Origin of the sequence: Dyadobacter sp. CY261 (assembly GCF_021440085.1) — a bacterium.
In the GTDB taxonomy this organism is placed as follows: Bacteria; Bacteroidota; Bacteroidia; order Cytophagales; family Spirosomataceae; genus Dyadobacter.
Genome location: NZ_JAKCPW010000016.1, coordinates 57,672 through 115,342, shown reverse-complemented (window position 1 = coordinate 115,342; position 57,671 = coordinate 57,672). Strand labels below are relative to the sequence as shown.

Below are 57,671 nucleotides of genomic sequence, written 5' to 3'. Positions count from 1 at the left end.
CACTCAGGGAGGATATAAATTCATAGTACATACATAGTGTGCCATTGCGTTTCGAATTACAAGATGAATAATTTATCAGGTATTTCTATACTACAAATTCCTTCTATTTATCCCAAGCTATAAAGAAAAAGCCCGGCAATATCCGGGCTTATCCTGCTATTTGTAATAACTGTAACTACGCATTAAAAACGAGATCCATCTTCTCACGGATGGTGAGTAAACGTTTCCTGTCGCCACCGGCTACTTCCGCGGAAGCCCAGCCCGAATAGCCCACCTTTTGCAATGCCTTATTCACTTCCGCCCAGTTGCAATCGCCTTCCATCAACTCTACGTCGAAGCCTTTCCAAAGACCGAGGTCATTTTGCTTTTTCAAGCTATACTCCTTCAAATGGAGCTTCAAAATACGTTTGTTCAGCGCCTCAATCCAGGAAACCGGCCAGCTGTAACGTAGTACGTTTCCGATATCCATGTACCAGCCAACCATGGGGTGCTTAAAATCATCAACAAACTTTGCTGCTTCCAATGGACTCAGCAGAAACTGGTTCCAAACGTTTTCGATAGCTATCTTGACACCTGTTTTTTCAGCGATGGGAAGTAGCTTACGGATTTCTGCCTGAGAGCGCTCATAGGCTTCACCATAGGTAACAGTCGCGTTCACTACCCCCGGCACAACGAGTACCGTGCTGCCACCATACTCCTTAGTATCCCACAATGCTTTTTCAATTGACTTGACGCATTCTTCGCGCTTCTTGGGATCAGGATCAGACAATGGCAGCTTCCAGTGCATTGAATTTACCGTTCCCGGAATGAGCAAACCAGTTTTATCTCTGGCAGCGAGGACCTCTTTCATGTCCAGTTTGTCCGGAGAATCGAGCTCAACACCATCATAACCCAGATCTTTCAGTAACTTAAACTTGTCCATTACTGATAACTCTTCCTTTACCATTCCCCACATTAGGCTTTTCTTCACCATCGGACGTGCGGCTGTAGCAGCATCGGCGGTAGATAGCACCGAAGAAGTGACCGCCACGGCAGATGCTGCCATGGCGGTGTTTTTAATAAATTCTCGTCTTTGCATAGGGTCAGGAGAATGCTGTGATACCTGGCTTGGCCACCTCTACAACCGGTGGTTTCATGTCGAAGCTGTAAGTATCAGGTCCCAGCTTCTCGGTGGAGTTCAATGCCTCATTCCAGGTAACGCGCTTGCCGGTGTAGGCAGCCATTCTGCCCATGATGGCGGTCAGCGTGCTGTGCGCCATGAACTCGCCGTCATTGATGAGCTTGCCGCTGCGGATCGATGCAAACAGTTCGTTGTGTTCTGTCTGGTACATATCATTCTGTACGCCTTCGTATTTCCAGGGGTTAGCACCGGTAATTTCATGCACGTTACGGGCACAGTTCACCATAGCGCTTCCTTTGGTTCCAAGCGTTTGAACCAGGTAGCTGTTTTCGCAGTTGGCCTGCTGACGCGAGTGGTGGAAACCTTTCACGCCATTGTCGTAATCGTAGACGACCGAGAAATGGTCGAAAATATTACCGAATAATGCATCGGTACGAACCTGACGACCGCCTGTTCCTACAACCGAAACCGGCAGTTTGCCGCCCATCGCCCAGGCCATCATGTCGATACTGTGAACTGCCTGCTCTACAATATGGTCACCGGCGAGCCAGGTATAGTAAGTCCAGTTACGCAAAACGTACTCAGCATCTGTCCAGCCCGACACGCGTGGGAAAGACCACAATGTACCGGTATCATAAGTGTTATAGATCGCCGTAATGTCGCCTACCGCGCCGTCGAGGATCCGTGCGAAGCTTGCGCGTTTCGGCTCGTGGTAACGCCAGCAGAAGCCCGACATCAGGGACACATTCTTTTGTTTTGCCAATTTCGCCGCATCCAGCACCTTGCGAACGCCGGGAGCGTCTACTGCAACTGGTTTTTCGCAAAAAACGTGCTTGCCTGCATTGATAGCGGCAGTGAGGTGCTCAGGGCGGAAATGAGGAGGCGTTGCAAGCAATACCACATCTACTCCCGAATCCAATACTTTCTTGAAAGCATCGAAACCAATGAATTTGCGTTCTTCATCCACTTTCACTTTCGGACCGTGCACTTTGGTAAGGTTTTCCAGCGACGAATCCATTTTATCTTTGAAAATGTCGCCCATCGCCCACAGTACCACATTGGGATCCGCTTTCAAAGCCTGGTTAGCCGCACCGGATCCACGTCCGCCGCAACCGATCAACCCTATCTTCAGGGTGTCTGCGTTCACGCCTGCGAAGGCACGATTGGGGTTCAGGATCGCGAAGGTTGGCAGCGTGCTACCTGCCAGTGCTACTCCCGCCATTTTCAAAACATCTCTCCGAGAAGTACTCATTGCAATTAAGGATTAGGTGATGGAATGACTGATTTTTGATGATTTTTGATTTATAATGCCAGTGATTCAGGATCTTGTAAGCATTAAAGATAAGCAAAACCGCTATTTTTTGTGCTAATATAATTCAAAATTTCCATTTGCGTGCTCGACCACACACAAAAGTTATTAGATGTTAATTTTACAATTTATATACTTTTATATCCCCGAACTTCCTTTTTTTAAATATGATCCTTGAAAATTTACTGCTTATCATATCGCTTCTTTTCGTGGTTTCGATGCTCACGATGCTCAGCGAAAAGGTGGGCATTTCATATCCCATTTTCCTGGTGATCGCCGGCCTGCTGATCAGCTTTATTCCCGGAATGCCGCATTTTGAACTCGAACCCGACTGGGTTTTCCTCATCTTCCTTCCTCCCCTGCTCTATGAGGCGGCCTGGAACACGTCATGGAAAGATTTCTGGGCAGCGCGGCGACCTATCGGGCTGCTTTCCATTGGTTTAGTCGTGTTTACTGCCACGGCGGTCGCCTATATTTCGCATTCGATTATTCCAGGTTTTACATTGGCGATGGGCTTTGTGCTGGGCGGCATTATCTCGCCACCAGATGCGGTTGCGGCAACTTCGGTATTGCACGGACTGAAAGTCCCTAAGCGCGTCGTTACCATTCTCGAAGGTGAAAGTCTCGTCAATGATGCATCGTCGCTGATCGTATTCCGCGTCGCGCTCGCGACGATTACGACCGGAAATTTCGTGCTTTGGAAAGCTGGGGTCGACTTTCTGATGGTCGCCACCATGGGCGTCGTGATTGGGCTCGCCATTGCTCATGTGCTGTATGTCGTGCACCGTTTTTTCCCAACGACGCCCAGCATTGATACCGCGCTCACCTTCATTTCACCCTATTTAATGTATATCACTGCCGAACACTTCCACTATTCGGGGGTTCTGGCCGTCGTTAGTGGAGGCTTGTTTCTAAGCTTCCGGGCGCATGAGTTGTTTACCTACCAATCACGAATGCAGACGAATTACGTGTGGCAAACAGTCGTATTCCTGCTGAATGGCATTGTTTTCATCCTCATCGGACTGCAACTACCGGAAGTGATGATGGGGCTGAATGAGTATACTGTCGTGGAAGTGGTATCCTATGCGGTTGTCATCAGCCTGGTTACAGTACTGATCCGCATTGTCTGGGTTTACCCTGCGACTTACATTCCGCGCATGTTCAGCTCGGTACGTCGCAAAGAACCGCAGCGACCCAAGTGGCAACCTGTGTTTATAGTGGCCTGGGCCGGCATGCGGGGCGTCGTTTCGCTTGCATCCGCATTGGCGGTTCCGCTGATGATCAAAGGCCAGCCATTTCCGCACCGCAACCTGTTCCTGTTTATTACATTCGTCGTCATCCTCTTTACGCTCGTTTTCCAAGGTTTAAGCCTTCCATTTTTAATTAAATGGTTGAAAATTAAAGACGACGGGAATAACATGGAGGAGGAAAATGCCAAGGTCAACTCACGATTGGCCGTGGTAAGCCTCGACTACATGAAATCCAATTACGACGGTGAAATTCAGGATTTTGAACCATTCCGGCTTTTGAAGGAACGGTATGAGAAGATCATCGAAATGGCAGATTATAAACTCCTGCATTCAGAAGATAAGCCATCCATCACTCACGTGCGAAAATACCGCGCGATGTTATTGGAAATTATTGAAGTAAAAAGGGAAGAAATTGTCAAACTAAGGCAGGAACGAGCCTGCTCCGACGCATTGATCCGCACCAAAGAACACGAACTGGACCTGGAAGAAGCAAGACTCCGAAGGTCGCCATAGGCCGGATTGGTCACCCTCTGCGGGCCACCCTATGCGGGTCACCCTATGCGGGTCAATCCCATTCCACTTCCACTACGTAGTCACGAAGATCGATGGTGGTGAACTTCTCATTGTTCTGGCGCTTCAGCGAGACTTTGCCGTTTTGTACTTTGGCAACTTGCTGAGCGATCACATCCTTTTCGTTTTTCTTGCGGTAAATCGCCACCATGGAATCCTGGCTGGTTACGTCCACTTCGCACGTGCGGCCTTTGGCTATAATCAGTTTTGAATTATTAGGTAGATAGGGCGCTTTTGCAAGGGCCAGCGCACGGGAAGCTTGCGGTACGCCATAGCCGACGAAATTGTTCCCGTATGGATACAAATGCGAAGATTTTTCGATCAGTGAAAGCAAGTCTTTGTTGGAAAGCTGCGGATTGGCTTGTAACAAACAGGCGGCAAAACCGGTGATCACCGGGGCAGAAAGCGATGTTCCGTACAATGAGAAGCAGGAAACATTGGGTTTAACATAAGACAAAAACTCCGGCCCGACGCTGCTGTAACCAATGCGGTTCCATAGTTTGCCGTTCGTAGCGCCCACCGAAAGTACGCCTTTCGCATCCGCAGGTGCAGACACGATGCCCCAGCTCTTGTCGTCACCCTCATTCCCGGCCGAGACGATAATCATAATTCCCTTTTTGTCCGAAGCGATTTGCGCAGCTTTTGAAATAGCGCTCGTTTTTCCATCCATTTGGGAAGGAGTGTAGTTTTCCTTCGGATCAGAAAAGCCTTTGGCATAACCTAATGATGTATTGATCAAACGAACCCCGAGGCTGTCCATCCATTCCATGGCGGCAATCCAGTTATCTTCTTCGCCGCGGTATTCGCGCATGGAATAGTCTGTGCGGGCAAGGTAGAACTTCGCATTCGTGGCCATTCCGTACTGCACCTGATCCTGGTAATCGATTCCGGAAATGGCGGCGAGCACCTCGGTGCCATGCATATCCGAGAACGATTCTGCCGTGCTGAAAAGCAGGTCACCGGCGCGGCCAGGTTTCACGTAATCGCGGATACCAAGTATTCTCTTGTTTGAAAAAACCTGTGAAAGTGAAAGCGAAGAATCAGCCCCATAGAAACCGGCATCGATAACACCGATGGTAACGTCTTTTGCAGTGATATTTTCTTTCAAAAATGCATTAGCCTGAACCTGCGACATTACTGGCGCCATTTGCGCCTTTTCGATCGGTTGGGTTTTGGCAATGTAAAAACCGGGGTCTATCATGACCACATCCGCCACAAAATCCAGCTCCCGCACTTTCATCGCCTGCTCACTCGTCAGGTTGGCGGAAACGGCATTCAGCCATTTAGACCTGTTGATGATGCTAACCGACTGGCCGCGCAGTGCTGCTTCGTACTCTTTCCGGACCGGAAGATCGGTTTCATCCGAAGTAACCAAACCCAGTTTCTGACGGTTCTCCAACGTCAATGCAGAAACCGCTGGACTTGCGGAGAGGTCTTTATTTTTCAGATAAATCCAATATTTCGGGCTTGCTGACAACACAAACGGCACCAACGCAAACGCAAGCAAAAGCAGTCTTCTCATCAATGGCATTAGTTAGGTATTCTTAATCTATTTGGTATAATCGCACTTTCAATCTTACTTTTCTGTAACGTTTCAAACTGTTTCGTGCGGTTACAGAATTTTAAATTTTTGAACAAGATAAACGTAATTTTACAAAATAAATTACCCGTCCAGAAAAAATACAGACATGCGATATTCCCCCATCGACCAAAAGCTATTTATCGAAAACAGACGCCGTTTAACGACTTTGCTCAAACCTAAATCGCTGGTAATTCTTAATTCCAACGACATTATGCCGACCAACGCAGACGGCACAATGGGCTTTAAACAAAACAGCGACCTGTTTTTCCTGACTGGCGTCGACCAGGAGGAAACGATCCTGCTTATCTTCCCCGACCATCCCGATCCCAAGTTTCGCGAAGTGCTTTTCCTACGTGAAACCAATGAGGTGATCGCCGTTTGGGAAGGCGAAAAACTGACTAAGGAGCAAGCCCGCGCCACGACCGGCATTCAAAGCATTTATTGGACGCACCAGTTTGAAACCGTGTTCGGCAACATCGTTTTCGAAGCGGAACATGTGTATTTGAACACCAACGAACACACCCGCAACGATTCGACCGTCCAAACCCGTGATGCCCGGTATATTGAGGACTTTAAATCGCGTTACCCACTGCATCACCTCGTGCGCCTCGCTCCGCTTATGCACCAGCTTCGCGCCGTGAAGCAGCCCGGGGAAATCGCATTGCTTCAAAAGGCCTGCGACATTACAAAGCTGGGATTTGAGCGGGTATTGAAATTTGTCAAACCTGGCGTACATGAATTTGAAATTGAGGCCGAATTGCTCCATGAATTTGTGCGCAACCGCTCCAAAGGCTTCTCCTACCAGCCCATTATAGCATCCGGCGCCAATGCGTGCGTGCTGCATTACATTCAAAATAATCAGGTTTGTAAAGACGGCGATATCTTGCTCCTCGACGTAGCCGCCGAATATGCCAACTATGGTGCCGACCTTACCCGCAGCATCCCGGTGAACGGCCGGTTTACCAAGCGTCAACGTGATGTGTACGATGCCGTCCTACGCGTTTTCAAAGCCGCCAGAAGTTTGCTCGTACCCGGCAATATCTGGGACGAATATCACCAGGAAATCGGCCGCATCATGGAAAGTGAGCTGATCGGCCTGGGCCTGATCACCAAAGAGGATATTGCCAAGCAAGACCCGGACACGCCAGCATACAAAAAATATTTCCCCCACGGCACCTCCCACTTCCTCGGCCTCGACATTCACGACGTCGGCAACAAATACCGCCGCTTCGAACCCGGCATGGTATTCACCTGCGAACCGGGCATCTACATTCGCGAGGAAGGATTAGGCATCCGCCTGGAAAATGATATCCTGATCACGGAGAATGGGAATGTGGATCTGATGGCCGGAATTCCGTTGGAAGCCGAGGAGATTGAGGAGTGGATGAATGCTAAATGATTCTTTGTAAATTTGTTTAAAGCCAGATACCATTCCATGGAAAAATCAGTGAATTTGAACATCCCGTTGTCTTTCGAGCAATTGTTAGCATTAATTCGTCAACTGTCCAGGCAGGAGCAGGCAGAACTGGTATCTGTCTTGAAGGAGGAAATCATTGATGATGAGCCTACGAAAGATCAGATACTGGACGATCTGAAAGAGGATTTGATTGCATTAAAAAAAGGCACACTAAAAACAAGACCCATCGAGGATATTTTGAATGAGCTTTAAAATTCAGGCTTCCGAAACTTCACCAGGGAATTGAAGCGGTTGGCAAAAAGGTATCCGTCATTGAAAACTGATGTCATCAAGCTTGTAAATAGCCTTTCCGCCGATCCAACGCAAGGTATTCCCCTGGGACAAAACTGTTTTAAAATTCGATTAGCAATTAAAAGCAAAGGAAAAGGAAAAAGTGGAGGTGCAAGAGTAATCACGTTTGTGGTAGTACTTTCGGAAACGGTGGTTTTGCTTTCAATTTATGACAAGTCTGACAAAGAAAATATCTCTTCTGAGGAATTAGCTGATCTGTTACAAAGCCTCTGAGGACAAACGACATTACATGGAACTCCTCCCCGAAGACATTTATAAACTACTTATTTCCTTTATCCTCGGCGCGATTATCGGCACCGAGCGCGAGTATAGGAGCAAATCGGCGGGGCTGCGGACGCTGATATTGATTGCGATGGGATCGACACTTTTCACGATCCTTTCGATCAAGATCAGTTCGGACGCGGGGCGCATTGCAGCAAATATCGTGACCGGGATCGGTTTTATCGGCGCAGGGATCATTTTCCGGGAAAACAATCGGGTAGTTGGGATTACGACGGCGGCGATCGTGTGGGTGACGGCGGCAGTCGGAATGGGCATTGGCGCCGGATTTTATGAAGTTACGATTGTCTGTTTTGTCATTTCGGGAATGTCCCTTGTGATCCTGTCGCCGGTGCAAAAATTGATCAGGCGCAAAAGCCAGATCCGGAATTACCGGCTGATGTGCGTGTACCAGAAAAAAACTTTGAAAATGTATGAGGAGCTTTTTGCGGACTACGACCTGAAAGTCCTCCGGGGTGAGCAAAGCCGTAGCGGTAACCACATAACCGGCAGCTGGACATTGCAGGGCTCCGAGAAAAAGCATGAGAAATTGACCCACCGACTTCTCAATGATACTGATATTCTGGAATTTGATTTCTAACCATCAGTTACAAATAATATTAGTTTTTTATTAAAACTGATATGAATCATGCCTGTTAAGAGCCAAAAAGCGGCTTTTTAACGTTATAAATAGCCGCGTGGAAACTTTATGGCAGTAAACAGGCATTATTACGATAACAGAGCACCCAGATAGATTTACAGACTTGGCCCAAGTGGCGACACCCGGAGCACGACGACAGGTAAATCGGATCACAGAGAACAAACATGTCCGATATCATTAAACAAAAAATTTGGAAGATCATCACCTCGCACACCAGTGCAGACGAGGCACAATGGTTGCAGCAGAAAGCATCTTCCACGCCCATCGACCTCATGACGGCCTTCGTGGCAGCACCTAGGTTTCTGACCAAAAAAATCATTGACACCTCCGACGCCGAAAAGGCCTCGCTCAAGCCTGAAATTCGGGGTTTCTCGGTTGATGGCTGGTCGCTGGTGCGGCTGAGCCGCGTTTGGCTGCTCACCCAGCTGGATCCATCCGATCAGGAAGAATATGTCAAAAACATCGAAACGCTATTCGATACGGCGGAAATGAATGAGCTGGTGGCACTTTATTCCGCATTACCGGTGCTCTCCTACCCCGATCGATGGCTTTTTCGCGCTACAGATGCTGTGCGTTCCAATATGGGGTTTGTATTTGATGCCATTGCTTTGCATAATCCTTACCCTGAAAAGTATTTCAGCGAGCTGGCCTGGAATCAGTTGGTGCTCAAAACGATCTTCAATGACAAGCCGATCCATTTCATCGAAGGGCTGGATAACCGCTCGAATGAAAAGCTGGCTGTTACGCTTTCCGACTTCGCTCACGAGCGCTGGGCAGCCAGTCGAAGCGTGCCTGCACAGGTGTGGCGGTTAGTTGGCAAGTTCTTGAACCAGGCATTATTGGCGGATATGCAGCATTTGTTCGATTCAGAGCAGGAGGACGACCGGAAAGCGGCCGCGCTTGCCTGCGCAGAATCTGCATTCCCATCGGCTAATTACCTGTTGGCAAAATATACCGAGTTAGAAAAATCCGTCAAAACCGGCGCACTCACCTGGGCCGATCTCGAAAACTGACATCATGTGCCTCAATCATAACGATACCGCCCCGAACCCTTCGCATTTTGAAGATAGCGAAGAAATAAGCCAGGCTCTCGCGCACCGCGACATTGCCTGGAACGATTACAAGGATCTGATCAAAGGCATGCGCTTTTTTGATCCGCATATCCACATGGTTTCCCGCACAACGGACGATTACCAGGCAATGAACCAGGCTGGCATTGTGGCTTTGATCGAGCCCGCATTTTGGGTGGGTCAACCGCGGACCGGCTTATCTTCGTTTAAAGACTATTACAGCAGTCTGGTGGGATGGGAAAGGTTCCGGTCTTCACAATTTGGCATTAAGCACTACTGCACGATGGGCCTCAACTCCCGCGAAGCGAACAACGAACCGCTGGCGGAGCAGGTGATGGAAATCCTGCCATTGTACATCTATAAAGAGGGCGTAGTAGGCGTCGGCGAAATCGGCTTTGACGACCAGACGCCCGCCGAAGAAAAATACTACCGCCTGCAATTGGAACTGGCCAAACAAGCCAAGTTGCCGGTTCAGATCCACACGCCGCACCGCGACAAGAAGAAAGGCACCGAGCGCAGCATGGCCATTGCGTTGGAACACGGCATTGACCCTTCGTGGGTGATTGTGGACCATAACAATGAAGAAACAGTGAAAAGCGTGCTCGACCAGGGTTTTTATGCCGCGTTCACGATCTATCCGTTTACCAAAATGGGTAATGAAAGAATGGTGAAAGTGGTGGAACAATACGGGCCCGAGCGCATTATGATCAACTCAGCGGCCGACTGGGGCATTTCAGATCCTCTGGCAATCCCCAAAACGGCTGCATTAATGAAGATGCGCGGCATTTCCGATGAAACCATCCGGCTCGTCACTTACCAGAATGCGATCGACGCATTTGGCAAAAGCGGGCAGATAGACGTGACGGATTTCGAATCGGGTTATGCGGTGGACCAAACGGCGAAATTCCATGGTAACAGCATTTTGAGAGGTGGCCAGCAGCCTGCTCCGGTGAAGGACTTTTTAGTGATCAATTAAAGTGAGCAGTCTCAAACCCTATTTGCAGCTAACCCGTCCTGCCAACCTGGTTACCGCCATTGCGGATATCCTGGCCGGTATGGCGATCGCGCAGTTTACATTCTCCGATTTCTCGCCCGCATTACTCGTACTTTCCACCCTTGGTCTTTACGGCGGCGGCGTGGTTATGAACGATGTTTTCGATGCCAAACTCGACAGCGTAGAGCGTCCCGAACGGCCTATTCCGAGTGGAAGAGTCCCACTGGCATCGGCCGCGACTATGGGCATTTCGTTACTACTTTTAGGCATTATCGCTGCCGGTGCATTCAGCATGCAAAGCGGACTGATTGCCGTCGTGGTGGCCATGCTGACCATTTTGTACAACCGTTTTGCCAAACATCACGTCTTCTTTGGACCGCTGGTCATGGGGATGTGCCGCGGCGGCAACCTGATCCTCGGCATGAGCGTATTGCCCGAATCATTTCAAAGCTGGGCATTCATTGCCATTTTCCCGATCATGTACATTGGTGCTATTACACTGATCAGCCAGGATGAAGTTCATGGCGGAAAGCAACGCACGCTGTACATTGCAGCATTTCTCTACCTGGCCGTCCTGGCAGCGCAGTTGACGATTGCCCAGCAAAAAGCCAACTTGCTTTTTACATTACCATTTGTATTGCTTCATGCCTGGTTCATATTCCGTCCGCTTTGGAACGCGATCCAGAATCCAATCGGGCCGCTCATTGGAAAGGCTGTGAAGGCCGGGGTCATCTCCCTTATCGTGATGAACGCTTCCTGGTGCGCGGCTTTCGGGTTGTTGCCGATTGCGCTGGCGGTGCTGGCATTATTGCCTTTGTCGATGTATTTGGCTAAGGCTTTTGCGGTTACTTAGGGAGCAGAAAGGATGATGGAGGAATGGGAGGATGGAAATTCGAATATGATGGAACGGGGAAAACCTGTTAATTTTAGTCTTTATATTAAATACCCACTTTTGCTTGTTCAATGCCGAATTCAATGCAAACTATAAAACAACGTTTCCAGGTGGAATACAACTATGCTGTATTTTTCACCCAAAACCTATTTAGTGCCCAAAACCCGTTACTGAAAGATTTTTTTCAAGAATATACCGAACAGGGCTTTCAACGTAAAGCGCTCGTGATCGTGGATGAGGGGTTTGAACAGACACAGCCGGATTTGAAAAACAACATCCGCACCTATTTCGCACAGAATGTGCCGCACATTCAGCTCTCGCCGGAAATCGTGACGGTGCCGGGCGGAGAAGCATGTAAGAATGATCCTGCCCAATTCGATAAGCTCGTAGAGGCAGTCGACAAATTCGGGATCGACCGCCATTCGTTCGTGATTGGCATCGGTGGTGGCGCGGTGCTCGACCTGGTGGGTTATGCAGCCGCGGTTTCGCACCGGGGCATTAAGCTGATCCGCATTCCGACCACCGTGCTGGCTCAGAACGATTCGGGAGTCGGTGTTAAAAACAGCATTAACTTTCATGGTAAAAAGAACTTCCTCGGCACATTTGCACCGCCGGTAGCTGTTTTCAATGACCTTACTTTCCTGCGCACGCTCGACGACCGTGACTGGCGGGGAGGTATTGCCGAAGCCGTTAAAGTGGCGTTAATCAAGGATGTTACGTTTTTTGAATGGATCGAAGAACATGCAACAGCACTCGCCAACCGCGATGAAGATGCCATGGCTTACCTCATCCACCGTTGCGCCGAAATGCATACCGACCACATTGCCGGCGGCGACCCATTCGAATTCGGATCGTCGCGCCCGCTCGATTTTGGTCACTGGGCAGCGCATAAGCTAGAATATCTGACCGGTTTTCAGGTCCGTCACGGCGAAGCGGTCGCAATAGGTATTGCATTGGACTGTGTGTATGCCAATAAAATAGGAATGCTGGCCGAAAATGATGTGCAGCGCATTATTGACGTGCTGACCAAAGTCGGTTTTGAACTTTACCATTCCAAACTGGCTGAAAACGATAAAATCAACCTCCGCAACGGCTTGCAGGAATTCCGCGAGCATCTGGGCGGCAGGCTGACCATTATGCTGCTGGAAAAAATCGGTAAAGGAGTGGAAGTGCATGAACTGGACGCCGACATCATCGCACAGTCGGTGGATTACCTCGAAAGTTCAAAAAACATCCCCGCATGATCACGCCGCACGGACACCTTACCTATTGCAGCAACATTCATCCCGGCGAAAAATGGGAGGACCATTTTCGCTCGCTGCGAGAAAGCATTCCTTACATCCGTCAGCAACTAGCGCCTGGTCAGCCGTTTGGGCTGGGCCTGCGCGTCGCGAATGAAGCCTCCATCGAGCTGAGTAAGCCGGAAGTGCTGGCCGAATTCAAAACCTGGCTGGCTGAGCAAAATGTGTATGTGTTTGTGATTAATGGCTTTCCTTACGGCGGCTTTCACAACACCCGCGTCAAGGACGATGTACACACGCCCGACTGGACGACGACCGACCGGCTGGCCTATACCAAACGCCTTTTCAACATCCTGGCTGCATTGCTGCCCGCTGAAATGCATGGAGGCGTTTCTACACCTCCGCTTTCCTACCGCCTGTGGTGGAAAACGGAAGCCGACAAGCAACAAGCCACGGAACAAGCCACGGATCACATACTCGAACTGCTCGACGAACTGATCCGCATTGAAAAAGAAACCGGCAAGTTCCTGCACCTTGACATTGAGCCGGAACCGGACGGGTTACTCGACAATACCGACGATTTCGTGACCTGGTACACCAATATCCTGCTTCCAAAAGGCACTATTTACCTGCTCGAAAAGTACGGAATGGATGCAAACGAGGCGCAGACGACGATTTTGAAACACATTCAACTGTGCTACGACATTTGTCACGCCGCAGTTGGTTTCGAAAAACCCGAAGATATTCTTGATTCCTTGAATGAATATGGCATTAAAGTCGGCCGCATTCAGGTGAGCTCTGCTTTGAAAGTGCAGTATAGCAATGACCGCGAGATCAAACGCAAGGCCATCGAAATGTTCGACGAGCCTGTCTATCTGCATCAGGTAGTGGCCCGTCATAACGACGGTCTTTTCACGCATTATCCCGATTTGAAAGAAGCATTAAACGATTGGAACGAGAGCCATGAGGAATGGCGCGTGCATTTTCATGTTCCGCTGTTTGTGAATACTTACGGCGTGCTGGATTCGACGCAGGGAGACATTGTTCAAACATTGGCATTGCAGAAAGAAACACCGTTCTCGGCCTATTTGGAAGTAGAAACTTACACCTGGGGCGTACTGCCGGAGGATATGCAGAAACCCATCGGCGAATCCATCGTTCGCGAGCTCGAATGGGTGAAGAAAGTATTGAATTATGAATAAAACTGTAGTGATCGATATCGTCGGGTTGAGCGCCAACCTGATTGGCGAACATACGCCATTTCTGGATGCATATGTCAAAAAAAGGCATCTGACGCCCATTAAGCCCGTTCTTCCTGCCGTTACTACCACGTCACAAAGCACCTATGTTACGGGTAAATGGCCTGCTGAGAATGGTATTGTCGGCAATGGCTGGTATGATAGGGAAGATTCGGAAGTGAAGTTCTGGAAGCAATCGAACAAGCTCGTGCAGGGCGATAAGATCTGGGACAATGCAAGAAAGGCGGACCCCAGTTTCACGGTTTCCAAAATGTTCTGGTGGTACAACATGTACTCCACGGCAGATTGGTCCGTAACGCCGCGCCCGCAATACCACGCCGACGGTGTGAAAGCGCCCGATTGCTACACCTACCCACCAGAGCTGCGCGACGAACTGCAAGCCGAACTCGGTCAATTCCCGCTTTTCAACTTCTGGGGGCCGAATGCCAATATTAAATCCACCCGCTGGATCGCCGACGCTTCGATGTCGGTGGAAAAAAGGCATAACCCCACGTTGACGCTCATTTACCTGCCGCATCTGGATTACTGCCTGCAAAAGTTCGGGCCGGATTTTTCGAAAATCAGCAAGGAACTCAATGAGATCGACGAGGTTGTCAAAGACCTGATCCAGTTTTATGAAGCGCGGAATGCGAAAATTATCCTGCTTTCTGAATACGGCATTAATCCGGTCAATAATCCAATCCATATCAACCGCATTTTGCGTAATGAAGGGCTCATTTCGGTCCGCGTGGAACGCTGGTACGAGTTACTGGATGCGGGTGTTTCCAAAGCATTTGCCGTTTCCGATCATCAGATTGCACACGTTTATCTAAATGATGCCTCTGTTAAAGACCGGGTAATGGATGTTTTGAAAAAAACGCCGGGTATCGACCTCGTGCTCGACAAGGCAGCACAGAAAGACTACCATATCGATCACCAACGTTCGGGTGACATCGTGGTCGTTGCCAAACCCGACAGCTGGTTTACCTACTACTACTGGCTCGACGACGCCAAAGCGCCGGATTACGCGCATTTAGTGGACATTCACCGCAAGCCGGGTTACGATCCGGTGGAAATGTTCATGGATCCTAAAAATCCATTGATCAAACTCCGTGCAGGGTACAAACTTGCCCGCAAATTACTTGGATTCAGGTATCTGATGGACGTCATCCCGCTGGATGCCACATTGGTAAAAGGTTCGCACGGCGGCATTAACATTCCCAAAGAATACTACCCCATCATCATCACCGACCAACCCGCCGAAAAGCCGGAGCTGGAAGCAGTGGATGTGCACGATGTGATCTGGAAACACCTGATTTAAAATCAATTCCAAAACAAATAGGTCTTCATGACGTTGTTGTAAAAACCTACTACAACGCTCATGAAAGCATTCGCTCACCTGTTACTCGTTCCCCTGGCCCTCGGTATTGCAACCTTTGCCTGCAAATCTGACGACCCAAAAACTCCCACCGACCCCGAAATCGCGGAGAAGGAGATCGATTCCAAATCCATATTCCCGGCACTGACATTCACATTGCCCGTGGAACTGAAACAGGCGCCCGGCGACAGCAGCCAGTTTTATCTGGTGGAACAAGGCGGTGTTATCAAAGTATTCGCAAATGCGGAAAACGTCTCTACAACCGGCACATTTCTCGACATAAAAAGCAAAGTACAGTCCGGCGGTGAACGCGGTTTGCTGGGACTTGCATTCCATCCCGATTTCAAAACCAATGGTTATCTCTTTGTCAACTACACCGCCGGCTCGCCGCTGAAAACGGTCATTGCGCGATACAAAGCCACGAGCGCCACCCAGGCCGATGCCGCTAGCGAGGTGGTACTTTTTACTTTTGATCAGCCTTACGATAATCACAATGGCGGCTCGATGCAATTTGGGAAGGATGGCTATTTGTACATCGCTACCGGCGATGGCGGCAGCGGCGGCGATCCCCAGAACAATGCGCAGAATTTGAAAAGTTATTTGGGTAAAATACTGAGAGTGGATGTAAACGGGACCGTAAAAGGCAATTACAGCATCCCGGCAGACAATCCGTACGCAACAGGCACGACGGGAAACGTCGCTGAGATTTATGCCTATGGCCTCCGCAATCCCTGGCGCATTAGTTTTGATACGGATAGCGACAGGCTTTTCGCTGGCGATGTAGGCCAGGACGAACGCGAGGAAATCGATATTATCACCAAAGGCGGTAACTACGGCTGGCGCATTAAGGAAGGCATCGATTGCTTCAATCCCGATTCGAATTGCAACGCGCAAGGCCTCACCGAGCCGATACACGATTACAGCCAAAGCAATGGCGATCGCTCCATTACCGGCGGTTATGTGTACCACGGCACTTCCCTACCGGAGCTCGCCGGCAAATACATCTACGGCGATTATGTGAGCGGCCGAATCTGGGCGCTCGAACTCGACGGCAGCACACGTAAAAGCAATACTTTGCTCATGGAAAACAAGGGCGCAATCTCGTCGTTTGGGCAGGATTTGAAGGGAGAAGTGTATTATCTGAATTACGGCGAAGGCAAAGTGATGAAGCTGGTTAATGGAAATTTAAATTGATAAATTAACCGGTCGTCCTATCTTTGCCGGAAATTTAAAACAATCAAAATGTCTAAGGTTCTTATCATTGGCGCAGGAGGTGTCGGAAGCGTAGTGGCACACAAATGCGCACTGAACAGCAATGTTTTCACCGAGATCATGCTCGCCAGCCGCACCAAGGCGAAATGCGATAAAATAGCCGCCGAAATCCAGGAAATGCATGGTGTGACCATCCAGACCGCACAGGTGGATGCTGATATCGTGGCCGAAACGGTGTTGTTAATCAAGCGTTTTCAACCACAAGTGCTTATCAACGTGGCATTGCCTTACCAGGATCTGACGATCATGGACGCTTGCCTGGAAACCGGCGTGCACTACCTGGACACCGCCAATTACGAACCAAAAGACGTGGCGAAATTCGAATACAGCTGGCAATGGGCTTACCAGGAGCGTTTCAAGGAAGCGGGCTTAATGGCCGTTCTCGGCTGCGGCTTCGACCCAGGCGCGACGCAGGTTTTCACCGCATTCGCTGCCAAGCACCAGTTCGATGAAATGCATTACCTGGACATTATCGACTGCAACGCAGGCGATCACGGAAAAGCATTCGCGACCAACTTCAACCCCGAAATCAACATCCGCGAGATTACCCAGCCGGGTCGCTATTGGGAAAACGGCGAATGGGTCGAAATCCCAGCGATGTCAATCCATAAACCCATCGAATACCCAGGCATCGGGCCGAAAGAAAGCTACGTGCTTTATCATGAAGAGCTCGAATCGCTGGTAAAGAACTTCCCGACCCTGAAACGTGCACGTTTCTGGATGACTTTCGGCCAGGCTTACATCACGCATTTGAATGTGCTGGAAAATGTAGGTATGACGAGCATCAAGCCCATCAAGTTCAACGGAATCGACATCGTGCCCCTGGAATTCCTGAAAGCCGTCCTACCAGCACCTGATTCTCTGGGTGAAAACTATTCAGGCCAGACATCCATCGGCTGCCAGATCAAAGGAATTAAAGATGGTGAGGAAAAAACCTATTACGTTTGGAACAATTGCGACCACGCCGAATGCTATCGCGAAGTGCGCGCACAGGCCGTGAGTTACACCACAGGCGTTCCCGCGATGATCGGCGCAATGCTAATGCTAACAAACGAAGAATGGATGAAGCCGGGCGTATACAACGTAGAAGAATTGAACCCCGATCCTTTCATGGATCTACTCAACCAGCATGGTTTACCCTGGCATGAGGCGGTGAATATCGAGCTTCCACATGAGTATTGAAATGTTATGTAGTTGAACTCCTCCTGTCACGCTGAGCGCAGTCGAAGCGCATGCACGATGTTTCCGTCAAGCTCAGCGTACCTATTGTCACGCTGAGCGCAGTCGAAGCGCATGCACGATTTTCCATCAAGCTCAGCGTACCTCTTGTCACGCTGAGCGCAGTCGAAGCGCATGCACGATGCGGCTTTACCGTATGGACTGCCTTCGACTTCGCTCAGGCTGACATTTCGACTTCGCTCAGGCTGACATTCGACTTCGCTCAGGCTGACATTCGTTGCGCTCAGACTGACATTTCGTTCAACTCCGCCCAGGGCGATATGCCTCTACCCTTCCATCGTGATCACCGCCCGGGTGCAAACTCCTCCTATGGGCGGATTGAACTTCGATACTTTCACGGTGACCTTCTCCACGGCGGGATAGTGCTCGCGTATTTTCTCTATTACATTGAAACCAATGTGTTCTAGCAGCTTGGCAGGTTCTTTCATTACCTTGGCTGTGAGCTGGTAAATGGTTTCGTAGTTGACTGTTTCACTCAGCTTGTCGTGCTGGGCTGCCCGGAAGAAGTCTGTGGTGATGATAATGTCCAAGGCGTATTTATTGCCTATGCGCTGTTCCTCGGGATAATAGCCGTGGTATGCAAAAAATTCGAGTCCTTCGAGACTAATGGTTCCCAATATTGAAACTTAGATTTGATCAAAAAATGAGCCGCCTGTCTTTTTGGGCTGGCTGTTTTCTCTCGCGCGGTTGATACCCGCCGAAGAATCCCTGGCCTTTTCTGCCACCTTATGCATTTCTGCGAGTACTTCCTCGGCCTCCTCGGCGGCACTTTTGGACGTTTCTCTTGGTTTATTGTAACGGATAGACTCCTCGCGGACAGGCTCAGGCTCGGCCACAGGTTCCGGCTCCGGCAATGCTGCGACTGGCGACGTAGCAACGGCCGCAGGCACCTCCTCTTCTTTCTCCTCAGCCAATTCCGGTAATTCCGGATCCACCTCAAAAACTGCTTCCGGTTCAGGCTGGGACTCTGCCACTTCGAATACCACTTCCGGCTTATCGTCCTGCAAAACAACGGTTGCTTCGGATTCGGCGGAGCTTTCCTCTATTTCAATTGGGACCGGCTGCTGGAATACCGGCCGCTTAGGAATTTCGATCTCAGCCACATGCTTTTTGATCTCCTCCATTTTATTCAGGACCGACTCTTTGTCGTATTTCTGCTCGAATCGCTCAACCGTTTCCAATGTACTGTTCGCCAACGAACTTAGCTGCACGATCAGGTTGTCGCGGAAGTTTTCGATGGCACGGAAATCGCGTTCCTGAACCTTCACTTCATTGGCAAATTCTTCTTTAAATTTCGATAGTCTTTCTTCCGTCTGCCTGATGATCTGGTTCGTCCGCTGCTCTGCTTCTGCCACAAGGTCATTGGCGGTATTGCGCGACTCCTCTATCCTTTTTTCCGCATCTTCGTGGGCTTCTTTCTCAATTAACTTACTGGTATCTTCGGCTGCTTTTAACGTTCTGAATAAGGTTGATTCAATATCTTTCAACTTCGCCAATTCCTTTTCCGCATATTCGAGCTGCATCTTCAGCAAGCTGTTTTCGCTTGAAAAACGCTCCCATTCCTGAGACAACGAGTTCAGGAAAGCATCTACTTCGTCCGGGTCATAACCTCTGAAAATCTTTTCAAAAGTGTGCTTGCGTATCTCTATAGCGGATATTTTCATGATGCATTCTATGCTTTGATACCTAGTTAAAAACGGTCGTGTAAGTTAAAGATATAAGATTCATTTTTCAAAGTATTTACCAACATTACCATATTATAAGTATTGACCTACGCGACCTCCCAAACCGAGATCATCCGGTCGTCACTGCAAGAAATCAATTGATTCTCAAAGCCCGTCCAAAGCAGTTTATTGACCGACGTTCCATGCCCTGCGTGACGTGCGCGGTCTATGATTTTTTTAAGCTTAAATGTCGACATGTCCCACACCTTTATGGATTTGTCCATACTGCATGTGGCGAAGAGGGAGCGATCGGGACTGAATGTAACGTCATTGATCGCGTACATGTGCGCGGGAATGTCGACGACGATGCCGTATGCATCATTGACGTCCCATATTTTCAAATGCGCGTCCCGGCCAGTGGTAAAGAGGTATTTGCCGTCCGGTGAATACTTAACGGAAAAGACAGAGTTTGTATGCGCTTGAATGGTTTTTTTTAATTTAAAGCCATCGAGGTCGAAGATATGGATGTTACAATCGCTATCGCCTGTTGCGAATTCGTTGGTTTCTATATTCACCGCAATACTGCGAATGCTTTTTCCTGCAATCTTGATATGCCTCTGGACAGCGAATGAAGGAATGTCCATGACCACTACCACTCCGTCTCCCAATGCGATGAGCGCCTTATCAGCAGCAAAACGGATGTCGAAAATGGTCGAGTTTGTAATTTTGGAGGTCTTCTCAATTTTGTTGTCCTGTGTATTTAAAAGCTGGATCCCTTCAAAATTCTGTCCAATCCACATTGACTGGCTGCTTTCATGTAATGCGAGTGCATAGACTGACGTCCCTGCACGCGCCACAAGCTTTCCCAAATCGGGCTTTTGCAGATCCCATTGGATTACAAAGCCATCCGCTCCTGCGGAATAAAAGCCATGCCCGGTTTTATCAGAAATAATTGTATAAACACTGTCCCTATGACCGGAAAAAGTATCTACTTTGCGAATATTCATCTCTTTAGTTTTGTAGCAAACATCTTTCCCCATGCCCCTCGTTCATTCCGAAAAGATTGAAGACACCAGCACCTTGCTGCTGTGGAAACTGACGGAAACCGAAGAAGAGCTCCAAAGCGCTCTGGGTAATGGCTTCAACCAGCAGGAGCTCGACAAGATATCCCATCCGCAAAAAAAACGCGAATGGCTCGCCAGCCGGATGCTGATCAAAACGCTTGCCGAGCAGTTTGGCATCAATTACGTAGGCATTCACAAGGACGAGCACGGAAAGGCATTCCTGATCGACAACGATTCGCACATTTCCATCACCCATACTGCCGAATTCGTGGCTGTGGTCATTAATCCGACAGCGGCAGTTGGCATCGACATGGAAAAAACAGACGCGAAATTGCAGCGCACTTCCAAAAAATTCCTTTCCGTACCCGAGTTCGATCACGCGAAGGACGAAATAGACCGCCTTTGCATGTACTGGTGCGCGAAAGAAGCTTTATATAAACTTTACGGAAAGAAAAAGATTAGTTTCAGGGACTCCATCTTTATCAGTCCCTTCGCAAATCCCGACATTATCCTCAGAGGGCAGCTTACGGACGAAGATCTTATTGTACCCTCCAATATTCACGTTCGCTGGTTCGACGGCCATTGCCTGGCTATCGCACTCTGACATCAACTTTCCGGCGCATCGTCGAGCGTCGATTTCAGTATTTTCTCGATTTCCCTGATCTTGTCCTGTTCGCTGGTTTTTTCGTAGGAAAGAATCAGGTTACGCAATACGCGCTGCACAATTTCAAGATTGGTGCAAGGCTGATAGAAAATATCTTTGGATTTGATATTCAACTGCGCGATGTAATGATCGATATCCGTTTTGGAAAAAATGATCCCGCGGTTAAATACATTAATGTAGAATTGCGTCTTATCGCTTTTGTAGGTCAATACAAAAAGATTTGGCAGGTTAACGCCATATACGGGCATTCCCAGCTTACGCGCGATCAAAAGATAGATCACACATAAGGTAATGGGATTCCCACGCCGGCTTTCGAGCACAGAATTGATCATCGAGTTCGTAGGCGAGTGGAAGTTTTTGGTATTGGCCGCAAAGTTCATCACCCCAAAAAAGATGCTGTTTATCCGCTTCACCTGGTCCACTGCATTCATTTCCTCCTGGAATTGTATCCAGATGTCATAGTAAAGCTGCTCGATGGTCGTTTTAAGCTTTTCCATCGAAAGATCGGGGTAGTGGTAGGTAGCGATGATCCACATGCCTTCGAGCAGGTCGAGCCCGCCTCCGTTTTTCCACGCTTGTAACCGTTCGATCATTATACTCAGCTGCAACTCGTGGATCAGTTCCTCGATTTTACGCTGCACGATGGGGTTGAAACTTTCCTCCCACTCAGTCTCCAGAAAAGGTATCACGGTTCCTCCCAACGACAATATCTTCCCTTCAACATGCTGACTTACTTCACGATCTTCATCATCAAGCAAGGATATCAGTGCCTTGATTTCTTTCTGGTTCATTTTCCTCAAATCTGCGTTTTACAACCAACGGATAAATAAAAACATTTTTTTTTTATGGACGTCAAATTTTCTACTTTTGCCCGGAAAAATTTGCCGCTTCAATACCATCTATACCACCATATTTTTATAAAAAAACGCATATAACGCATGAAAATTCTCGTTACCGGAGGGGCCGGCTTTATCGGTTCCCATACCGTTGTAGAGTTACACAATGCAGGCTTCGAACCAGTCATTATCGATAACCTGTACAACTCCAATCTCAACGTTTTAGAAGGAATCAAAAAAATTGCCGGCAAAGAATTTCCATTCTACGAAATCGATTGCAATGACGCCGACAAAGTGAGGGCTTTATTCGAAAAGGAAAAGTTCGATGGCGTGATCCACTTCGCAGCGTATAAGGCTGTCGGTGAGTCGGTTGAGAAGCCACTAAATTATTACGAAAACAATCTGATCTCCCTTCTGGTACTGCTTCGTGCCGCGAAGGAATTCAATGTCGATAAATTTGTATTTTCCTCATCCTGTACGGTATATGGCCAGCCCGAAAAGCTGCCTGTGACCGAGAGCACGCCGCGCCTTCCCGCCAATTCACCTTATGGTAATACAAAGGCGATCGCCGAGGACATTATCCGCGACCACGTACATTCAGGCCCTGACTTGAAGGCGATCTCACTCCGCTATTTCAACCCGATCGGCGCGCACGAAACATCGCTCATCGGGGAATTACCTAATGGTGTGCCCAGCAACCTGGTACCTTTCATTACGCAAACGGCGGCGGGCCTCCGTAAGTCTCTTACCGTTTTCGGCAACGATTACAACACGCCCGACGGCACTTGTATTCGCGACTTTATCCATGTGGTGGACCTCGCGAAAGCCCATGTAAAAGCGCTCGACCTCCTCGAATCGCAAACGGATACTAACTATTATGATGTATTTAATGTAGGAACGGGCGAAGGTTATACCGTTCTGCAATTGATTAATACTTTTGAGGAAGTGAACGGCGTGAAACTGAACTATTCGATCGGTCCGCGCCGTGAAGGGGACGTTGAGCAGATTTATGCACAGTCCGATAAAGTAAATAATGTGATGAAATGGCGTGCCGAGAAAACCATGGCAGAAGCGCTACGCGATGCATGGAACTGGCAACTAAAATTAACAGCTGAAAAATGAAAAAAATCCTGATTACGGGCGGAGCGGGTTTCATAGGCTCACATGTTGTGCGCCGGTTTGTCAACTTTCACCCGGAATATCATATTTATAATCTCGACGCGCTTACATACGCAGGTAACCTAGAAAACCTGCGCGACGTCGAGAACGCACCGAACTACACATTTGTAAAAGGGGATATCGTAGACGCTGCTTTCATAGACAAGCTGATTGGCGAAAATGATTTCCACGGCATTGTCCATCTCGCGGCGGAAAGCCACGTGGATCGTTCGATTTCTGATCCGATGTCGTTTGTAATGACGAATGTCGTTGGAACAGTAAACCTTTTGAATGCTGCAAAGAAAGCATGGAAAGACGATTTCAGCGACCGTCGCTTCTACCATGTTTCGACCGACGAAGTGTATGGTGAACTGCACGATCCTGGCACATTCTTTCTGGAAACGACCAGTTATGACCCGCGTTCACCGTATTCGGCTTCGAAAGCGTCATCCGATCACTTTGTAAGGGCCTACCACAATACCTATAAATTACCCGTCGTGATTTCGAACTGTTCGAATAACTACGGCCCAAACCACTTCCCGGAGAAGCTGATTCCCCTGATGATCCACAACATCATCCAGAAAAAACCACTTCCCGTGTACGGAAAAGGCGAAAATATTCGTGACTGGTTGTTCGTGGAAGACCACGCGATCGCGATTGACGTGATTTTCCACAATGGTATCAATGGCGATACCTATAACATTGGCGGTCATAACGAGTGGAAGAATATCGACCTCGTGCATTTACTCTGCAGCATTATGGATCGTAAACTTGGCCGCAGCGAAGGCGAAAATGCGCAACTGATCACCTACGTGACCGACCGCGCCGGACACGATCTGCGTTACGCGATTGATGCTACCAAATTGTCGGAAGAATTGGGCTGGAAACCCTCATTACAGTTCGCCGAAGGCCTGGAAAGAACGGTTGACTGGTACCTGGCTAACCAGGACTGGCTGAACAACGTAACCTCCGGCAATTATCAGAAATATTATGATGAAATGTATCAGGATCGTTAGCCTGATCATTTTTTAAATTAATTGAAACTCCATTTATGAAAGGCATTATTCTGGCCGGTGGTTCCGGTACGAGATTACATCCGCTTACATTGGCAGTCAGCAAGCAGCTCATGCCTGTTTATGACAAACCGATGATATATTACCCGCTCTCGATATTAATGCTGGCGGGTATCCGTGAGATCCTGATTATTTCTACACCCCACGACCTGCCGCATTTCGAAAAGTTGCTTGGCGACGGAAGCCGCCTCGGCTGCGAGTTCAGCTATGCGGTGCAACCGAGCCCGGATGGTCTTGCCCAAGCATTCATTATAGGCGAGGAATTCATCGGTGACGACAAAGTAGCATTGATCCTCGGCGACAATATATTCTACGGATCGGGCCTATCCACCTTGCTCCAATCCAATAATGACCCCGAAGGCGGCGTGATCTTCGCGTATCAGGTACACGATCCCGAGCGTTACGGCGTTGTAGAATTTGATAAATCCAATAATGTGATTTCCATCGAAGAAAAACCGGTTGAGCCTAAATCCAATTATGCTGTGCCTGGTTTATACTTCTACGACAACGATGTTGTGGAAATCGCCAAAACAATCCCTCCCTCGCCACGGGGAGAACTTGAAATCACTGACGTAAACCGGGTTTACCTCGAAAGAGGAAAGCTCAAAGTGGGCGTCCTTAACCGGGGTACCGCCTGGCTCGATACCGGTACTTTTCAGTCGCTCATGCAAGCCGGTCAGTTCGTTCAGGTTATCGAAGAACGGCAAGGCTTAAAAGTGGGCTGCATTGAGGAGATCGCATACCGTATGGGCTTTATTAATGCAGAACAATTGCGTGAAATCGCCCGGCCTCTGGTAAAAAGCGGTTACGGCACTTATCTGGAACGCATTGTAGCCAATGCCTGAGCGGCATTGGCTTCGGGAATAGCACATATTATATTCGAATGAAGTTTTTGGTAGAGGAAATTGAAGAATATTCCGCGGCCCATACGGACGAAGAGAATGCATTGCTGAAATCCCTCAACAGGGATACCCACGCCAACATTCTCAATCCCCGTATGCTCTCCGGACACGTGCAGGGCAGGTTTCTTTCCATGATTTCCAGGATGATCCGGCCGGACCGTATCCTGGAAATCGGCACTTACACCGGCTATTCAGGCATTTGCCTTTGTGAAGGCCTTACGCCCACCGGCAAGCTCATCACCATTGATGTAAACGAAGAGCTCGAAAGTTTCACGCAACGCTTTTTCGATCAGACAACTTTCAAAGACCAGATCGATTACCGCATTGGCAATGCATTGGACATCATTCCAACGCTGATGGACACCTTTGACATCGTGTTCATCGATGCGGATAAAATCAATTATTCTTCTTATTTTAACCTCTGTCTTGACAAAGTGCGCCCAGGCGGTTTTCTGATCGCCGACAATGTGCTGTGGAGTGGCAAAGTCGTCCAGCAACTTAATAAGACAGACAAAGACACGCAGGCATTATTGGATTTCAACCGGATGGTTCATGAAGATCCACGGGTTTCCAATATCTTACTCCCAATCCGCGATGGGTTGATGATTCTTCAGAAATTATAGTACTCAATAGTCAGGCGAGCATTTATTTTTATATGGCCAGAACTTCCTTTAACAACATCATCTCTTTTGTTATCGCCCTGCTGCTAACCGGCAATTCCGTTTTTGCGCAGGCACCTGAAATTCCGTCCAGCGTGTCCTTCGGCGGCATTACCGTCAAGTTTGACAGAAGCGCGCAGGATATTATCGAGGAAGACGTCAAAAGCCTGATGTCCAATAAAAAGTTCTGGGAAGAAAAAATGGACCGCGCCGTTCTCCATTTTCCGATTGTGGAAGGGATTTTAATGGATGAAGAGGTACCGATAGACTTCAAATACCTTGCAGTTCAGGAAAGCTCCTTCCGTCCGGATGTTGTTTCTAGTTCCAATGCGGTAGGTTACTGGCAGTTCAAACCGGAAACAGCGCGCGAATTAAATTTGCGTGTGGATAATGACGTGGACGAAAGAAAAAATATCAGTTCCTCAACACATGCGGCTGCCTGGTATCTGAAAAAGAATAACCAGCAGTTCAATAACTGGGTAACTACATTGTATTCCTACTATCAGGGTGCGGGCGGTGTAAAAAAAGTTGTTCCTGCAAGTTGGGCATATGCACGCGAAGTGACATTGACAAGCAAAACTGACCGCTACATGCTTCGCTTTTTTGCCCATAAAATCGCATTGGAATCTGGTATCGAACGATATAAATCGCCCAATGCCTATGTTTTGATGGAGTCTGATTATGGTAAAGGTCAATCGCTGGATGACATCGCCAGGTCGCTGGGAGTTCCGGCAACGGAGTTGAAAAACCATAACAGATGGCTTAACGACGATAAAATACCAAACGACCGCGAATACCTCGTCACATTGCCGGTGCCGGTAGACCAGGTCGCTTCGGTAAGGGAAAAGCTTTCATTGCCCCCGCGTCAGACTGCCGTGGCTTCCGTGTACGAAGATACCGGCTTCCCAGTCCTGAAAAAATCGGCGGAACAGCTTAGCGAGCCCAACTCACCCACACTTTACGAAATCAACGGCCTGCCAGGTATCGAAGCCCGCACAGGCGACCAGCCGAAAACACTGGCGAAAGCCGCTGGTATGCGTACACCTCGTTTCATGCGCTACAATGACCTGCTTGCAGATATGCAGCTTGTTCCGGGACAAGTGTATTATCTGGCCCGCAAAAACAAAAAAGCCGCGACACCCTTCCATACAGCCCGCCCGGGAGATACCTGGTTGAGCGTGTCACAGCAATATGGCCTCCGATTGGTCAATCTTTTGAAATTCAACAGAACTACCAGCCGTAATTATCCGATCCAAACAGGCCAGGTACTTTTCCTGACCAAAAAGCGGCCTCGTAAACAGCCGATCGAGATCATTGCGCCGCCGCAACCGACCGCTCCGGCAAAGAAAGATTCAGTTATTGCGGTTATACCTGAAAAAGCACCGGCTTCGGCAACGACCAGCCCCGCGGCCACCAACAACATTCCTAGCAACTCATCTGGCCGTAAAAAATATACGCCGGTACTGGTTGAAAAAAGCGATGGTAATGTAGCTAAGGAAACTGAGCCGGCAATAACACCGTCATCGGCAACGAACACTGCGAAATCTACCGCCGATGCCGCTGGCCTTTACAAACCGTCGGCACCTGTTACAAACAATTCCAATGATCGGGTCGTAATCATCACGCAAGATGATACCAATAGTGCATTTAAACCGGGCGATGAGGAGAAACTTGCACCCAAATCCAACACGCCAAGCAAGGTAATAACGCCAAATGACACACGATCCACCGCAGCGTCAGGGTCGGTATATGCCCGGCAGCGTGCCGAACGTGAGGGGCGTACGGTGCAAACGGATGCAACTGAAAAAAAAGAAACCGATCCATCAAGTTGGAGCAGTGCCGAAGAGAAGAAAGTCGTTGCAACTTCTGCTGCCGCCAGCTATCATACAGTGCAATCCGGTGAGACTTATTTCAGCATTGCCAATAAGTACAACTTGTCATTGCGCGAATTACTGACCATTAATAACCGCTCGGCACAAAGCCGCCTGGTTTCGGGTCAGAAACTGCTTGTTTCAAAATCCGGCGAGGAAACTGCCCGTTCGGAAGAAACAGCCCCAGCGCCTACCAAAGTTGCAGTCAATCGCCCGGCACCGGCTTCGACATTCAAAACGCCGGAAGAGATCAAAGAAGAAACACGGCTCGCCGCCACGCCGGGCAGTGAGTTTCATACGGTCCAAAGCGGACAAACCTATTACAGCATTTCCAAAGCGTACAGTATCAGCATCAAAGAATTGCTTGAACTGAATAATCTGACCGATTCTGATCGCCTGAAATCAGGCCAGAAGCTACGTGTCAGAAGAGCAGAGGGGAGCGAAACCACATCCGAAAGCCAACCGTCAGGCGTGCAAACGCATACTGTGGCACCCGGTGAAACACTATTCCGCATTGCCCAAAATTACCGAACCAATATCGAAGACATCAAAAGATTAAACAATATGTCCGGAAATAGTGTTATGGTGGGACAAAAACTCAAAATACCTCAGCAATAGGTTATTACCTGATATGATTCTCATTGAAAATACGTGCATTAGCGACGACATCGAAGAAAAGGAGTTTGTCTGTAATTTGGACAAATGCAAAGGTGCATGTTGCGTGGAGGGAGATTCCGGCGCCCCGCTGGACGAAGAGGAGCTCGCGATTTTAGATGAGATCTATCCGGAAGTCGAACCTTACCTCACAGAGGCGGGTAAAAACGTGATTGCTACCGGCGGCACCTGGACCAAGGACTGGGATGGCGACTACGTCACGCCTATTATCAACGGCCGCGAATGTGCCTACGCTATTTACGACCAGAAAGGCATTCTCAAATGCGCCATTGAGGAAGCTTACAATGATGGCAAGATCGCTTACAAAAAACCGATTTCCTGCCATCTATATCCAATCCGGGTCACAAAATACGAACAGTACCACGCACTCAACTATGATCGCTGGGAAATATGCAGTCCCGCTTGCAGCCTCGGCCAGCAGTTGAAAGTGCCTGTTTACAAATTTCTAAAAGATCCGCTCATCCGCGCGTACGGTGAAGATTGGTACCGCCAGCTTTCAGATGAAATCGACGAACGACAAGAAGCGCGCAAAAGGGAAGATGAAAAAGGGAAATGACTTTTTCAGCGACGTGTATGATGTCGTAAGACAAATCCCATCGGGCCGTGCGACCTCTTATGGAGCGATTGCGGCTTACCTCGGTCAGAAACGTGGTGCGCGGCAAGTAGGCTGGGCCATGGGCAGTAGCTATCACGCACAAGGCATTCCTGCTCACCGTGTCGTAAATAAGGCCGGAGAACTGAGCGCAAGCCAGCTTTTTGAAACTCCTACCACAATGCAGGAACGACTGGAAAGCGAAGGTGTGAAAGTGGAAAACAACCGGATTGTAGACTGGGACAAATGCTTCTGGGATCCTGAAAAAGAATTACATTGACATAAAAATCCCGGCCTCGTAAAAGGCCGGGATTTTCTACGGTTTCTGCATTTATTGCAGTGAGATCATTTTTGAATTGGTGCTCTCGATACTTACTTCCTTCACCAATTTATCCTTTTTTTGGGACAGCTCGAAATAGTAAGTCCCATCCCCCATTTCGTCCAAATTGAATACCCGGCGGTATTTTGTATCATGTTCGTTGAACATTTCCGAGTAATAGATTTTACCGGCTTTGTCTTTCAACACCACGCGCAGTCTTTCATTTTCTTTCTTGTCAACCGATAACCTCACTTTATTGGTATCGCTGATTTTGTACAATGCAGCATCGAAGCTGAGCACTTTGGTAGTCTCTTTTTCCTCTTTGCTTTTCTTTTTGTCGGCAGCAAAAGAAGTGAATGATAATGTGAGCGCAAGGGCGCCGGATAGGATAGAAACAACAGAGATTTTCATGGCTATAAGTATTTTAAAGTTTGGCTCTGTACAATCGCACAGATGACTTTAAATTAAAAAAGGGTGTGCCAAACCTGATTTATACAAATCGAAGCCTGACACGCCCTACTTTAAATACACTGATAATGAGAAGTTTACGAATATTTTCAATAATTCTGCTCTCATGTTCGCCCGACAGCGGGCTGTTCAGTACCGAACATTTGTGCCTGAAACCGAACGCATTAGAGGGGCACGCGGGCGTGGTTGCACGGGGTCAGATTTTTCCTTTGTTCTCATTCGCGATCTTCTGGATCATCGGCAGCCTGCTCGCAGGTATTGGGTGCCGGTAATCCCAGAAAGCCGACACACAAACGATCTTCCATTCTCCATTGATCTTTTCCAGTAGCCTTACTTCCTTGCTATGGTGAAAGTTCTTTTCCGATTTATCGCTGTTAAACTGGTCCCAGGTCAGGTAAGCCACGTCATCATCATAAAATTTGAATATCATGTTCTTCCGCTCTACGATCGGGTGGCTGGACACCGGTTCCGGGTTAGCCTGGATATATTTACCTACCTGCTTGTTGATATCCTTCCAACCTACGTTGGAATCAAAAGTACCATCATCATTACTCCAGGCCTGAAAAGCGTAGTCGGTTTGCGCATAATTCGATTTCCAGGCTGCGAAATCCCGAGCGAAAAATGACTTTGTTTCATTTTCTATGACTGCTTTAATGGCTTGCTTCTCCTTTTCGAGGTTGGCCTGACGGGAAGCTTCCTCTTCTGCGGCCTTGTCCTTGCACGAAAAACATAGTACAATGCCCAATAAAATGACTGACAGTGTTTTCATATTGCAAAAAGTTTAGTTTGTTAAATAAATAACCGACCTCATCTTTCAACAAAACATCCATCAGGTGGCATGTCGGAGCACGCCTGATTTTATCAGAAAGTTAATATTTTTTTGGATATATACAAGAAAAAGCCCCGGAATTTTGTAACCGTTTCCAAGGCCTTCGCACATTAATAATACGTCTGTTTCTTTCGGGCCAACTAGGCCTGCGGCACATATCGCTTTGCAGTTTTATCATGTAGTAACCATAGTCCGACAAATGTTATCAAACCATTGATTATCAACCTTTCAAAACCAAATTTATAACCATTGAACCACTCGGCGGAATGGTCGTTGATAATGTAGGTGATGATCGGGGCGAGAATGCAGACGATCGGGACAAAGCGGTCTTTAACCGGTCGTTTCAGAAATGCGCCAAAGGCGAAAAGCCCGAGCAGCGGGCCATAAGTGTAACCTGCCAGATCGAACACAGCTGTAATTACCTCTTTATTGTTCATCCGGTTGAAAATGAGGATTACCAGGTAAAAGACTACAGAGAAACCCACGTGTACCCAAAATTTGATGGAAGAACGTTTTTCTTCAGGCCGCTTCTCGATTTCCATAAAATCAATGCAGAAAGCGGTCGTCAATGCCGTAAGGGCAGAATCGGAGCTGGCGTAGGTGGCGGCGGTAATACCCAGGAGGAACGTAATACCCACGACGAGACCGAGATGGTTCAACGCAAGCATCGGGTAAAAATCATCTGTCCTCGCCGTTGCGGGAATGCCTTGCGCCTCTGCATATACGTAAAGCAATGCCCCCAGCGAAAGGAAAAGGAAGTTGACGATCACCAGTACGACTACAAACCAGAACATGTTCTTCTGTGCTTCACCTATATTTTTGCAGGTTAGGTTTTTCTGCATCAGGTCCTGATCAAGGCCAGTCATTACAATAGCGATGAAAACACCTGCAAAGAACTGTTTAAAGAAGTTCTTAGGATCGTTTGTATCCCAATAAAATATCTGCGAATATCCGCTTTTTTGAACGGCCGTCCAGATCCCTCCCAAACCGTCCAATTTCAACTCGCTCGAAACGAGTATGATAGTCAGAATCACAGCTGTAATGAGGAAGAATGTTTGCAGCGTGTCTGTTACGATGATCGTTTTGACACCACCTTTGAATGTATAAATCCAGATCAGGAATATTGTAATGGCCACCGCCACTTCAAAGGGAATGCCCAGGGGTTTGAACAATGCCAGTTGCAATACCTGCGCCGCCACATACAAGCGCACCGCCGAGCCGATCGTACGCGAGAGCAAAAAGAAACCCGAACCAGTTTTGTAAGACCAGAAGCCAAAACGCTGTTCGAGATAGGAATAGATTGAGATTAGGTTGAGGCGGTAATAAAGCGGCATCAGCACCGTGCCGATAACCAGATAACCCAGAATGTATCCGATTACCACCTGGAAATAGGAAAACTGGATATTCGCCACAGCTCCCGGCACCGAAACGAACGTGACACCCGACAAAGAAGTACCAATCATCCCGAACGCGACCAAGTACCAGGGCGATTGCCGGTTAGCTGTAAAAAATGTGTTCGTATCAGCTCCCCTGGAAGTGTAAATGGACACTGTAATTAGCATTCCAAAATAAACTACCAGGATCACCAGGGAAATATATGGGTTCATTAAAGTGGGTTTTGGGGATTCAGGAGTGGATTAAAAGGCGCTTAAAAGCTTCGGATAGTCTCCGTTTTTAATTAGATTTGCTAATCAAACAGAAATTTGATTGTTATGCAAGCGCTCACAGAAACAGAGCTGGAAATTCTGGAAGAAACCGTAGATACGGAGATTAAAAAGCTCGTAATCTACAATGACGACGTGAATACCTTCGATTGGGTGATCGATACATTGATTGAGGTCTGTGGACATAGCAGTGAGCAAGCCGAGCAGTGCACGATTATCATTCACTATAAAGGTAAATGCTCCGTCAAAGAAGGTTCTTTCGAAGAGCTGGCGGGAATGCGTAATGAAATCTGCCGCCGCGGCATTTCTGCGGAAGTCCATTGAAAAGCCGCAGCTTTCTGCACATTGCCGCATCAACAAAACGGGTTTTTGAACTATCACAAAAACCATCACTCAGCATCTTCTCATGAACTACCCCTCACGTCTTATTGAGGAAGCCGTCACCGAAATTTCCCGTCTCCCGGGAATTGGTAAAAAAACTGCATTACGCCTGGCATTACATTTGCTAAAAAGGGACGAAGAACAGACACGCTCATTGTCCGATGCATTGCTGAGTATGCGTACCAAAACCACCTATTGCACTCGCTGCCACAACATCGCCGATGACGTGCTGTGCAACATTTGCGGTAGTAACAAGCGCGACCAGACCACGATCTGTGTCGTGGTGGATACACGCGACGTACTGGCCATAGAATCCACTAACCAATATCGCGGCCTGTATCATGTATTAGGCGGCATTATTTCTCCACTGGAAGGTATTGGCCCTTCGGATCTTGAAATCGATTCGCTAATGTCAAGATTAGCGGATCGGGGAAATGAAGATGCGGTTCAGGAAGTGATATTGGCACTCAGCCCTACGATGGAGGGTGACACTACAGCTTTCTATTTGCAAAAAAGAATAAAGGCAACGGGCGTCAAAATCAGCACTATTGCAAGAGGTATTCCCATTGGCGGAGACCTGGAATATGCAGACGAGATCACGCTCGGTCGCAGTATCGTAAGCCGGGTGGCTTATGATTAACACTAAACACCAAATGTACTATTATGAATAGAACAGACTTTTTGAAGACACTCGCAGGCAGCGCATTGACTGTGAGTGCAATGGCAGAGCAATCGTTCGCCGGAGCGTCGCAAGCCGGAACATCCAATACCATACTGGCGGAAACCGCCCCTTTCAAGCAAGCACCACTACCCTACGATTTCGGCGCATTGGAGCCCAGCATCGATAAACTAACGATGGAAATCCACTACGGAAAGCACCACGCGACGTATGTCAAAAACCTCAACGACGCTGTAAAAGGAACCGAATGGGAAAAGAAATCCCTTGAAGATATTATCAAGTCGATCAGCAAAACACCTGTGGCGATCCGCAATAATGGCGGCGGTCATTGGAACCACACTTTCTTCTGGGAGGTATTGGGACCTAAAAAGAGTGCAGCGCCGACCGGTGCCGTAGCCGACGCAATCAATGGCCAGTTCGGTTCATTTGATAAGTTCAAAGAAGAGTTTGGCAAAGCTGCAACAACCCGTTTCGGTTCAGGTTGGGCGTGGTTGGTAGCAAAAGGCGGTAAACTGGCGGTAGGCTCTACCCCTAACCAGGATAACCCGCTCATGGATGTTTCTGATTTCAAAGGGACACCAATTCTCGCCCTCGACGTTTGGGAGCACGCCTATTACTTGCACTACCAAAACAAACGCCCGGATTACATCAAAGCATTCTGGGATGTTGTAAACTGGGATAAAGTAGCTGAAAATTTAAAAAAAGCTTAGTTCTGAGAAAAGGGACGAAGGAAAAAAGGGAGGATGGAATGATGTTCAAGTCATTCATCCTCCCTTTTCTTTTCTTTCTTCCCTTCATCCCTTTTCTCCATCCTCCCTTCCCCCAACACAGATTCTAGTTACAGTAAGTCGCAATCACCTTATAAGCCTGCTGATAACCCAGCTCACCGGCTTTACTCAGATCGAGGCAACCGTCGTTCACTTCACCCAGGCTGTTTTTGATTATTCCCCTCAGATAATATGCTTCGGGATAATCCGAGCGCAATTTAATGGAGCTGGTAAAATCAAGCACCGCGCCCATTTGGTCGCCGGAGGTCGAGCGGATCACCGCCCTTGAAAAATAGGCATTTGAATACGTAGGATTGAGTTCCACAGCGGTTGTAAGATCTTGCAATGCGCCTTTAAGCTCCCCAACTTTCGACTTGGCGATCGCACGTACATAATATGCCTCTGCACGCTCATTCGTGAGGTTGTCGACTTTGATATTGATCTTAACCTGATCACGCAGCTCATCCAATTTTTCCTTATTAATCTTCCCGGTGTAGGCATTCTTTTTTGGGTCGCCAGTATAAGCATTTTTCACCTCGATGGCCTTGGAGAGATCAGCAATGGCGCCACGCGGGTCGTTAAGCTTTCCTTTGGCAAATCCTCGGCCATAATAGGCACTGTAATTTTCAGGATCTAATTGGATGGTTTTGTCAAAATCAATGATTGCGCCCTGATAATCTTCCAATTTGGTCTTGGCCAAACCCCGGTTACTGTAATATTCGCTATCGTTAGGACTCAGCTCGATGGCACGGGTAAAATCCGCGCCGGCACCCTGGTAATCACCCAACTCCAGTTTGGCCAAACCTCTTCCTGCATACGCACCGGTACGTTTCGGGCTCAGCTCTATCACGCGCGTGAAATCCGCAAGGCTACCGGCATATTCCGCCAGATCCTGCTTGCAATTACCGCGGGCATAGAGCGCCGCAAGCTCGTCGGGATTTAATGCCAATGCATGATCCAGGTCGATGAGCGCATTCCGGTGATTTTTCAATTTGGCGTAGCTTACGCCCCGATTATAATATACTTTCGGCTCTTCGGGATTGAGTTCGATGGATTTGGAATAGTCCTCGATGGCCGAACGATAATCTTCCTGCAGACTTTTGCTTACACCCCGGCTCTGATAATAAAGTGCTTCCTTCGGATTCAGTTCAATGGCCTTATCGTAATCCAGCATCGCGCCGCGGTAGTCTTTGAGATTAGCCTTAGCGAGTCCACGGTTAAAATAGCTTGGCGCATGGTCCGGGTTCATCGAAATAACGGTAGTGTATGCTTGCATTGCACCATTAAAGTCGCCCGTGCCGGCTTTGGTATTACCGTCTTCGAAATACTCGGCAGCTGAACGTTGGGCAAAAGCAGGGCAGTGGAGTGTAAGTGCTAGGAGAAATGAAATGCCAGTAAATTGAAGTCTCATGAAAGTAAACCTTTTCCTCAAATCAATGTTTTTTAAATAGTGTATAAAAGTATTCAAATTCCGAGTCAGCATCAAAAAAAGAAAAGCCCTATTTTTGGAATGGCTCCCATCTACATCCATTCACCAGAACTCACCAGTTATGTCTTCAACCACCAGGCAAGTATCGTTCATTTTACTGCTGCTCATAGCTGGCGCTGCGGTTTATTATGCATTTTTCAAATCACCTGTGCAAGAAAACCACGAGTTTGCGGGAGCACCACCAACAGCAACTGAATCGGTGTACCTACCGTTAACCGACCTGACCGGAAAGGGCGTGACTATGGATGAGAACAAAATTGCCTTCGTGAATGTGTGGGCGACCTGGTGCGGCCCTTGCAACATCGAAATGCCTGGCATTCAAACACTTTATAACAAATACAAGGACCACAGCAACGTGGCATTCTACATTATTTCCGACGAAGATGCAGAAACCGTAAACCCGTTCATCGCGCGGAAAGGATATAATCTGCCATTTTACCAGTATGCCGGCCCCTATCCCGCGGCCCTCGACGGAAATGCCATCCCAAGGACGTACATCATCTATAAGGGCAAGATCCTTGTGCAGGAAATAGGCGCCTCGCAATGGGACCGCCCGGAAGTGATCGAGCTGATCGAGAAGCAATTGGCAGAGATATAAACAGAAAAGGCGTCGCATAATGCGACGCCTTTTATATGTAGGCTCAGGGTTGGCTATTCAACGATGAAGCTGCCTTTCATCAGCGCGTAGTGGCCTGGGAAGCTGCAAATGAATGAATAAGTTCCTTTTGCAGGAGCTGTAAACTCGATCGTATCGCTTTCGCCACCGCCTACCAGCTTGGTATGCGCGATGATGCTCGCTTTTTCTGATGCAGGAATATAATCTGTCTCTCTTGCAGCAGCAGCTTTCGATCCGAATGCTGCTACATCAGTACCTGGTTTCAGAAGCACCCAGTTGTGGCCCATAGCAGCCTTCGCAAGTTTACCTGAGTGTGTCAGCGTAAGTTTCACTTTTTGTCCCGCCTTCACTTTGATCTCTTTCAGGTCGAACTGCATTGCATCACTACCTTTGATAACGATCGTTTTAGCTTGCTTTACATCGCTTGATACTTCTTTAGCAGGAGACGTTTCAGCCGAAACAGGGTTCATTGTAACTGCTCCAAAAGCCAAAACCGAGGCAAGAAGCATTACGCCATACTTGGTCATTTTCATATCTGAGTATTAGTAAACTTGTTTATTTAAATTTAACTGGTGCAATTTACGACACGCGTTCTGAAAAATGCAATGCATTAACAATTGTTTGAATTTAAAAGAGGATCTTGTACTGATCACGCACGGCCCTTCCGACACAAATCAGCGATAACACCATCATATAGTGATTAATGTCCACCGGGTCCATCGGTATCGGCAGCTTCCCCGACTTCGTGGAAAGTGCCAGCAGCATCATTGAAAACAGCGTCCACAATGCGCTCTTCTGGCGGTTTGCCAACCCTACACAGGAGATCAGCAATGTTACCAGGATACAAAATGCCTTAATGATCAAACCTACATATTCCACCCGGAACCAGGTAATGCAGTAGAATAGCAATGTTCCCAACCCAACCGTCGAAAAGAATAGATACTTCCCGCTTTTATAACGCATAATTAGACACCAGGACGCGGTTACGAGACACAATGCCCCCAGCGTCATTTCTCCCGCCATCAGTACTTCTTTTACCTGCCCCAACCCCTCCACACCCCCATAAAACAGGAAGTCGGTAAATGCTGCGAGTGAAATGCTTGCAAAAAAAATGCCCCAGAGCCATCGGATCAAAACCGGTTGTTGCCTGAAATAGCGAAAGAAGACAAATAAACTGGTGATCGTTAGAACGAGATTAGAAAATATATGCGGATTCAGAAATATGTTCATAAACAGCCATCATGTAGTCAAAAAAGCAATTTACAAATTATGGCTACATTTTGCTACTTCGTGCTTTTCGTCCTACTTTTACCGAAAAAACTGATTTACCAACATGAGCGTTTTAGTTAATAAAAACTCCAAGATCATAGTTCAGGGATTTACCGGTTCGGAGGGCTCTTTCCACGCCCAACAAATGATTGAATACGGTACGAATGTCGTAGGTGGTGTTACGCCTGGCAAAGGTGGGCTTTCTCATTTGGAAAGACCTGTTTTTAATACAGTTGACCTTGCCGTACGCGCTACCGGGGCAGACGTGTCCATCATCTTTGTTCCACCGGCATTTGCTGCGGACGCGATCATGGAAGCTGCTGATGCTGGTATCGGCGTTATCGTTTGTATCACCGAGGGTATCCCAACCAAGGACATGATGCAGGCAAAAGAATATATCAAAAACAAAAATACGCGCCTGATCGGCCCTAACTGCCCCGGTATTATCACTGCGGAAGAATGTAAAGTTGGTATCATGCCAGGCTTTATCTTCAAAAAAGGAACGATCGGTCTGGTATCGAAATCCGGAACGCTTACTTACGAAGCCGTAGACCAGTTAACACGTGCCGGATTGGGCCAGACAACTGCTATCGGTATCGGCGGTGACCCTATCATCGGCACAACTACCAAGGAAGCGGTTGAGCTCCTGATGAACGACGACGAAACCGAAGCGATCGTCATGATCGGTGAGATCGGCGGAAGCATGGAAGCGGATGCTGCGAACTACGTAAAATCGACTGGTAACAAAAAGCCGGTTGTAGGTTTTATTGCTGGACAGACTGCGCCGAAAGGACGCCGTATGGGCCACGCGGGCGCTATCATCGGCGGTGCTGACGATACCGCAGAAGCAAAGATCCGTATCATGAAGGAATCTGGCATTTTCGTGGCAGAATCACCTGCATTGATCGGCGAAACCATGCTTCTTGCGCTGGGAAGAAAATAATCATTGCTAACTGACTTTGATCAAAGGGCTGGGGGAACCCAGCCTTTTTTGTACCGATGAAGTCCATCTATCCGACTGTTTTTTGGGCTTTTTTTACGGCATTAGGCTTGTTGGGCACGCTCACGCACGGCGCGCCAAAAGTGAACCCGCCACGCCAGTTTTTCCCGGTATATAACTACCAGGACGACTGGCTGGTGTATAATGAAAATTACAAAAACTACGTCCCTTTCTCGCAAGGCGTCAACGAAGGCACGCGCTTCACAAGCCTTTATATTGATCTGGTCAAAAACAGGCGATATTCGCTTCTGGTCCATTCCGAAAATGAGAGCTACCTTTTTTTGGAAGGGGCATTGCAAAACCGGATAGACGCGGGCAAATGGCAGGAACTCAACCTGGACAGTTTGTACCGTCTTTACCACAAAGATGAATTGTTACTTACCCTCTACGGCAACCCCGGCATTGCGGATAAAACGGTCATTATCTGCAACAAAAAGAAGGAGACAGATGCTGAAACCATTGCGCCAGCCCGTTCCAGTTTTATTAATATCAAGCCTGTTTCCCTCTCACCATTCGGTACGTTTGCGGGCATTGCTTTGATCATTATCCTTATTCTAAATGCCTGGATTTTCAATCTGAACCCGCTGTCTTTTATCCGTTTGATAAATCCTATCGAATTTTTCAACAACGACCCGCGCGACCAGTTATCGAAGATCAACAAGCCTTACAGCAACACGGTGATTTTCTTCGTGGTGATCAGTTCGATGATGATGGGATTTACCGTGATTTATTTATCCGTAAACAGGCTTAATTTATTCTCTGTCAGCACAATACTATCCGAAAAAGCAAATACATTACAAATCCTGGGGGACTTCTTTATCCTTTCGCTGATCTTCTTTCTTTTGATCTATGCGAAGTATGTATTCATGGTTTTAGCTGGGAATATGCTTAATCTGGACAAGCAGGTCGACATCATGTTTATCAAGATCGTACAGTCTTCGTACCTTTTTTACGCATTGATTTTTCTGGTCATTTTCGGCTTGTATTCCAATCACATCAACTGGCTGGATGCAAGCAGACCGTATGTACTTTTACCGTTTCTTTTTTTCTATCTGGCGCGGTTTGTCGGACTTTATGTTGTAGCCAAGCCGACCGGCTCGTTGATTAATCTCTATTTATTTTCTTACCTTTGTGTCATCGAAATTATCCCGCTCATCGTGAGTATGAAGTTTGCTTTGTAGTAACGAGATATGATTTGGGAATAAACTAATGAGGATTATACATGAGTGATACCATCAATTTTGATCAGGACAGGCTTAAAAAAGTAACCAGCCTTTTAGTAAGTCAATCCCGACCAGCAGACGAGAATTCACCTTATTACGAATTAGCCAGAAAGTATAATATCAAGGTTGATTTCCGCCCGTTCATTCAGGTCGACGGAGTTTCCTATAAAGACTTTCGGAAGCAAAAAGTCAACATTCTGGACCACACGGCTGTAATTTTCACGAGCCGCAACGCGATCGATCATTTCTTTCGTGTTTGTAACGAAGGCCGCGTCGAGGTACCTGCTACGATGAAATATTTCTGTATCTCGGAACAAACTGCCAATTACCTGCAGAAATACATTGTGATCCGCAAAAGAAAGATCTTTACAGGCACGAAAACAGCTGCCGAGCTGATTGAGCTGATGCGTAAGCATAAAAAAGAGAAGTTCCTCTACCCATGTTCGGACGTCAGAAAAAATGACATCCCCGAGTTTGCCGACACGGAAGAATTCCACTTTACAGAAGCGACTATGTATCAGACAGGTTCGGCGGATTTATCTGACCTTGAAGATGTATATTACGATATTATCGCATTCTTCAGTCCCTCAGGGATCAAGTCGCTTTTCGATAACTTCCCGGATTTCAAACAGAACAGTACCCGCATTGCGGCATTTGGCCCTACTACTGCTAAGGCCGTGGAGGATGCAGGCTTGTTTGTTGACATTCAGGCACCGCTTCCCAATGCCCCTTCTATGACAGGCGCACTGGACCTATACATCCGCCAGGCGAACAACGTATAAACACCTTTGCAAAGGCACAAAAAGCCCCGGAAAAAATCCGGGGCTTTTTCATGTTTATATCAATTTTTTTAAGCAATATGCGTTATCAATCTAAATCCGAAAGCATATCAGCGTGTTCCTTAAATCCATTCCAGCGGCATGACTTTGACTTTTACTATTCGAAGTACCAGATATATCCGGCCCTTTGCATTATTGCTTTTCCTACCGCTCTGCGCCCTTGCCCAGAAGGATGCGCAGTTCAGCTTATTCTCCTTGAATCAGCTCTACCTGAACCCAGCCGCTGCCGGAGCTGATGGCCTTACGAAATTCCAGCTTACACACAGGACGCAATACGCAGGTTATCAAGGTACTAATATTGATGACACCGGTGGCGCACTTTCAACGCAACTGTTCTCATTCAGCATGCCCTTCAAAAATTTTGGTATCGGCTTTTATGCGCTAAACGATAAAAGTGGCCCGAGAACAGATCAGGACTTTAAACTTTCAGCCGCATATCAGCTGCCGCTTGGCGGGGGTAAGTTGGGCTTGGGTGTCAGCGCAGGGCTATTCCGGCAGGCAATCGACTATGGAAAGCTGCGTGCCCGCGATCCGGATGATCCCTTGATCCAGACAGGCACAATCGCTGAAATCAACCCAGATTTCTCTGTGGGAGCGCGTTATGAGAATGAGACATTCTATGCAGGTATCTCATTAAATCACTTCCTGAAACCCAAATACCAGTTAGGTTCTGAAACCGGCACCAATCCGCTTCCAAGGACACTGTATTTTAATGCCGGGGTAAACCTGGAACTTGGTTACCTGCTCGATATTCAACCGATCGTTCTGGTAAAATCAGACATTAGCACCGTATCTGTCGAGGGAGGCGCCACTGTTACATACAATAAGCGTTACTGGATTGGCGGTACTTACCGACAACAAGATACTTACTTCATCATCATGGGCGGCATTTATCTCCTGCCGGATCAATCGTTGAGGCTCTCGGGAGCGTATGATATGGTGGTAGGCGGTGATAAAGCAAAGGCACCTTCGTCTTTTGAGGTAATGCTTTCATATGCATTACCTTCTCCGAAATTCGGCAAAAAAGCGCCTATCCGTACACCTAGATTCCGCTTTTAGCAAGCCGTTTAAACGCCTCAAGCAATATTAATATTTTATCGCCTAATTATTAAAAATCTAAGAAGTGAATGTCAAATCGACGTTTTTTGCAAACCTCTTGGTAACTCATGTGAAGCAGTTTGCGAAACTTTGATTTATATTTGTAAAATGTTCGGCTTCCATACCATTTGCATTTTTCTTACGTTAAGTCGATAAACGCCTGATTTAGTAACTGATCCGTAGCGATTTCACCGTCGAAATCGGAGGCATCCAATCTGGCAGGCGTTCACAGTTTGTTTTTATTTCAAGTATACTAGATATCATTCGTTAACGTTTTTAGGCTAGCATTTTATTATCAAAATTTACAAAACCACTATGAATGTGAAAGTGTTCTATCGGGATGGAGTCAAAAGCCTGCTTCTGGTAGCCGCATTGATGCTCTTGCAAAGCTGCGGTTTCCTCAAAAGCAAGTTTGGCAAGGGAGGAAAAGAAGAAAGCGGTATTCAAAACGGTGAAATCACTGCGACTGCCCGTAAAGGATTTAAACAAACCACTCCGGCTGGAATGGTTGTAATCCCTTCAGGTTCATTTGTAATGGGCCAGGCCGACGAAGACATCGCTTCCTCCATGAACAATATGAACCGCCGCGTGACGATCAGTTCATTTTTTATGGATGATACTGAGATCACGAACAACGAATATCGTCAGTTCGTAAACGCGCTACTGGTTGACTCCGTATCCGTACTGGGCGAGGAAGAAATCATGGCCAAGTACTATCCCGATACTACCGTTTGGAAAAAAGACTTCGCCTACTCCAACGGTGATCCATTCGTAGAATACTACTATCAGCACCCGGGTTTCGACACATACCCTGTTGTAGGCGTAAGCTGGATCGCTGCACAATATTTTTCAAAATGGCGCACCAACCTGCTTCACGACTTCCAGAACAAGGAAGGCCAGTTCAACTCAACAGGCTTCCGTCTACCGACAGAAGCTGAATGGGAATGGGCTGCGAGAGGCGGACGCGCTGTTGCAAAATATCCCTGGGGTAACCCGTACACCATGAATGCTAAAGGTTGCTTCCTTGCGAACTTCAAACCACAACGTGGAAACTACGACGCTGACGGCTATCCTTACACCGGTCCCGCTAACGCATATAACCCGAACGATTTCGGCTTGTACAACATGGCTGGAAACGTAGCAGAATGGACTTCCGACGCTTACACAGACAATGCGACTGCGATTGTATGGGATATGAACCCACGCTACGATAATCCGGACGAACCCCGCAAAGTAGTAAAAGGCGGTTCATGGAAAGATATCGCATATTACCTGCAAACCGGTACCCGGACTTATGAGTTTGAAACCGAAACCCGCGCATTTATCGGCTTCCGTTGTGTAATGGATAATGTGAACGATCGCGGTGGAGCTCGTTCCCGTCGTCGCTAAAAATACTTCGACTAAAAAAGAAGCAGCGTTTTTACACTGCTTCTTTTTTACGATCTGACGAACCAATCTAACACTTTACTTACTATAATTTTTTCACTGTAACCGATTTCAATTCGTATGGCTAAGAGTAGCGGACCTAATTTTTTTTGGGATAAACTAGTACCAACAATATATAGTGCGGGCGCTGCCGTCGTAATTTTAGGAGCTTTGGCAAAAATTCAGCACTGGGATTTCGGTGGCCCTCTTCTGATAGCGGGTCTGGGAACCGAGGTTCTGATTTTCTTGCTTTATGCATTACAGACCCTTACCCAACCGAGCGACAAAGATCCGGATTGGACAAGAGTTTACCCTGAACTTGCCGACGATTACAGCGGGCCTGCCATTTCAAGAAGCTCTGCCCCCAGCAGCAACATCACTGCCAAATTGGACAATATGCTTGACAATGCGAAGATCACTCCTGAGGTTTTCGATAGCCTGGGCAAAGGTTTCAAAAACCTGTCTGAAACAGTGGGCAAGATCACCGACCTAACTGACGCTACCGTTGCTACCAATGACTACGCACGAAATGTAAAGAGTGCTTCAACTGCAATCAGTGATATGAACAAGTCTTACGGAGTTGCTATTAACGCAATGACCTCCATGGCAGACGCTACCAAAGATGCACAGTCATACCGCGACCAGTTCCAGCAGATCACTAAAAACATGGGTGCATTGAACGCTGTATATGAACTGGAATTGCAGGATACTACCAAACACCTGAAAGCGATGAACGCATTCTACGGAAACCTGACAGCTGCTATGGAAAACATGGCCGATGCAACCAAAGAATCTCAGGTATTCAAGAGTGAAATGGCGAGATTGACCAACAACATCTCGTCATTGAACGGCATTTACGGCAATATGCTGACCGCGATGCGTGGTGGCAATGCGTAAGGGCGCTCTCGCAATGACTCTGTAATTCTCAGGATTACAGAGTCATTGTTGTTAGTTAAATAATTCAATCACTGAAAACTGATTACACAACAATATGGCAGGTGGAAAAGAAACACCCCGTCAAAAGATGATTGGAATGATGTATTTGGTGCTTACAGCAATGCTCGCATTGCAGGTAAGCTCAGCTATCATCGAAAAATTCATCCTTCTGAACAATTCTTTGGAACTATCCTCCGGAGCAGCTAACAAGATAAATCAGGAAACGGTACTCAAAATAAAAGCTGCGGTGGAAAAGTCGGGGAACCGCTCCTCAGATGTCGCAGTGATCAAGCAGGCTGATGAAGTACGCAAGATTTCTTCTGATATCACAAATCAACTGAATGCTTTGAAACAAGAGATCATTACCAATGCCGGTGGTGGTTTCAACGAAGAAGGCGGAATCAAAAATCCCGATGAAGAAGCCAAAGTGGCTGAACTGATGATTGGTGCAAGAAAAAATGGTAAAGCATATCAGTTGAAACAAGTTCTGAATGGCTATACAACAGCGCTGAATAATTATTCGCCTAATAAGTTTGCAGGACTTGCGCTCGACGGTCGGGAAGATCCGGTTGCAAAAGGTAACAAAGACCAGCGCAACAAAGACTTTGCCGAATTGAATTTCGAATCTACGCCTGTTGCAGCTGCATTGGCTGTACTCAGCCAGAAACAAACCGACATCCGTCGTATGGAAGGCGAAGTACTGAACTACCTCGCCAGCAAAGTAGGTGCAGCCGACATTAAATTCGACAGAGTTCTTGCCATGGTAAGCGCCGATGCAAAAACGGTAGTAGCCGGTACAAAATTCAAGGGCCAGATGTTCATCGCAGCATCCGCATCGGGTATTACCCCACGCATGAGCCTGAACGGTTCGCCTGTTAAAGTGGAAAATGGCGTAGGTCTCATCGAGTTTACTGCCCAGGGCGGTGGCTACAATGCAGAAGGTCTTGCTAAAAAAGAGCTTCGTGGACAGATCACCATCCCTACCCCATCCGGAAAAGATACAACTTATACGATGACTCAGGAATACTTCGTCGTGAAGCCTTCCTACCAGATTGAAACGGGAACTTTGCCTCCGTTGTACTTGGGCTGCGCCAACAAGCTGAGCATTCAGAGCCCTGCACTTGGGCCGCTTTGGGCACCTAACTTCTCAACAGACGGCGGTGAAATCATCCCCAGCGGCCAAAAAGGCAAGTTCACAATCGTTCCGAACAAATCCAGCCTGAATATCAATGTAAGCAATGCCGGTAACCTACTCGGTTCTGAGCCATTCAAAGTAAACCGCGTTCCGAAACCATCTTTGGAAGTACGCGTAAACGGAGCTCCTTTCGACGAGCGTAGAGGTGCACCTGCATCTGGTGCCAGAAGTGTTCAGGTGCTGGCAGTACCAGACGAGAGTTTCAAGAACTTCTCTCCGGAAGATGCAAAATTCCGAGTTTCGCAAGTTGAAATTTCACTTGCCCGTGGCAACAGACGTATCGGAGGCGTTACCCTCAACGGAGGAGGCGGTTCTATATCTTCTCTTGCCCAACAAGCGCAACCTGGCGACCGATACGTTATTTCAATCCTGAAAGTAGAGCGTCAGAATTTTAAAGGTGCTGTAAGCGACGTAGAAATGGGTAACCAAATCAGACAAGTTACGCTATACTAATCCCAGGCTTTTAGTCGTTGATTGGACAATACAACTTTATGTATGATATGAGAAGAATGAACGGAAAAACGATTGCATGGTCTTTGCTGTCGCTGTCTCTTGCAAGTACTGCTGCATTCGCGCAGGAAAAAGAGGATTCGACTGCGAATCAGTTCTCATCGCGCCCTATCGGTGAGGGCGACGTGATGATGAAAAGAACGCTCTGGAGACGGGTCGATTTGAAAGAAAAGCAGAACATTTCCATGTTCTCTAAAAACAATGAGATCACACGCTACTTGTTAGACGCGGCGAAAGCAGGCTTGATCGATGCTTATACAAACGATTCCTGCGCAACCAAGATCAATGGTGACGAACTTCATAAACGCATCCTGATCCCTAATCAGACTGCCGGACTTTCCGCAGAGGAACTAGCCGCGGGATTTGGAGAACCTGCCAAAGCCGACGGATGGGATGCAAAAGCCAAAACAGATCCTACCAAGCAGGCCGCAGCGGCTGATGATGGTTGGGGAACTGCGGCGAAAAAGGATCCCAAGAAAGAAGCAGCCGTAGAAGATGACGGATGGGGGCCTCCTAAGAAGAAATCGACAAAAAAGGGTGCTAAAACAGAAGTTGCCAAAGAAGAGCCGAAAGTTGAAGCGCCAAAACCTGATACCACTTCTTTCGAAACTCAGCTAGCGGCAAGCGACGAGGAGTATTTCCCCGAACAGCTTAGTATCCTTGAAGTGAGGGAAGATTGGGTTTTCGACAAGAAAAGGTCACGTCTGTACAATGACATTCAGACGCTGACGATCGTTCTTCCGGCTGAACAAACAGCGACAGGTCTCGAACTTCCCGTTGCCTCGTTCCGCTGGAAAGATGTTGAAAGACTTTTCAGAAGCGATCCTAAGAAATACATTTGGTATAACACTCACAATACCGCCCAAAATAAGAACCTCGCTGATGCATTTGATCTTCGATTGTTCTATGGACGGATTACCAAGTTTTCAAATGCTAATGATAAAGCGTTCCTCGACATCTACAACGGCGAGAAAGAGGCCCTTATCAAGTCCCTGAACTACGAACAGGAGTTAATGGAACTGGAACACGGACTTTGGGAATACTAAGAGAATCCAAAAAGCAGGCATAACGAAAGGGCTTCCAAAATGGAAGCCCTTTTTCTTTGAATACGCAAACCTGTATGTATCATAGGAAAAAAGGTCACTCCAATCGCTTATGCGCTCGGAATGACCTTTGCTTTTATAACTTAATCAACGGGTTACTGAATTAACGAGCTACTGACTTGTTGCTTTTTAGCTTCAACTTCAATTTACCTACGGATTTCACTTTCGCGTCCGTGAGACCTAATGCTGCAATTGTTTTATCGTAGTTTTTGAAATCAATTTCCGAGCTTAAACGACCGCCTTCCAGTAATGAACCTGGCACAATTACAATCCGAATATCCTCGAATATTCTTACCGGAGGAGCTTCCTGAGTTTCATTCCAGTCAGTTGGTATTAACTCGACAAAAAATGTACCCTCATCAACACCATGCACAAATGTGAATGAACTTACTTTGCTACCCCCGAAACTGATCACACCTGGCATCGGCCAGTACACACCTTGTGCTTTCAGGTAAACCAATACCGCCGAATTCTCCAAAAGCTCCTCTTGCTCGGCTGTCAGACCTGTCAGACCAGTAATATAGCCTCCCTCCTCGTCCGTAGTGTCTGCGCCCGTTGAAATAATCAATGCCGATGAGCCGGTCCCGTCCTCACCTGCTGGTCCCGCCGGGCCGGCAGGTCCCTGGGCTCCCGCTGGACCAGCAGGACCAACGGCTCCGTCGTCACCCTTACAGCTTACCAGCGCTATCATCAAGGCTACGCAGGCGAATAGTAATAATTTTTTGAACATAATTGTTAAAGTTTAGAAAAGTGATTAAAAGAAACTGTACGAGTCAGTACGCAGACAAATCCCGTTATGACGAGGACAGAGGCGTTTAGGCCATAAATTATGTAAAAAAAATTACTAATCCGCAATGAATGGTATTGACCGGTACATATCTCTATTTTTGTCCCTGATTCGCATTTAAAATCGGCGCAATGCCCCATCATCCCCCAAAAAAACATCTGGTAACAATTGCTGGCCCTACGGCCGTAGGAAAAACCGCGTTGACGATTAAGCTTGCCCGCGACCTCGATACTGAAATCATATCTGCAGATTCGCGGCAATTTTTTCGTGAACTCAACATCGGAACCGCAAAACCTACGCAGGACGAGCTGGTACAAGTCCGCCATCATTTCATCGATTCCCATTCCATTTCCGAAACATATAGCGCCGGTGATTTCGAGCGGGATGCCCTTGCGTTGCTCGATCAACTTTTCCAAAAATATGATATCGTTTTAATGACCGGCGGCTCCGGTTTTTATGTCAAAGCAGTGCTGGAAGGTCTCGACGACCTCCCCGCTCCGCTACCCGGACTCCGCGAGTCGCTGACACAAAAGCTAGCAGACCAGGGCCTGGCGGTTTTACAGGAAGAAATTCGTGGTATCGACCCTACATTTGCGGCTACACCGGAGCTGGCCAACCCACAACGTGTACTAAGAGCGTTGGAAGTGTTTTACACCTCCGGTACATCCATTAGTCAGTTTAAAGTGCGGAACGTGCGTAATCGGCCATTTGCGCCCATCAATATCGCGTTAGACAGAGATCGTGCGGAGCTTTATGGGCGGATTGATCAACGAATGGAAATCATGCTCCAAGAAGGCCTGGTTGAGGAAGCTAAAAGCGTAATCGCATACCGTGAACATCACGCATTGAAAACAGTGGGATACCGGGAAGTTTATGGCTTCCTTGACAGCGAATACAATGAGAAAGAAATGGTGAGGTTATTGAAGCAGAATTCGCGCCGCTATGCGAAGCGCCAGCTTACCTGGTTCAGGCACCAGGGAAATTTTGAATGGTTCCATCCTGATGAATATGACCACATTTTACAGTACGTACGGAAGCAAACAGGATTAGAATGAAAGCATTTGACAGGACCCATTCCCGTCAAATGCCTCTAACGACTAGTCTTCCAGCTCGCGGTAAGCCAGAATGCCGCCCAATACATTACGTACGTTTGAAAAGCCCTGCGATTCGAGGTAACGCGCCGCTTTACCGCTACGCGCGCCTGAACGGCAGTGGATAATGATCTCTTCGTCTTTCAACGCTTCCAGCTCATCCAGATGATCAGGGAGCTCGCCAAGAGGGATCAAAATAGCGCCGAGGTTATCCTCTTCATATTCATGTTCTTCGCGAACATCGTAAAAATGTAAATCTTCGCCTTTTTCCAGACGTTCTTTCAATTCTTCAACGGTAATATCCATTTTTAAAAAAATTTGTGACAATTGAGTCTATTTAGAAATTAACATTTTTTGCACAAAAGAACGTTTCCCGTCGGTGGCTTTAAATATATAGATGCCCTGACTTAAATGATCGACCAACACAGACTGCTGCTCTCGCGACGGTGTAAATGTATGTATCAGATTGCCCGCCGAGCTGTAAATTTCGACCCTGTTCAACGATCTATTATTCCACTGTACTTCTCCTTTTGCAGGATTCGGGTAGAAGATTGCATTGATCCGGTCATTTGGCTCGTTACCCGTAATCACGCCTTGCGCTTTCTTCCCAAGATACGGTCGGATCATGATGGAGCCTTTCAGCGAAGTTTCTTTTGCCCATTCGGTTCCGAGGTTGTAATACACTGAATTTGCACCCAGCGTTGAATTCCGGTCGAATCCTACGGTCACGGGCTGATCGTTAATCTGCAACCAACCAACATAAAAGGTATCCGGCACTGCCACAGGAATGCTGAATGCATAGTCGATCAGTCCGTCCCGAATGGCTGGATATCTAACCGCAACAGACCGTTGGCTTATTACCTGGTCGGGCTTACCATTTTTGTTGCCTAAAATTTGAATAGTAAATCCTTGTCCCGAAATATCCTTATTGAAAGACACCATCGACATCCTCACCCCTCCGATCGTGTCTGCCTTTGCTAATACGTATTGCACGGCAACCCGGCCCAATTTCTGGTTCATTTGAACACCATATTCGGCACTGCCGTCGTCATAGGCAAAATAATCCGCCAATGCCGTTCTGGCTGTAATCGTATCGTTCGTTTTGAGGTTAGCTCCGGGGATTGTATCTGTGGTTGTAATGTAGAATTTGCTGATTAAATGGAGGCTATCGAGCGGCCCGGCGGGATTCAGAGGCGATAGTTTTACGCCTAATGTCTGCGATTTCAAAGACGCCACATAAATCGAACGTTGCACATTCCTTGCATACTCCGTTCCACGCTGTACGTCGGTCAATGTGAAAGTGCTTGTGAGGATATTGAAGTTGTTAAAATGATTCACAATGTCGGTTCTCACGGAATCGGCTGTGAATGACTGCGGATTCGCCCGATATTGCCGCAATGGCATTGCAGTGTATTTCCTCAAAATGTTCGAAACCGGCTTACGCATCGCCACGTCGAACAAATAAGGCTGCTTAACAGACCTTTTTGCATTTAAATACACATAATCCAGGTGCCAGCTGTCATAAGGACCCGAACTGCGCCCGTAGGAGCGAAAACGGAACTGGAATCCATCGTGCAGGTAATTGGGATCTTTAATGGAAATAAACTGCTGATGAAAAAGTGTGTCGACCTCATAACCCAATTGGGTCCAGACAGGTACCCATTCATTTGTTTTACTATACAATTCCAGACGAAGGAAGTCACTCGAATCAGGCAATTCCCCTAATCCTTTCGCCGCCCAATAAAAGCTCAGATACACCGAATCGGCAGCAACTTTGCCTCCCAGATTCACTGGCTGTGAAGTGAGTGTATCCGTGTAGCCTTGGGTTAAGGGATTTACCACATTGTAAGGTATGCCGTTGGCATTCAATCCGTCGAACGTAGCCACATTAACCGACGGATGGGAGCTTGTAAGTGTATTATTAATATAAACCCCACTGCCCGTCAGCCAATTCCTGGTATTCGGAGCGGGTGTTTTGCTTGTAGAAAAGTCGTCGAAAAAAGGCAGGTTTAACGAAGCCTGCGCCCGGAGATTCGGTTCGTCAGTAACTTCCTCGGCATATCTCGTCTGATCGATGGGCACAATGATTAGCTGCGCACGCAGTGCATGGCTTTGCACGAAAATCAGCACACTTATCCAAATAAAAATCCTGTGTGTGAAAGATTTGCTACTGCTCCGGTTGATTTTCATTATCCGTCGATTCAGGCGCCTGAGGGATTACCCACAAGTCTATTACGTCTCCAATTCTTACTTTGTTTCCAGCATCCGGATTTTGCCTTACGACGGAGCCGGGAGCCTGGCCCTCTTCTGCCGGTACTTCCATTTGCTGGCCTACCTTCAAACCTGCCCCAACAATCGCAATTTTGGCTTCATCCAACGGCATTCCAATCACCGACGGCGCTTCGAACTGTGCAGTACCTAAGCCCTCGCCTAGTTCCAGATCGATCTTAGTACCTTTTGCGATGGGTTGTCCCGGCAGGATTTCCTTGCCATTATACAATTGCCTCAAAACGGCATTCTGCGCCATATCGGGAACGTAAGAAATGTTTCCTTCTTCCAGCCCGACACTTTTCAGCAACATCTGCGCGCTGCGGTGCGTCATATCGGTCAGCTTTGGCATTTTGATGAGCGGCGCGGTGCGTGAAACGACGGTCACGTAGATTTTGCGTCCTTCCTTCACCTTCGAGCCCGGTAACGGATACTGGGAAATGATGGTCAACGCAGGAACATTGGTTACAAAAGTACAGTCGACCTCGTAGCGCAGGTCGCGATCGCCCAGGAATTCTTCAAGGCCTTCTACGCTCTTCTTTTTCAAATCGGGCACCGTAATGGCCTCACCATGATTGGTGGTAAAAGGAAGATAAACGAAGAAAAATCCCAGAAAAAGGACCAAAAGCAGCGAGACGATGATTCCGATATGTGTAAAAAGATCAGTTCTGGACTGTGTACTTATTTTGGCCATGAATGTATTGGATGCGCTTTGGGATTATAAACGGGTAAAAATAAACGTAATATTCCAAGATGCCAATATGCTAGGCAGCATACGACCCGAGAATTCTCTTGATGTATTTGCCCAGAATATCAAATTCCAGGTTTACCGAATCCCCTGCTTTCAACGAATGGAAGTTGGTAAAGTTATAGGTATAAGGGATAATCGCTACCCGGAATGAGTTTTCACCCGAATTGAAGACCGTGAGACTCACGCCATTAATGCAAATTGAGCCTTTTTCGACTGTGATATTCCCTTTGGATGCGTCATATTCAAAATCAAACAACCAGCTACCATCACGCTCCTGAATTTGCGTGCATATGGCGGTCTGGTCCACATGTCCTTGCACAATGTGACCGTCGAAACGCCCATTGGCTGGCATGCAGCGTTCGAGATTTACTTTGCTGCCACCAACCAGCTCTCCCAGGTTGCTTTTCAAAAGCGTTTCTTCAATGGCGGTTACTTTATATTCGTTACCATCCACGGCAACTACTGTAAGACAAACGCCATTGTGGCTGACACTCTGATCTATTTTAAACTCATTAGCAATGTCCGAACGGAATGTGAAGGTCTTATTAGTTCCTTCCGTTGCGACATTCACCACTTCCGCGGTTGATTCTACGATCCCTGTAAACATCTCGATATTGGATTATAATGCAAAGTTACAATTTCCTAACCGCTCTCCCACCTTACAAAATTCCCGCATCCTGCATTATTCGAGGCCAACTGCTTTTCAATTAGGCATTCTTTGCGACCTTTGCAGCGAAATAAGCGCAGCGGAATTTTGTAATGCGCTTGTAATCCAAATCTGTTAATGAAAAAAGTACTATTTATCGACCGCGACGGTACAATTATCGTCGAGCCCCCTACCGATTTTCAGGTTGATTCCCTCGAAAAACTCGAATTCCTACCCAAAGCCATTTCTGCATTGCGCAAAATCGCTGAAGAAACGGATTACGAGCTGGTGATGGTCACCAACCAGGACGGCCTCGGCACAAGCTCCTTCCCGGAAGACACTTTCTGGCCCGCACAGAACAAGATGGTGAAAACCCTCGAAGGCGAAGACATCCGCTTTGCAGAAGTACATATCGACCGCAGTTTCCCAGAAGATAATCTGCCCACCCGCAAACCGGGCATCGGCATGTTGACGGCTTATTTTTCAAATGAATATGACCTCGCCAACAGCTACGTGATCGGTGATCGACTCACGGACGTTCAACTGGCAGTCAATCTGGGCTCAAAAGCCATCCTTTTCCGCCCTGAATTACCAGCAGAAGGCATTACCGAACAGCAGAACGAAGCCACCGCATTGATTACCACCGATTGGGACGCCATTTACGAGCATTTGAAGCTTCCTTCCCGAAAGGCATCTGTCGAAAGAAATACCAAAGAAACGCAGATCAAAGTCGAACTGAACCTCGACGGCAGCGGCCGCTCGGATATTCACACCGGCCTGGGCTTCTTCGACCACATGCTCGACCAGCTCGCCCGCCATTCCGGCGCCGATCTGTCGATCCAGGTTGAGGGCGATCTGCATATCGACGAGCACCATACTATCGAAGACACCGCTCTCGCATTAGGCGAAGCTTACCGCCAGGCTATCGGCGACAAGCGCGGCATTAGCCGTTATGGTTTCCTCCTGCCAATGGACGAAGCATTGGCTCAGGTTGCTATTGATTTTTCCGGCCGGCCGTGGATTGTTTGGGATGCTGAGTTTAAGAGAGAGAAAATCGGGGAAATGCCAACGGAGATGTTCTTCCACTTTTTCAAGTCATTCTCAGACACTTCGCTCTCGAACCTGAACATTAAAGTAGAAGGTGAAAACGAGCACCACAAGATTGAATCGATTTTTAAGGCATTTGCGAAAGCCATTAAGATGGCGGTTAAACGCGATCTTAAAGCGCTGGATTTCATGCCGTCGACCAAGGGGGTCCTGTAATTTTTTCCTAGTAGCCGTCAGTTGTGGCATTTTTTAGCTATTTTTGTCCATCTTACATTGCATTATAATCGAGTACAACTATGATGATGACCGTTGTTATGATTGCGTTTTATGTAGTTCTTCTAAGCTCCGCGTTCCTGGTTGGGCGTTGGTTGGAGAACAATGAAAAGCAATGGAAAGCGAATAAGTGAGGGTTGTTGATACAACCCTTTTTTTAGCTCTTTTGGCTTTCCACTTAACATAAAATTCATTCTAAAAGCATACTAAAAAGTAACTTATCGAACGTTTTAGACGCGTTAGCTGTTATCTTGGTTCTCTAAAACCTGTTTTTTCTTGTTCAGAACACTTTGTCTTATACTACTTACGGCCTTCCTCATCTGTAAAGCCACAGATGTTGCTAGCTTGTTGCTGGTCAAAGAAAAGTCATCTGTGGTTTGCGATACGGGCACCTGTGACAACGAAGAGAAAACAGAGGTCGAAAAACTGAACGACGACCAACTTTTAATTTCACAAAGCGTACATTTTGACCATTTTGTCACATTAATACCGGTCAAAAGCTCTTTCTTCTACACTGCGAATTTCGACAACGAAATCTACCGCAACCTGCTATCTCCGCCTCCGGAGCTTACCTGATTTCTTCCTAAAAATATTTCAAGTCGAGTAATGCCAATGCACTACCGATTATTGCCGATGTGGCCTTTCCACGTCTAAACCGGCATGTTCCTCTATTTTTCATCCTAATATTTACACTAAGAAATCATGATAAGGGCTTATAACCAGTTATTTGAAAACAACAAAAAGTGGGCAGAAGAGACGACGAACGCTGACCCGGAATTTTTCTCAAATCTGGCAAAAGGCCAGACTCCTAAATTCCTATGGATCGGCTGCTCTGATAGCCGCGTTCCCGCCAATCAACTGACCGGAACCCAGCCCGGCGATATTTTCGTACACCGGAACATCGCCAACATGGTGATCCACACCGACATCAGCATGCTAAGCGTGCTCGATTATTCGGTAAATGTGCTGGGCGTCGAACATATCCTCGTGTGCGGGCATTATGGCTGCGGTGGCGTGATCACGGCAATGGGCAACAAACAAGTGGGCCTTATCGACAACTGGCTGCGTCACATCAAAGACGTGTACCGCCTACACGCACAGGAGCTGAATGCCATTGAAGATCTCAAACAAAGGGCAGACCGCTTCGTGGAAATCAATGTGCAGGAACAAGTACGCGACCTGGCCAAAACGACGATCGTACAAACTGCCTGGGCCAATGGCAAAAAGCTGCAAGTGCACGGCGTCGTCTACGACATCAGCAATGGTATTCTGAAAGATATGGACGTTACCATCGACGCTACCAACTACGCCGACGACGTGTACCGTCTTGACATACCGCAGCTTGTCTGATCAGCGGTTCTGCATTCCGAGTAGTCCAAATTTTGATCCTTACTGAATCAATCGTATGTCATTGAATAAAAGTTTGTTCGCCAATATTAAATACGATTTACCTGCGGGGCTTGTCGTATCCCTGGTAGCGCTGCCGTTATGCCTCGGTATTGCGCTAGCCTCGACCGGGCGTTCCGACCTCCTGTTTTCGGGGGTGATCGCCGGTATTGTAGGCGGAATTGTAGTAGGCTCACTGAGCGGCTCCTCCCTGGGTGTGGCAGGTCCGGCAGCGGGTCTGGTTGTGATTGTACTCAATGCGCTGGATACCCTGGGCACTTTCGAGGCTTTTCTGCTGGCCGTCGTGCTTGCAGGGGTTTTGCAAATGCTTGCAGGACTTTTGAAAGCGGGCATTATCGGCTATTATTTCCCTTCATCTGTGATCAAGGGAATGCTGGCGGCCATTGGTATTACGCTTATTTTGAAAGAAATACCGCATGCATTCGGCTATGACGCCGACTTTATGGGCGATGAAGCGTTTGCACAGAAAGATGGCCGCAACACTTTTTCTGAAGTGTATTATTCTCTTCGCTATAACAGCACCGGCGCGATCATCATTTCGGCGGTTTCGCTGGCATTACTGATCTTGTTCGACAAGCCATTCATGAAGAAGATCCAGTTGTTCCGGTACATTCCGGGCGCGCTGTTCGTGGTGCTTTCCGGTGTAATTCTGAACCTCGTATTTGGTTCAGTTGCCCCGCAATGGGTATTATCAGGCGAACACATGGTGCAGCTTCCCGTTGCTTCGAATGCTTCGGAATTTTTCAGTTTCTTCAAAACGCCAGACTTCTCGGCAATCAGCAGGCCTGAGGTTTATACGGTTGCATTAACACTGGCCATTGTTGCAAGTCTTGAAACGCTGCTTTCCGTAGAAGCAACCGACCGGCTCGATCCATTCAAACGCAGCACGCCCACTAACCGCGAGTTGATGGCACAAGGAGCAGGCAATATGATTTCGGGCCTGATCGGCGGGCTTCCTGTCACGCAGGTAATTGTCCGTAGCTCTGCAAATATCGATTCGGGCGGCAGGACCAGGATGAGTACCATTATTCACGGCTCTATCTTGCTCGTTTCAGCGGTATTTATTGCCCAATACCTCAACTATATCCCACTCGCATCACTGGCGGCGATCCTGTTAATGGTCGGCTATAAACTATCCAAATTTGAGCTGTACAAAGGAATGTATAAGCTGGGCCTCGAACAGTTTATACCATTCGTGGTGACCATTATCGCAATCCTGAGCACCGATTTGCTCAAAGGAATCGGCATAGGAATGGTGGTTGCCATCTATTTTATCCTGAGAAAGAACTACAAGCATTCTTACCATTATATCAAGGAAGCACATCGCGATGGCGAGGTCATCACACTTTTGCTCTCTGAGGAAGTTACATTTCTTAACAAAGGCAGCATCAGCGCTACGCTCGATAACCTGCCCGACGGTGCAACGGTGGTGATTGACGGTAGCAAGTCAATGAACATCGATTACGACGTACTCGAAATCATCCAGGATTTCAGGAAGCACCAGGCACCACTGCGTAATATCACGGTGGAAACACGCGGGATTGGCGAAGTGGAGGCCGTAGGAGCCCATTAATAAGAGCGTTAAATCTAAAAACGAAGGCCCGCCTCCGAAATGGAAGCGGGCCTGTTTGTTTTGTAATAAGTCAATAAGCAGGTTACCTAATTCTTTTGCTTCAACCGCTGGATCAGCATGTCATTAAATGTACGTTCAGCCTTATACAATTCGATCACTTGGCTGGCTGTAATGACCTTTAAAAATTTATTCTGGTAGTCTTTTTCGAGATCCAGTTCTTTTTGCCTCAGTTCCTGCACCTCATTCAGGTTATTCAGCACCGCCTCGTCGGTCTGACCTTCTGCTTTTTTATCATTGATAATCTTGCGCTGGGCGCGGTGGATTTCCCTTCTTTTCTGCGCGTACTCATTGTACATAGGCCAGAAACCGGTCGATTGCTCCGGCGTCAGGTTGAGGCGGTTGGTAATGATCGCCACCTTGGCATCCTGGATCCGTTTTATTTCTTCTTCGGAACGACGTTGAGCATTGGCCGTCGGCACACCGATGGTCGTCACGGCACCGATAATTAGGAGCAAAAGGGCAAAAGTGTTCCGATACCGTTTGAGTTCAAATTGTAAGTTCATTTCGATTATTCGTTAGGGTCAAATCTTGTCCGGAGCGATCATACTTTCCTCTAACTGCTGCCGAAGAATATCGTCGTCCAGGCCATCCAGGTAGTTCAGCACCGTCGAATCGGCGTCAAATGCTTTTTGGACCACCTTATGTTCGCTTAAATCGTAATAACTGAGATCCTGATCTTCCAGGTAACTAATGATAGAGGCGTTGCTGATGCCGCTCAAAGGCTCCTGCCCTAGCGATCCCTGGCGCTCCGGAACGGTCACCCACACCAGCACCAGGATCAGCGCCGATGCCGCCACGAGGCCGACAGAACGTTGCCACGACCAGCTTACGAGGGGTCTGCGAACGGGTTCTGCGGGAATCCGGGCCTGGATCATTTGCGGCAGCTTGTCAAAATAACCTTCCGGCACTGTAAAGGGCGTTTCCCTTTTCAGATCATCCAGCCGTATACGTTTTTTGT

The 57,671-nt window shown here is 47.7% G+C and carries 57 protein-coding genes and 2 pseudogenes (1 of these 59 only partly in view); 38 read left to right on the top strand and 21 right to left on the bottom strand.

From position 1 onward, the window contains the following. Window positions 1–175 precede the first annotated feature (175 nt). The gene (locus tag LZD49_RS30550) at window positions 176–1,045 is read right to left on the bottom strand and encodes a sugar phosphate isomerase/epimerase (protein WP_234671859.1); all 870 of its coding nucleotides are present in this window, start codon (window positions 1,043–1,045) and stop codon (window positions 176–178) included. A gap of 37 nt (window positions 1,046–1,082) precedes the next feature. Further along, the gene (locus LZD49_RS30545) at window positions 1,083–2,342 is read right to left on the bottom strand and encodes a Gfo/Idh/MocA family protein (RefSeq protein ID WP_234671863.1); all 1,260 of its coding nucleotides are present in this window, start codon (window positions 2,340–2,342) and stop codon (window positions 1,083–1,085) included. Window positions 2,343–2,596: 254 nt separating this feature from the next. On the opposite strand from LZD49_RS30545, the gene LZD49_RS30540 reads away from it, so the two are divergent. Then, complete coding sequence (locus LZD49_RS30540) at window positions 2,597–4,192, top strand: Na+/H+ antiporter (protein WP_234671858.1); 1,596 nt, start codon at window positions 2,597–2,599, stop codon at window positions 4,190–4,192. Window positions 4,193–4,244: 52 nt separating this feature from the next. Here the strand turns inward: LZD49_RS30540 and LZD49_RS30535 are convergent, their stop codons facing one another. Beyond that, the gene (locus LZD49_RS30535) at window positions 4,245–5,771 is read right to left on the bottom strand and encodes a S8 family serine peptidase (protein WP_310590513.1); all 1,527 of its coding nucleotides are present in this window, start codon (window positions 5,769–5,771) and stop codon (window positions 4,245–4,247) included. A gap of 166 nt (window positions 5,772–5,937) precedes the next feature. On the opposite strand from LZD49_RS30535, the gene LZD49_RS30530 reads away from it, so the two are divergent. The 10 genes and pseudogenes from LZD49_RS30530 to LZD49_RS30485 form a co-directional block, all read left to right on the top strand. Continuing rightward, window positions 5,938–7,230 (top strand): aminopeptidase P family protein, encoded by a 1,293-nt coding sequence (locus tag LZD49_RS30530; protein ID WP_234671854.1) that lies wholly within the window; start codon window positions 5,938–5,940, stop codon window positions 7,228–7,230. 36 nt (window positions 7,231–7,266) lie between these two features. Further along, window positions 7,267–7,500 (top strand): hypothetical protein, encoded by a 234-nt coding sequence (locus LZD49_RS30525; RefSeq protein WP_234671853.1) that lies wholly within the window; start codon window positions 7,267–7,269, stop codon window positions 7,498–7,500. A 60-nt stretch (window positions 7,501–7,560) separates the two neighbouring features. After that, window positions 7,561–7,812 carry a type II toxin-antitoxin system RelE/ParE family toxin gene (locus LZD49_RS30520; protein ID WP_310590512.1) on the top strand — a complete coding sequence of 84 codons (252 nt, stop codon included), beginning with the start codon at window positions 7,561–7,563 and terminating at the stop codon, window positions 7,810–7,812. Window positions 7,813–7,828: 16 nt separating this feature from the next. Further along, window positions 7,829–8,458 carry an MgtC/SapB family protein gene (locus tag LZD49_RS30515; RefSeq protein ID WP_234671851.1) on the top strand — a complete coding sequence of 210 codons (630 nt, stop codon included), beginning with the start codon at window positions 7,829–7,831 and terminating at the stop codon, window positions 8,456–8,458. Window positions 8,459–8,682: 224 nt separating this feature from the next. After that, complete coding sequence (locus tag LZD49_RS30510) at window positions 8,683–9,531, top strand: EboA domain-containing protein (RefSeq protein WP_234671850.1); 849 nt, start codon at window positions 8,683–8,685, stop codon at window positions 9,529–9,531. Between the two features lie 4 nt (window positions 9,532–9,535). Next, window positions 9,536–10,564, top strand: coding sequence for a TatD family hydrolase (locus LZD49_RS30505; protein ID WP_234671849.1), 1,029 nt, complete (start codon window positions 9,536–9,538; stop codon window positions 10,562–10,564). Between the two features lies 1 nt (window position 10,565). Continuing rightward, window positions 10,566–11,435, top strand: coding sequence for a UbiA-like protein EboC (gene eboC / locus LZD49_RS30500; RefSeq protein WP_234671848.1), 870 nt, complete (start codon window positions 10,566–10,568; stop codon window positions 11,433–11,435). 122 nt (window positions 11,436–11,557) lie between these two features. Then, the gene (locus LZD49_RS30495) at window positions 11,558–12,718 is read left to right on the top strand and encodes a 3-dehydroquinate synthase (protein WP_234671847.1); all 1,161 of its coding nucleotides are present in this window, start codon (window positions 11,558–11,560) and stop codon (window positions 12,716–12,718) included. Then, window positions 12,715–13,917 (top strand): metabolite traffic protein EboE, encoded by a 1,203-nt coding sequence (gene eboE / locus LZD49_RS30490; protein WP_234671846.1) that lies wholly within the window; start codon window positions 12,715–12,717, stop codon window positions 13,915–13,917. The genes LZD49_RS30495 and eboE overlap by 4 nt, the downstream gene beginning before the upstream one ends. Continuing rightward, window positions 13,910–14,959, top strand: a pseudogene (locus LZD49_RS30485) (alkaline phosphatase family protein); the annotation flags it as partial. The gene eboE and the pseudogene LZD49_RS30485, both read left to right, overlap by 8 nt. Here LZD49_RS30485 and LZD49_RS36170 read toward each other — a convergent pair. Further along, window positions 14,937–15,002 (bottom strand): annotated as a pseudogene (locus tag LZD49_RS36170) (hypothetical protein); the annotation flags it as partial. The pseudogenes LZD49_RS30485 and LZD49_RS36170 sit on opposite strands and share 23 nt — an antisense overlap. 332 nt (window positions 15,003–15,334) lie before the next feature. Here LZD49_RS36170 and LZD49_RS30480 point away from each other — a divergent pair. Both LZD49_RS30480 and LZD49_RS30475 read left to right on the top strand, forming a co-directional pair. Continuing rightward, entirely contained in the window at window positions 15,335–16,525 is a 1,191-nt protein-coding gene (locus LZD49_RS30480) for a sorbosone dehydrogenase family protein (protein WP_234671842.1), read from the top strand. 3 nt (window positions 16,526–16,528) lie between these two features. Next, a complete protein-coding gene (locus LZD49_RS30475; protein ID WP_310590514.1) occupies window positions 16,529–17,785 on the top strand; it encodes a saccharopine dehydrogenase family protein in 1,257 nt (418 codons plus the stop codon). 323 nt (window positions 17,786–18,108) lie between these two features. Here the strand turns inward: LZD49_RS30475 and folB are convergent, their stop codons facing one another. The 3 genes from folB to LZD49_RS30460 form a co-directional block, all read right to left on the bottom strand. Beyond that, on the bottom strand, window positions 18,109–18,459 hold the full coding sequence (gene folB / locus LZD49_RS30470; protein WP_234671839.1) for a dihydroneopterin aldolase: 351 nt from the start codon (window positions 18,457–18,459) through the stop codon (window positions 18,109–18,111). A 9-nt stretch (window positions 18,460–18,468) separates the two neighbouring features. After that, window positions 18,469–19,506, bottom strand: a complete 1,038-nt coding sequence (locus LZD49_RS30465) for a DivIVA domain-containing protein (protein ID WP_234671838.1) — start codon at window positions 19,504–19,506, stop codon at window positions 18,469–18,471. Between the two features lie 107 nt (window positions 19,507–19,613). Then, window positions 19,614–20,513 carry a WD40 repeat domain-containing protein gene (locus tag LZD49_RS30460; protein ID WP_234671837.1) on the bottom strand — a complete coding sequence of 300 codons (900 nt, stop codon included), beginning with the start codon at window positions 20,511–20,513 and terminating at the stop codon, window positions 19,614–19,616. 31 nt (window positions 20,514–20,544) lie between these two features. On the opposite strand from LZD49_RS30460, the gene LZD49_RS30455 reads away from it, so the two are divergent. Next, window positions 20,545–21,174 carry a 4'-phosphopantetheinyl transferase superfamily protein gene (locus LZD49_RS30455; protein ID WP_234671836.1) on the top strand — a complete coding sequence of 210 codons (630 nt, stop codon included), beginning with the start codon at window positions 20,545–20,547 and terminating at the stop codon, window positions 21,172–21,174. A 2-nt stretch (window positions 21,175–21,176) separates the two neighbouring features. Here the strand turns inward: LZD49_RS30455 and LZD49_RS30450 are convergent, their stop codons facing one another. Continuing rightward, the gene (locus LZD49_RS30450; protein ID WP_234671835.1) at window positions 21,177–22,025 is read right to left on the bottom strand and encodes a transglutaminase-like domain-containing protein; all 849 of its coding nucleotides are present in this window, start codon (window positions 22,023–22,025) and stop codon (window positions 21,177–21,179) included. Between the two features lie 147 nt (window positions 22,026–22,172). Between LZD49_RS30450 and galE the strand changes: the two genes are divergently transcribed. From galE to LZD49_RS30415, 7 genes are read left to right on the top strand one after another with little or no spacing between them, the layout of a single operon-like run. Further along, complete coding sequence (gene galE, locus LZD49_RS30445; RefSeq protein ID WP_234671834.1) at window positions 22,173–23,192, top strand: UDP-glucose 4-epimerase GalE; 1,020 nt, start codon at window positions 22,173–22,175, stop codon at window positions 23,190–23,192. Then, window positions 23,189–24,244: a dTDP-glucose 4,6-dehydratase gene (rfbB, locus tag LZD49_RS30440; RefSeq protein ID WP_234671833.1), complete on the top strand. Its 1,056-nt coding sequence runs from the start codon at window positions 23,189–23,191 to the stop codon at window positions 24,242–24,244. The genes galE and rfbB overlap by 4 nt, the downstream gene beginning before the upstream one ends. 35 nt (window positions 24,245–24,279) lie before the next feature. After that, the gene (gene rfbA / locus LZD49_RS30435; RefSeq protein WP_234671832.1) at window positions 24,280–25,146 is read left to right on the top strand and encodes a glucose-1-phosphate thymidylyltransferase RfbA; all 867 of its coding nucleotides are present in this window, start codon (window positions 24,280–24,282) and stop codon (window positions 25,144–25,146) included. A gap of 38 nt (window positions 25,147–25,184) precedes the next feature. Further along, on the top strand, window positions 25,185–25,826 hold the full coding sequence (locus tag LZD49_RS30430) for an O-methyltransferase (RefSeq protein WP_234671831.1): 642 nt from the start codon (window positions 25,185–25,187) through the stop codon (window positions 25,824–25,826). A gap of 32 nt (window positions 25,827–25,858) precedes the next feature. Further along, window positions 25,859–28,351, top strand: a complete 2,493-nt coding sequence (locus LZD49_RS30425; protein WP_234671829.1) for a LysM peptidoglycan-binding domain-containing protein — start codon at window positions 25,859–25,861, stop codon at window positions 28,349–28,351. A 13-nt stretch (window positions 28,352–28,364) separates the two neighbouring features. Beyond that, window positions 28,365–28,964 (top strand): DUF3109 family protein, encoded by a 600-nt coding sequence (locus LZD49_RS30420; protein ID WP_234671827.1) that lies wholly within the window; start codon window positions 28,365–28,367, stop codon window positions 28,962–28,964. After that, the gene (locus tag LZD49_RS30415) at window positions 28,948–29,280 is read left to right on the top strand and encodes an MGMT family protein (protein ID WP_234671825.1); all 333 of its coding nucleotides are present in this window, start codon (window positions 28,948–28,950) and stop codon (window positions 29,278–29,280) included. The genes LZD49_RS30420 and LZD49_RS30415 overlap by 17 nt, the downstream gene beginning before the upstream one ends. Before the next feature lie 51 nt (window positions 29,281–29,331). On the opposite strand, the gene LZD49_RS30410 is transcribed toward LZD49_RS30415, so the two are convergent. The 3 genes from LZD49_RS30410 to LZD49_RS30400 form a co-directional block, all read right to left on the bottom strand. Next, the gene (locus LZD49_RS30410) at window positions 29,332–29,730 is read right to left on the bottom strand and encodes a hypothetical protein (protein ID WP_234671824.1); all 399 of its coding nucleotides are present in this window, start codon (window positions 29,728–29,730) and stop codon (window positions 29,332–29,334) included. Between the two features lie 253 nt (window positions 29,731–29,983). After that, a complete protein-coding gene (locus tag LZD49_RS30405; RefSeq protein ID WP_234671823.1) occupies window positions 29,984–30,556 on the bottom strand; it encodes a hypothetical protein in 573 nt (190 codons plus the stop codon). A 200-nt stretch (window positions 30,557–30,756) separates the two neighbouring features. After that, window positions 30,757–32,223 carry a sodium:solute symporter gene (locus LZD49_RS30400; RefSeq protein WP_234671822.1) on the bottom strand — a complete coding sequence of 489 codons (1,467 nt, stop codon included), beginning with the start codon at window positions 32,221–32,223 and terminating at the stop codon, window positions 30,757–30,759. A gap of 105 nt (window positions 32,224–32,328) precedes the next feature. Here LZD49_RS30400 and LZD49_RS30395 point away from each other — a divergent pair, with 105 nt between their 5' ends. The 3 genes from LZD49_RS30395 (at window position 32,329) to LZD49_RS30385 (ending at window position 34,050) form a co-directional block, all read left to right on the top strand. Further along, window positions 32,329–32,604 (top strand): ATP-dependent Clp protease adaptor ClpS, encoded by a 276-nt coding sequence (locus LZD49_RS30395; RefSeq protein ID WP_234671821.1) that lies wholly within the window; start codon window positions 32,329–32,331, stop codon window positions 32,602–32,604. A gap of 82 nt (window positions 32,605–32,686) precedes the next feature. After that, window positions 32,687–33,301, top strand: coding sequence for a recombination mediator RecR (recR, locus tag LZD49_RS30390; RefSeq protein WP_234671820.1), 615 nt, complete (start codon window positions 32,687–32,689; stop codon window positions 33,299–33,301). 23 nt (window positions 33,302–33,324) lie between these two features. Further along, the gene (locus LZD49_RS30385; protein ID WP_234671819.1) at window positions 33,325–34,050 is read left to right on the top strand and encodes a superoxide dismutase; all 726 of its coding nucleotides are present in this window, start codon (window positions 33,325–33,327) and stop codon (window positions 34,048–34,050) included. 124 nt (window positions 34,051–34,174) lie between these two features. On the opposite strand, the gene LZD49_RS30380 is transcribed toward LZD49_RS30385, so the two are convergent. Beyond that, complete coding sequence (locus LZD49_RS30380; RefSeq protein ID WP_234671818.1) at window positions 34,175–35,518, bottom strand: tetratricopeptide repeat protein; 1,344 nt, start codon at window positions 35,516–35,518, stop codon at window positions 34,175–34,177. A gap of 139 nt (window positions 35,519–35,657) precedes the next feature. Here LZD49_RS30380 and LZD49_RS30375 point away from each other — a divergent pair, with 139 nt between their 5' ends. After that, entirely contained in the window at window positions 35,658–36,194 is a 537-nt protein-coding gene (locus LZD49_RS30375) for a TlpA disulfide reductase family protein (RefSeq protein ID WP_234671817.1), read from the top strand. A gap of 53 nt (window positions 36,195–36,247) precedes the next feature. On the opposite strand, the gene azu is transcribed toward LZD49_RS30375, so the two are convergent. Continuing rightward, window positions 36,248–36,745 carry an azurin gene (azu, locus tag LZD49_RS30370; RefSeq protein ID WP_234671816.1) on the bottom strand — a complete coding sequence of 166 codons (498 nt, stop codon included), beginning with the start codon at window positions 36,743–36,745 and terminating at the stop codon, window positions 36,248–36,250. 94 nt (window positions 36,746–36,839) lie between these two features. Then, window positions 36,840–37,442 carry a DUF6962 family protein gene (locus LZD49_RS30365; protein ID WP_234671814.1) on the bottom strand — a complete coding sequence of 201 codons (603 nt, stop codon included), beginning with the start codon at window positions 37,440–37,442 and terminating at the stop codon, window positions 36,840–36,842. 103 nt (window positions 37,443–37,545) lie between these two features. Between LZD49_RS30365 and sucD the strand changes: the two genes are divergently transcribed. The 8 genes from sucD (at window position 37,546) to gldN (ending at window position 46,753) form a co-directional block, all read left to right on the top strand. Next, a complete protein-coding gene (gene sucD / locus LZD49_RS30360) occupies window positions 37,546–38,424 on the top strand; it encodes a succinate--CoA ligase subunit alpha (protein ID WP_234671812.1) in 879 nt (292 codons plus the stop codon). Window positions 38,425–38,480: 56 nt separating this feature from the next. Further along, the gene (locus tag LZD49_RS30355) at window positions 38,481–39,662 is read left to right on the top strand and encodes a DUF4271 domain-containing protein (RefSeq protein ID WP_234671810.1); all 1,182 of its coding nucleotides are present in this window, start codon (window positions 38,481–38,483) and stop codon (window positions 39,660–39,662) included. A 41-nt stretch (window positions 39,663–39,703) separates the two neighbouring features. Further along, complete coding sequence (locus LZD49_RS30350; protein WP_234671808.1) at window positions 39,704–40,486, top strand: uroporphyrinogen-III synthase; 783 nt, start codon at window positions 39,704–39,706, stop codon at window positions 40,484–40,486. 138 nt (window positions 40,487–40,624) lie between these two features. After that, window positions 40,625–41,602, top strand: a complete 978-nt coding sequence (locus tag LZD49_RS30345) for a PorP/SprF family type IX secretion system membrane protein (protein ID WP_234671807.1) — start codon at window positions 40,625–40,627, stop codon at window positions 41,600–41,602. A gap of 354 nt (window positions 41,603–41,956) precedes the next feature. Next, on the top strand, window positions 41,957–43,030 hold the full coding sequence (locus tag LZD49_RS30340; protein WP_234671806.1) for an SUMF1/EgtB/PvdO family nonheme iron enzyme: 1,074 nt from the start codon (window positions 41,957–41,959) through the stop codon (window positions 43,028–43,030). A gap of 117 nt (window positions 43,031–43,147) precedes the next feature. Next, window positions 43,148–43,963, top strand: a complete 816-nt coding sequence (gldL, locus tag LZD49_RS30335; protein ID WP_234671805.1) for a gliding motility protein GldL — start codon at window positions 43,148–43,150, stop codon at window positions 43,961–43,963. A 94-nt stretch (window positions 43,964–44,057) separates the two neighbouring features. After that, entirely contained in the window at window positions 44,058–45,650 is a 1,593-nt protein-coding gene (gene gldM / locus LZD49_RS30330; RefSeq protein ID WP_234671804.1) for a gliding motility protein GldM, read from the top strand. A 38-nt stretch (window positions 45,651–45,688) separates the two neighbouring features. Continuing rightward, a complete protein-coding gene (gldN, locus tag LZD49_RS30325; RefSeq protein ID WP_234671803.1) occupies window positions 45,689–46,753 on the top strand; it encodes a gliding motility protein GldN in 1,065 nt (354 codons plus the stop codon). 160 nt (window positions 46,754–46,913) lie between these two features. Here the strand turns inward: gldN and LZD49_RS30320 are convergent, their stop codons facing one another. After that, entirely contained in the window at window positions 46,914–47,540 is a 627-nt protein-coding gene (locus LZD49_RS30320) for a hypothetical protein (RefSeq protein ID WP_234671802.1), read from the bottom strand. 188 nt (window positions 47,541–47,728) lie between these two features. On the opposite strand from LZD49_RS30320, the gene miaA reads away from it, so the two are divergent. Next, window positions 47,729–48,652 carry a tRNA (adenosine(37)-N6)-dimethylallyltransferase MiaA gene (gene miaA, locus LZD49_RS30315; protein WP_234671801.1) on the top strand — a complete coding sequence of 308 codons (924 nt, stop codon included), beginning with the start codon at window positions 47,729–47,731 and terminating at the stop codon, window positions 48,650–48,652. 42 nt (window positions 48,653–48,694) lie between these two features. Here the strand turns inward: miaA and LZD49_RS30310 are convergent, their stop codons facing one another. From LZD49_RS30310 to LZD49_RS30295, 4 genes are all read right to left on the bottom strand, one after another. Next, a complete protein-coding gene (locus LZD49_RS30310) occupies window positions 48,695–48,994 on the bottom strand; it encodes a rhodanese-like domain-containing protein (protein WP_015812387.1) in 300 nt (99 codons plus the stop codon). A gap of 27 nt (window positions 48,995–49,021) precedes the next feature. Continuing rightward, a complete protein-coding gene (locus tag LZD49_RS30305; RefSeq protein ID WP_234671800.1) occupies window positions 49,022–50,878 on the bottom strand; it encodes a T9SS type A sorting domain-containing protein in 1,857 nt (618 codons plus the stop codon). Then, window positions 50,856–51,650: a PASTA domain-containing protein gene (locus tag LZD49_RS30300; RefSeq protein WP_234671799.1), complete on the bottom strand. Its 795-nt coding sequence runs from the start codon at window positions 51,648–51,650 to the stop codon at window positions 50,856–50,858. The genes LZD49_RS30305 and LZD49_RS30300 overlap by 23 nt, the downstream gene beginning before the upstream one ends. A gap of 70 nt (window positions 51,651–51,720) precedes the next feature. Beyond that, window positions 51,721–52,314, bottom strand: coding sequence for a riboflavin synthase (locus LZD49_RS30295; RefSeq protein ID WP_234671797.1), 594 nt, complete (start codon window positions 52,312–52,314; stop codon window positions 51,721–51,723). 177 nt (window positions 52,315–52,491) lie between these two features. Here LZD49_RS30295 and hisB point away from each other — a divergent pair, with 177 nt between their 5' ends. From hisB to LZD49_RS30275, 4 genes are all read left to right on the top strand, one after another. Next, window positions 52,492–53,616, top strand: coding sequence for a bifunctional histidinol-phosphatase/imidazoleglycerol-phosphate dehydratase HisB (hisB, locus tag LZD49_RS30290; RefSeq protein WP_234671796.1), 1,125 nt, complete (start codon window positions 52,492–52,494; stop codon window positions 53,614–53,616). A gap of 333 nt (window positions 53,617–53,949) precedes the next feature. Further along, a complete protein-coding gene (locus tag LZD49_RS30285) occupies window positions 53,950–54,249 on the top strand; it encodes a hypothetical protein (RefSeq protein WP_234671794.1) in 300 nt (99 codons plus the stop codon). A gap of 126 nt (window positions 54,250–54,375) precedes the next feature. Continuing rightward, window positions 54,376–55,023 carry a carbonate dehydratase gene (can, locus tag LZD49_RS30280; RefSeq protein WP_234671792.1) on the top strand — a complete coding sequence of 216 codons (648 nt, stop codon included), beginning with the start codon at window positions 54,376–54,378 and terminating at the stop codon, window positions 55,021–55,023. A 55-nt stretch (window positions 55,024–55,078) separates the two neighbouring features. Then, window positions 55,079–56,653, top strand: a complete 1,575-nt coding sequence (locus LZD49_RS30275) for a SulP family inorganic anion transporter (RefSeq protein WP_234671790.1) — start codon at window positions 55,079–55,081, stop codon at window positions 56,651–56,653. 86 nt (window positions 56,654–56,739) lie between these two features. On the opposite strand, the gene LZD49_RS30270 is transcribed toward LZD49_RS30275, so the two are convergent. Both LZD49_RS30270 and LZD49_RS30265 read right to left on the bottom strand, forming a co-directional pair. Then, window positions 56,740–57,216, bottom strand: coding sequence for a hypothetical protein (locus LZD49_RS30270; protein WP_234671788.1), 477 nt, complete (start codon window positions 57,214–57,216; stop codon window positions 56,740–56,742). Window positions 57,217–57,234: 18 nt separating this feature from the next. Continuing rightward, window positions 57,235–57,671 carry the 3' portion of a hypothetical protein gene (locus tag LZD49_RS30265; RefSeq protein ID WP_234671787.1) on the bottom strand. 4 nt of this gene lie beyond the right edge of the window, so 437 of the gene's 441 nt are visible here — the last part of the coding sequence; its start codon lies beyond the right edge, outside the window; the stop codon is at window positions 57,235–57,237.

Coding starts and splice junctions, on each gene's coding strand:
- LZD49_RS30270 (WP_234671788.1), bottom strand. CDS start 57,216: ATGAACTTACAATTTGAACTCAAACGGTATCGGAACACTTTTGCCCTT.
- LZD49_RS30365 (WP_234671814.1), bottom strand. CDS start 37,442: ATGAACATATTTCTGAATCCGCATATATTTTCTAATCTCGTTCTAACG.
- eboE (WP_234671846.1), top strand. CDS start 12,715: ATGATCACGCCGCACGGACACCTTACCTATTGCAGCAACATTCATCCC.
- LZD49_RS30295 (WP_234671797.1), bottom strand. CDS start 52,314: ATGTTTACAGGGATCGTAGAATCAACCGCGGAAGTGGTGAATGTCGCA.
- LZD49_RS30540 (WP_234671858.1), top strand. CDS start 2,597: ATGATCCTTGAAAATTTACTGCTTATCATATCGCTTCTTTTCGTGGTT.
- LZD49_RS30305 (WP_234671800.1), bottom strand. CDS start 50,878: ATGAAAATCAACCGGAGCAGTAGCAAATCTTTCACACACAGGATTTTT.
- LZD49_RS30495 (WP_234671847.1), top strand. CDS start 11,558: ATGCAAACTATAAAACAACGTTTCCAGGTGGAATACAACTATGCTGTA.
- hisB (WP_234671796.1), top strand. CDS start 52,492: ATGAAAAAAGTACTATTTATCGACCGCGACGGTACAATTATCGTCGAG.
- LZD49_RS30515 (WP_234671851.1), top strand. CDS start 7,829: ATGGAACTCCTCCCCGAAGACATTTATAAACTACTTATTTCCTTTATC.
- LZD49_RS30465 (WP_234671838.1), bottom strand. CDS start 19,506: ATGAAAATATCCGCTATAGAGATACGCAAGCACACTTTTGAAAAGATT.
- LZD49_RS30425 (WP_234671829.1), top strand. CDS start 25,859: ATGGCCAGAACTTCCTTTAACAACATCATCTCTTTTGTTATCGCCCTG.
- LZD49_RS30545 (WP_234671863.1), bottom strand. CDS start 2,342: ATGGCGGGAGTAGCACTGGCAGGTAGCACGCTGCCAACCTTCGCGATC.
- LZD49_RS30510 (WP_234671850.1), top strand. CDS start 8,683: ATGTCCGATATCATTAAACAAAAAATTTGGAAGATCATCACCTCGCAC.
- LZD49_RS30385 (WP_234671819.1), top strand. CDS start 33,325: ATGAATAGAACAGACTTTTTGAAGACACTCGCAGGCAGCGCATTGACT.
- LZD49_RS30430 (WP_234671831.1), top strand. CDS start 25,185: ATGAAGTTTTTGGTAGAGGAAATTGAAGAATATTCCGCGGCCCATACG.
- LZD49_RS30415 (WP_234671825.1), top strand. CDS start 28,948: ATGAAAAAGGGAAATGACTTTTTCAGCGACGTGTATGATGTCGTAAGA.
- gldM (WP_234671804.1), top strand. CDS start 44,058: ATGGCAGGTGGAAAAGAAACACCCCGTCAAAAGATGATTGGAATGATG.
- rfbA (WP_234671832.1), top strand. CDS start 24,280: ATGAAAGGCATTATTCTGGCCGGTGGTTCCGGTACGAGATTACATCCG.
- azu (WP_234671816.1), bottom strand. CDS start 36,745: ATGAAAATGACCAAGTATGGCGTAATGCTTCTTGCCTCGGTTTTGGCT.
- gldL (WP_234671805.1), top strand. CDS start 43,148: ATGGCTAAGAGTAGCGGACCTAATTTTTTTTGGGATAAACTAGTACCA.
- LZD49_RS30300 (WP_234671799.1), bottom strand. CDS start 51,650: ATGGCCAAAATAAGTACACAGTCCAGAACTGATCTTTTTACACATATC.
- sucD (WP_234671812.1), top strand. CDS start 37,546: ATGAGCGTTTTAGTTAATAAAAACTCCAAGATCATAGTTCAGGGATTT.
- LZD49_RS30275 (WP_234671790.1), top strand. CDS start 55,079: ATGTCATTGAATAAAAGTTTGTTCGCCAATATTAAATACGATTTACCT.
- LZD49_RS30405 (WP_234671823.1), bottom strand. CDS start 30,556: ATGAAAACACTGTCAGTCATTTTATTGGGCATTGTACTATGTTTTTCG.
- LZD49_RS30460 (WP_234671837.1), bottom strand. CDS start 20,513: ATGAATATTCGCAAAGTAGATACTTTTTCCGGTCATAGGGACAGTGTT.
- LZD49_RS30420 (WP_234671827.1), top strand. CDS start 28,365: ATGATTCTCATTGAAAATACGTGCATTAGCGACGACATCGAAGAAAAG.
- can (WP_234671792.1), top strand. CDS start 54,376: ATGATAAGGGCTTATAACCAGTTATTTGAAAACAACAAAAAGTGGGCA.
- LZD49_RS30355 (WP_234671810.1), top strand. CDS start 38,481: ATGAAGTCCATCTATCCGACTGTTTTTTGGGCTTTTTTTACGGCATTA.
- LZD49_RS30505 (WP_234671849.1), top strand. CDS start 9,536: ATGTGCCTCAATCATAACGATACCGCCCCGAACCCTTCGCATTTTGAA.
- LZD49_RS30375 (WP_234671817.1), top strand. CDS start 35,658: ATGTCTTCAACCACCAGGCAAGTATCGTTCATTTTACTGCTGCTCATA.
- LZD49_RS30400 (WP_234671822.1), bottom strand. CDS start 32,223: ATGAACCCATATATTTCCCTGGTGATCCTGGTAGTTTATTTTGGAATG.
- LZD49_RS30345 (WP_234671807.1), top strand. CDS start 40,625: ATGACTTTGACTTTTACTATTCGAAGTACCAGATATATCCGGCCCTTT.
- gldN (WP_234671803.1), top strand. CDS start 45,689: ATGTATGATATGAGAAGAATGAACGGAAAAACGATTGCATGGTCTTTG.
- LZD49_RS30450 (WP_234671835.1), bottom strand. CDS start 22,025: ATGAACCAGAAAGAAATCAAGGCACTGATATCCTTGCTTGATGATGAA.
- LZD49_RS30380 (WP_234671818.1), bottom strand. CDS start 35,518: ATGAGACTTCAATTTACTGGCATTTCATTTCTCCTAGCACTTACACTC.
- recR (WP_234671820.1), top strand. CDS start 32,687: ATGAACTACCCCTCACGTCTTATTGAGGAAGCCGTCACCGAAATTTCC.
- LZD49_RS30410 (WP_234671824.1), bottom strand. CDS start 29,730: ATGAAAATCTCTGTTGTTTCTATCCTATCCGGCGCCCTTGCGCTCACA.
- LZD49_RS30310 (WP_015812387.1), bottom strand. CDS start 48,994: ATGGATATTACCGTTGAAGAATTGAAAGAACGTCTGGAAAAAGGCGAA.
- LZD49_RS30455 (WP_234671836.1), top strand. CDS start 20,545: ATGCCCCTCGTTCATTCCGAAAAGATTGAAGACACCAGCACCTTGCTG.
- LZD49_RS30550 (WP_234671859.1), bottom strand. CDS start 1,045: ATGGCAGCATCTGCCGTGGCGGTCACTTCTTCGGTGCTATCTACCGCC.
- LZD49_RS30340 (WP_234671806.1), top strand. CDS start 41,957: ATGAATGTGAAAGTGTTCTATCGGGATGGAGTCAAAAGCCTGCTTCTG.
- LZD49_RS30350 (WP_234671808.1), top strand. CDS start 39,704: ATGAGTGATACCATCAATTTTGATCAGGACAGGCTTAAAAAAGTAACC.
- LZD49_RS30535 (WP_310590513.1), bottom strand. CDS start 5,771: ATGAGAAGACTGCTTTTGCTTGCGTTTGCGTTGGTGCCGTTTGTGTTG.
- miaA (WP_234671801.1), top strand. CDS start 47,729: ATGCCCCATCATCCCCCAAAAAAACATCTGGTAACAATTGCTGGCCCT.
- LZD49_RS30530 (WP_234671854.1), top strand. CDS start 5,938: ATGCGATATTCCCCCATCGACCAAAAGCTATTTATCGAAAACAGACGC.
- LZD49_RS30320 (WP_234671802.1), bottom strand. CDS start 47,540: ATGTTCAAAAAATTATTACTATTCGCCTGCGTAGCCTTGATGATAGCG.
- LZD49_RS30525 (WP_234671853.1), top strand. CDS start 7,267: ATGGAAAAATCAGTGAATTTGAACATCCCGTTGTCTTTCGAGCAATTG.
- LZD49_RS30395 (WP_234671821.1), top strand. CDS start 32,329: ATGCAAGCGCTCACAGAAACAGAGCTGGAAATTCTGGAAGAAACCGTA.
- rfbB (WP_234671833.1), top strand. CDS start 23,189: ATGAAAAAAATCCTGATTACGGGCGGAGCGGGTTTCATAGGCTCACAT.
- galE (WP_234671834.1), top strand. CDS start 22,173: ATGAAAATTCTCGTTACCGGAGGGGCCGGCTTTATCGGTTCCCATACC.
- LZD49_RS30480 (WP_234671842.1), top strand. CDS start 15,335: ATGAAAGCATTCGCTCACCTGTTACTCGTTCCCCTGGCCCTCGGTATT.